Origin of the sequence: Micromonospora sp. DT31, assembly GCF_049841795.1 — a bacterium.
Lineage (GTDB): Bacteria > Actinomycetota > Actinomycetes > Mycobacteriales > Micromonosporaceae > Micromonospora.
This window is the reverse complement of the sequence record NZ_JBNCKZ010000012.1, coordinates 85041-141280: the sequence shown is the minus strand read 5'-3', so window position 1 is coordinate 141280 and position 56240 is coordinate 85041. Positions and strand designations below refer to the sequence as shown.

Here is a 56240-nt window from a genome sequence, read left to right as displayed (position 1 = left end):
ATCATATCGAGGTTTCCTTCGCGGCCTTGTGCCCGTCGACGGCCTGCGCGGTACGCCGGAAGGCCGCGTGGGCGCGGTCGTGGGTGCGTTGCGCCACCGCGATGTAGAGCAGGTCGAGCACCACGAGCTGGGGGTGTCGGGCGGAGAGCGCGTCGGGGCGGAAGGTGGTCGCCTGACTGGCGGTGACCAGCACGATGTCGGCCAGTTCGGCCAGCGGTGAGCGGGGGAAGCCGGTCAGCGCGACGGTGGTGGCTCCGCGGCTGCCGGCCTCGGCGAGCAGCTCGATCGTCTCGCGGGTCTGCCCGGTGTGCGAGATGCCGAGCGCGACGTCGCCGGCCCCGAGCAGCGCGGCGCTGGCCAGCCCTTCGTGCACGTCGCTCCAGGACCAGGCCGCCACGCCGATGCGGTGGAGGCTGAACTGCATCTCCTCGCCAACAAGCGCGCTGCCGCTGGCGCCGAAGATGTTCACCCGGCCGGCCCCGGCGATGGCCACCGCCGCCCGCTCCACCTCGTTCAGGTCGAGCAGCGCGGCGGTGTCGTGCATGGCTCGGGTGTCGGCGGCCATGATCTGGTCGAGCACCCGGGACAGCGGGTCACCGGGTTGGATCTCCCGTCCGATGTCGACGGTCCAGCCCGCGGAGCGGGCCCGACCGGTCTCCGCGGCGATGCCGAGCCGCAGGTCCGCGTAGCCCTCGAAGCCCATCGCCCGGCAGAAGCGGGTGATGGTCGCCGGTGAGGTGCCGCTGCGCTCGGCCAGTTCCACGATGGTGGCGCGGGCGGCGGCCTCCGGGTCGCTGAGCACGTGCTCGGCGACCCGTTGCAGCGCACCGGTGAGCTCCCCCGCGCCGATGCGGACCCGGGCCAGGACCCCGTCGACGCGCCGGTCGGCCGGAGTCGCATCGACCACCGCGGTTGCCGCGGGTGTGTCGATCTCGTGCTCGGCCATCGGCAAACACCTTTCGGAAAAGAGTGTTAACTGTTAGTGGTAAAAGTTCTTACTGAACCCCCCTCCGTGTCAAGGGCATGGGTGAAGTTTTCAAACCGTTACCTGACATCGGGCCGGGATCTTGCGCCCCGACCACGCGGCGGACGAGCATGAAAGCCATGTCGGACACCGTCGTGGTTGGCCTCGATGTCGGAGGTACGTCCACTCGCGCCGCGGCGGTCGACCTCGACGGCGTACGCCTGGGCACCGGCCACGCCGGCGGCGGCAACCCGACCAGCCACGGCGCGGAACGGGCCGCCGGCGAGCTGCTCACCGCCCTGCGCGCCGCGCTCGCCGAGGTGGACCCGACCCGGGTACGCGCGGGCGTCATCGGCCTCGCCGGGGCCGGACGCCTCCTGGCCGACCCTCGGGGCCGGGACGCGTTCGACCAGGCGTGGACCGCGGCGGGGCTACGGTGTCCGTACACCGTGCACGGCGACGCCCTGGTCGCCTACGCCTCCGGCACCGCCGCCCCGGACGGCACCGTGCTCATCGCCGGCACCGGCGCGATCGCCGCCCAGGTGCGCGACCTGCGCCTGGACCGCACCGCCGACGGACACGGCTGGCTGCTCGGCGACGCCGGCTCGGGATTCTGGCTCGGCCGCGAGGCGGTCCGCAGCCTGCTGACCGACCTGGACCGGGCGGTCGCGCCCGGTGCGCTGGCCCGGCAGGTGCTCGCCGAGCTGACCGGCTCGACCGAGGTGGCCGCCCGACCCCGGGCCACCGCCGCGGCCGTGGTGCAGGCGGTGACCCGCCGCCCGCCGGTGGACCTGGCCCGGCTCGCACCGCTCGTGGTCACGGCGGCCCGGCAGGGCGAGCCCGCCGCCGTCGCGCTCGTCACCGAAGCCGCCGCGCTGCTGGCGGAAAGCATCTGGAGGATCCGGCCGCCCGACGCGACCGACCCGGTGGTGCTCGGTGGTGGCCTGCTCACCGGCGACACCCCGCTGGCCGGCGCGGTACGCGCGGAACTGGCGGCCCGCTGGCCCGACGCCCCGCTGGCCGGGGCCGGGGACGGGGCCGCCGCGGCGGCCTGGCTCGCCGCCCGCGACCTGCCCGAGGTGATCGACCCGGCGGCGCTGCACGCCCGCCTGGTCCCGCCACCCACCTGACCCGGTCCGGCCGCCGTCGCACCGAGACCCGCCCGCGAGCCGCCTGCGGGACGCCCGCCCGCCGGGTGGAACGCCACGGGTCTCCTGACCCCGCTCTTGACACCCATGGCATTCCATCCACTGCCCGACTCCGGCGTGCGGGCCGGCGTTCAGGCCGATCAGTATCGGTCTTGTTGCCCCTGCTGAGTCGGGTGCCAGCCTTGCGGGGCCGGCTGGCCCTGCGGCGCGGCACCGTAGGGTGCGGCCTGGCCGGGGGCGGGCGGGAACGCGGGACCAGCCTGGCCGTGCCCCGCCGCCGGGTACGTGCCCGGCTGCTGCGGCCCGCCCGGGTGCTGCTGGCCGCCCGGGTGCTGCTGGCCAACCGGGTACTGCTGGCCAACCGGGTACTGCTGGCCACCGGGGAACTGCTGGCCACCGGGGAACGCGGGCCCGCCCGGGTGCTGCTGCGCACCCGGGAACGACGGCGCACCCGCGAACTGCTGCGCGCCGGCCTGCTCGCGTGCCCCCTTGCGCGCCTTCACCGCACGCACGATCAGCAGGATCGGCAGGATGAAGGCGTAGAAGAAGATCCGGTAGCTGTCGCCGTCGAAGAGGAACAGCAGGTAGAAGCCGTATCCGAAGAAGGCCACACCGGCGATGACGTTGAGGATCCGCGCGCCGGTCCCCTGCTCCTTGACGGCCACGCCGACCGCGATCATTGCGATGCCGCCGAGCAGCAGCAACAGCGTGTAGATGAGAAAGAACATGGCATTCCTGTCGATAGATGAGCGTGCCGGCCCACCCTAGAGCGATCCGGCCGTCCACACTGTCCCGTTGCCTGTGGCAACCGCCTCACTTGAGCTGCCCGGCGGTCAGGCCGGACTGGACCTGCCGCTGGAACGCCACGTACGCCACGAGCACCGGCAGCACTGCGATGGTCAGGCCGGCGAAGAGCTGGGCATAGTCGCCGGCGTAGCCCTGGCTCACCGTGAGCGAACTCAGCCCCTGAGCGAGCATCCGGTCCTGGCCGTCATCGGGGAGGAGGACCTGGGGCAGCAGGAACTGGTTCCAGTGGGTGAGGAAGTTGAAGATGGCGACGCTGATCAGTCCCGGACGGGCCATCGGCAGCATGACCCGGAAGAAGAGCCGGAAGTGCCCACACCCGTCGATCATCGCGGCCTCCGCCACCGAGGTCGGCAGCGTCCGGAAGAACGCGGTCAGGAAGAACACCGTGAACGGCAGCGAGTAGGCCGTGTAGACCAGGATCAACCCGGGCCAGGTGCCCAGCAGGCCGACGCTGCGCACCACGAAGAACAACGGCACCAGGGCCAGGAACACCGGGAACATCATGCCGCCGACGAACAGGTAGTAGACGACCTGCCGGCCGCGGAACTCGTAGCGCGCGAAGACGTACGCGGCGGTGGCGCCGAGGGCCATGGTCAGGCTCAGCGAGCCGGCCACCACCACGAGGCTGTTGGCGAAGAACCGACCGATGTGCGCGGTGGTCCAGGCGCGAGCCCAGTTGTCGAACCGCAGCGCTTCGGGCAGCCCCCACGGGTCGGCGATGATCTCGCCGCTGCTCTTCAGCGAACTGAGCACCATCCAGGCCAACGGCAGCACGGTCATCGCCGCCCAGAGCAGCAGGAAGCCGTGCGAGAAGACGTTCGCCACACCCAGTTCCCGGCGCGGTGGCCGGTCGGCCGGGCGGGTGGTGCGGGGCGGGTCGGCGGTCTCGGCGCCGGCGTCCACGGTGGTCACGAGTACTCGATCCGATCACGCCGGGCGGTGCGCAGCGCGAGCACCGCCACCGAGAGGGTCAGGAAGAACATCGCCACGCCGATCGCCGAGGCGTACCCGAACTTGTTCTCCGTGCCGAAGGAGGTGTCGTACATCCGCAGGCCGATCACGTCGGAGGAGGAGTTCGGTCCGCCGTTCGTCATGAGCTGCACCAGGATGAAGCCGTCCAGCGCCGCGATGGCCAGGTAGATCCAGGCCACCTGGATGGTGTCCCAGAGCAACGGGATGGTGATCTTCCAGAGCATCACGGCGCGGGACGCCCCGTCGAGCAGCACCGCCTCGTAGATGTCACGCGGGATGGCCTGCATGGCCGCGCCGAAGAGCACCACGTAGAAGCCGACGTTGCTCCACACCATCACGGCCAGCACGCACCAGAACGCGAACCGCGGGTCGCCGAGCCAGGCCGGGGTGGCCAGCCCGAAAGTGCGCAGCGCTCCGTTGAGCAGGCCGCTTGTCGGGCTGAACACCTGCTTCCACAGCAACGCGATGATCACCACGGAGAGCACCTGCGGGAAGAAGTAGACGAGCCGGTAGACCGAGGTGCCCCGCACCCCGGTCACCCCGGCTCGTCCCTTGCGGCCCCCCATGGCGAGCATGCTGGCGAAGAACAGGCCCAGCGTGATGGTCACCACCGGCACCACGACGAGCAGGATCGCATTGTTCTTCAGCGCGTTCCAGACGTACCCGTCGTCGAGAAGCGCGCGGAAGTTCGCCAGGCCGACCGGGTCGGCCTGCGCGGAGTAGCCCAGCCAGTCGGTGGTGGAGATCTGAAACGCCTGGAGGTACGGCGAGATGACGAAGATGCCGTACAACGCCAGTGGAGGCAGCAGGAACGTCAGGATCAGGGGGTAGCGACCCTGTCGCATCAGGCGGACCGCTTGTATTTCTTGACGGAGCTGTCCGCCGCGATCGAGTCGGCGCCCTTCTGGCACTGGGCGAGGAACTCGGCCGGCCCGATCCGGCCGCTGAAGAACTCGCCGCAGGCCGCGTCGACGAGGTTGCGCTCCAGCTTGCGGTAGTAGCTGTTGTAGACCCAGTTGAAGCCGTTGGAGCCGGACGCGTCCAGCGCCTTCGCCACCGTGGCGAGCCCGAACGGCAGGTCGATGCCCTCGGTGGCACCGGCGACGACGGGCAGGCTGGCGACCTTCTTGGTGAAGTCCTGGGCGCCCTTGCGGGAGAGCATGGTGCGGAAGTACTCCAACCCGCCGGCGACGTTCTTCGCCTTCGCCGGGACCATGAACGGCTCGCCCGCGGTGCCCCGGATCGCCTCGTACGGCAGCTTGTCGCCGCTGCCCAGGCTCGGCGTCGGCACGACGGTCATGTTGAACCCGGCCGGCGTGACGTCCTTCTGCTCGTTCTCCAGCCAGGAGCCGCAGGAGATGAACGCGGCCTTGCCCTGGCACCAGGCGGTCTGCGCCTGCTTGTGGTCCAGGCCCGGTGAGCCGGCGAGGATGAGCTTGTCCTTGACGATCTGGTGCCAGGCGTCGGCGGCGGTCTTCATGGCCTCGGAGGTCCAGGCGTTGGGCTCCAGGTTGTCGATGGCCAGCGCGACGGACGGCCCGCCCAGCTTGATCGCGGTGGAGATCACCGGCCAGCTCATGTAGCGCGGGTGCGCGCCCGGGTAGACCCAGGGGGCGATGCCGGCGGCCTTGATCCGGCGACAGAGCGCGATGTGCGCGTCCCAGGTCTTCGCGTTCTCCCAGCCACGGTCGGCGAAGAGCTTGGTGGAGTGCCAGATGCCGTACGCCGTGTAGGTGTAGTTGAGCACCAGGAACCGGCCGTCGTAGGAGCCGACCTCGACGGTGCCGGGCAGCAGTGTGTCCTTGACCGTCTTGCCGGGCGTGTCGAGGCTGGGCGCGGCGAGCAGCTCGCCGAGGTCGGCCAGCGCGTTCTGCGAGACCAGGCCGTTGAAGTCGATCTGGCCGGCGCCGGAGTTGTTGACCACGTCCGGCGGGGTGCCGTCGACGAAGCGGGGCTGGAGCGTCTTGCTGATCTCCGCGGTGGCCGAGTGCTTGATCGTTGCCTTCGGGTACTTCTCCTTGTACATGGCCTCGTGGGCCTTGGCGTAGTCCTCGCCGAAGCCGCCGTTGAAGATCACCACCTCCAGCGGTGCGTCCTCGGCGACCCCGAGCGGGTTCTGCTCGCTCTTGGTGCCCTTGTACGTCTCGGCGTCGCCCTTGTCGTCACCCCCGGAGGTGGCACAGCCGGCCAGCAGGCCGGCGGCGGGGGTGGCCAGCAGGCCGGCGGCGGCGCTGCGCTGGAGGATCTCACGCCTGTTCATCGCATCTCCTGGGTTCGGGTACGCACAGTGAGAATCTGTCGTTTGTCTTCACGGAAGGTATTACTGCTGAAGAATTTCTACGACAGTGCGACCCGGACCACAAGAGTTGATGGCCGATCCGTTACCCACGCCGCCCCAGGTCCGGCCGGAAGGCCCGGTGCGACCCGCCGTTGGGCGGGCCGCACCGGCTCCCTAGAGGGACGACCGGATCGCCTCGACCAGGATCGCCAGGCCCTCGCGGGCCTCGTCCTCGGTGAGCGTCAGCGGGGGGCCCATCCGGATCACGTTGCCGTACAGGCCGCCCTTGCCGACCAGCAGGCCACCGTCCCGGCACGCCTCGAAGACCCGCGCGGTCAGCGCCGGGTCCGGCTCGACGGTGCCGGGGTGGACGAACTCGACCGCGAGCATCAGGCCCTTGCCGCGCACCTCGGCGACCCGGTCCAGGCCGGCGGTGGCCGCGCGCAGGCCGTCGGCGAGGATCGCGCCGACCCGGGCCGCGTTGGCCTGCAGGTCGTGGTCGAGCAGGTAGTCGAGCACCGCGTTGCCGGCGGCGGTGGAGACCGGGTTGCCGCCGAACGTGGAGAAGCTGATCGCCGGCACCGACTCCAGCACCTCGGCCCGGCCGACCACGCCGGCCAGCGCGAAGCCGTTGCCGATGCCCTTGGCGAAGGTCAGCAGGTCCGGCGTCACGCCGTGTGCCTGGTAGCCCCAGAAGTGCTCGCCGGTGCGCCCCCACCCGGTCTGCACCTCGTCGCTGACCAGCAGGATGCCGTGCTCGTCGAGGACCTTCTTCCAGGCGGCGAAGAGCCCGTCCGGGCCGTGCACGAAGCCGCCGACACCCTGGACCGGCTCGGCGATCAGGCAGGCCACGTCGCCGGCGGTCTGGGTGGCGAGCACCTCGCGCAGGTCCTCCGCGGCCGCCTCGACCCGGTCGTCGGCGTCGAGGCGGGCCAGCAGGCCGCGCAGCCGCTCACCGGAGTGCAGCCAGGCCACCTGCAACGGGTTGAGCGCGCTGGCCGACCAGCCACGGTTGCCGGTGGCGCCCATCGTCGCGTACGACCGGCCGTGGTAGCTGTTGCGCACCGCGAGGATCTGGTGCGAGCGCCGGTGGTTCGTGGCGACCAGCAGCGCGGCCTCGTTCGCCTCGGTGCCGGAGTTGGTGAAGAAGACCCGGGCGTCCGGGATGCCGGAGAGCCGGGCCACCTTCTCGGCCAGTTCGACCTGCTGGCGGATCAGGTAGAGCGTGGACGTGTGCACGATGCCGGTGCGCAGTTGCCGCTCGACCGCCTCGCGGATCTCCGGGATGTCGTAGCCGACCATGGTGGTCAGCACACCGCCGAAGAAGTCCAGATAGGTGCGTCCGGCGGCGTCGGTCACCCGGCGGCCGGCGCCGGCGACCAGTTCCAGCGGTTCGGCGTAGTACAGCGGCATCCAGGACGGAAGCACGGCACGGTGCCGGGCCAGCAGGTCGTCGGAGGTCATCGGCGCACCCTTTCGCGGCGGTTCGGTCCCCGCACGCTCCCATCCCGACCGGGTAGGGACAACTGCCACTGTGTCGCGCGCGGAGGGCGACGGCCTGACACCACGTCAGGCGGGTACCGCCACGCCGGTGGGCCGGCGACGCATTGCACGCCGGTGGGCCGGCGCGCGGCGTGCGCCGCGAGCCGGCCGGTGCGCCGGGTGGTCAGGAGGCGTTGACGTAGACGGCCGGGCTGCCGGTCTTGCTGGTGTCCCGGATCGGCGAGTACGTGGCGGTGAAGTAGGCGGTGCCGAAGCACAGCGACGGGCCGGAGAACTTGGTCAGCGGCTGGTTGGTGAAGGTGATCGAGTTGGTGGCGTTGGACGCGGTGCCGACGAGCTTGTTCGTGCTGGTCCGGTAGACGCAGGTGATCGTGCCGAGCAGGGAGCTGAGCACGACGGTGCTCTGGATCGGCGCGGTCGCGGTGCCGGAGATGGTGACCACGCCGGCGCTGGTGACCGAGGTGGCGTAGGGCAGGTTGTTGACGGCCACGCTCTGCACGCCGGTGGTGCCGAAGATGTTCGTCGTGCAGCTGGTGAACGACTGCGCGGTGAGGCTCTCGGTGGCGGTGCCGGGGGCCGTGGGGTTGGTCAGCACCTTGGCGCTGAACGTGGACGCGGCGCACCTGACGCCGGTGCTGCCGCTCGTCGAGTTGTAGAACGTGGCGTTGGTGCCGGTCTTGAGGCTGGCCTGGATGACGTCGTTGACCGAGACGGCGGTGCCGCCCGCGGTCGGGTAGGTCAGCACGGCGCTGGCCAGGGACGTGGTGGGGGCGGCGGAGGCGGGGGTGGCGCCGACCAGACCGGTCAGCAGCGTCAGGGCGGCGAGGGCCGCGCCGAGGCGTCCGTACCTGGGCATGGTTCTTCCTTCCGGTGGTGGAGCGGGAACGTGCGGCGGCGTCCGGACGGACGGGGCCGGTGGGCGGCCGAGGTCGGGCCGCCGTCGGTGGTGCGTCGGCGGGCCTCAGCGGGCCCGGCGGCGTGGTGCGGTGCGGCGGTGCCGCGTCACCTGGCTCTTCCCGGCCTTGGGCGGACGGGTGCGGGCGCCGATAATGGCTGACATCCGATCCTCCTTCGACGCGTGACCGGAGATCACCAACGGTGACGAGACACGAACTGAGCGTGTCGAAAGTTATAAACCCCGGAGGGTCGCAAAGTCAACGCATCCAGAAAGGTCGATGAGTGACGCTGCCGCCCCCACCACCGACCACCGCCACCCTGCCGGGCGCCCGGCACGGTCGTGACCCGGACCGCGCCATCAAGCGCGGCCCGCGCCGCGTGCCGGCCGAGGAGGTCGCCGCCACGCAGCGCGACCGCCTCTTCGACGGGCTGGTCCGCGAGGTCGCGAGCCGGGGGTACGACAGCGCCCGGGTCACCGACATCTGCCACGCCGCCGGGGTCACCCGGCCGGCCTTCTACGCCCTGTTCAGCGGCAAGCAGGACGCGTTCCTGGCGGCGTACCGGCACGGGGTCGCGGTGGTGTCACAGCTGATGGAGGACGCCTACCGGCAGGCCGGTCCGACGTGGCCGGACGCCGCCCGGGCAGCCCTGCGCATGCTGCTCGACGTGCTGGCCAGCGTGCCGGCGTTCGCCCGGATGGCGCTCGTGGAGGTGGACGCGGCCGGGCCGGACGCCTGGCGGGAACGGGACGCGCTGCTGCACAGCTTCCGCCGGTTCTTCGCCGACGCGGGCCCGGCCCCCACGGGAGTGGACCGGGCGGCACTGGTGTCCACAGTGGTCGGTGGTATCCACGCCACCGTCCGGGAACGGGTGGCGCAGGGTCGGGCCGAGGAGTTGCCGCTGCTGCTGCCCGCGCTCACCTATGCGGCGACCGCGCCCTTCCTCGGCCGGGACCAGGCACGGCGGGCCGCGCGTGCGCAGGGCCCCGAGGACGGGCCGGCGGCGACCGCGCCGTGCGCACCCGGCGGCCAACCCTGACCGATGACAAACCGCTGCGGTTTTTCACTTTGGCTACATTTCGCACATGACGCCGATCTATTAGCTACATATTGTTGACCGCCCCTTTACTCGGCGGTAACTTCGGCCTGCGCCCTCCGGCGTGACACCCCGCGCGAGAACCAGCTCACACCGTCGCGGGAATTGATCTCGAGAGGAGTCGGAATGGCGGATCAAATCGAACACGACGACGCGAACCAAGCAGGTGGCGGCGTGCGCTGGCGCCGATTCGCCGTCACGCTCGGCACCGTGGTGGCCGGCGCCGCCGGCATGGTGGTGCTTACCGCCCAGGGTGTGCTCGGCGCGCAATTTGCCATCTCGGGAATGCCGTTCACCGTCACCGCCGACAGGCTGGAGGGCACCGGCTTCGAGCAGTTCGCCACGCTCGACCAGATGATCCCGGACAGCCCCAACCAGGGCGACACCGGCGGCCAGGTGCTCGTCATCGTGTCGGCGATCGACAAGGCCGAGCTGACCAACCTCTGCCAGAGCATCAACCTCGGCGGCACCAACCTGCGGATCACCGCCGGCAACGCCGGCAAGCCGGTCAGCGCCCGCACCCTCGTGGTCGACGGCGACGAAGTCGCCGGCAACGCCTCGTTCAAGAACATCAACGTCGGGCAGGACGCCAGCACCGTCGACCAGGTGCCCGGGGTCAAGGGCAACCCGGGCGTCTTCGCCCAGCAGGCCGACACGGTGACCATCACCAAGCTGCGGCAGAACAACTACGCCACCACGGCCGCGGTCTTCACCCTGCCCAACCTGCGCATGGGCTTCAGCTCCGACGGGTGCTGAGGTGACCGCCGGACAGCACACCGCGCCGGCCGCCGGTGTCCGCGTACGTTGGCGGCATTGGCGGCGGGCCCGGCCGTTCACCGCCGGGCTGCTCATCGCGCTCGGCGGCGCGGAGATGCTGGTGACGCTGCGCGCGCCGCTCGGGGTGCTGCTGCACATCGGCCCGCAGGGGCTGGCCGCGTACCTCGTGCCGGCCGTCCTGGTGATCTGCGGGGTCCTGCTGATCACCACCCCGCAGCAGCGGGTCTTCTACGCGCTGCTGTCCCTGCTGCTCGGGCTGGTCTCCTGGCTCACCTCCAACCTGGGCGGCTTCCTGATCGGCATGCTGCTGGCGCTCGTCGGCGGGGCGCTGGCGTTCGCCTGGACCCCGACCGGGCGGCGCGTCGCTCCGGCGACGGTTCCCGGGCCCCGGGAACCGGCCGACGACACCCGGCCCACGCCGGAGTCGGGGGACGACACCCGGCCGGCGCACGACAACCCGCTCGTGGACGACATCATGCCGGCGCACGACGACCGGCCGGCGCACGACATCATGCCGGCGCACGAGGACGGGCCGGCGCACGACGACCGGCCGACGGAGCGGATCGACCGGATCGCGCCGACCGAACCGGGATGGTCCCGGGGCGCCCCGGCCGACCGGACCTGAACTCAGCGGGCCGTGTCGGCGACCGCCTGCGCGAACACCTCCGAGCGGTGCTCGAAGTTGCGGAACCGGCCGTAGCTCGGCGCGGCCGGCGACAGCAGCACCACCCCACCGGCCGGGGTGAGCTTGCGGGACAGCCCGACGGCCGCGACCAGGTCGTCGGCCAGTTCGGTACGGACCGTCGGCAGCCCGGACAGCGCCTCGACGATCCGAGGGCCGCTGTCCGGGATGCCGATCACGGTGATCTCCCGCTCGGCGAGGTGCTCCCGCAGCGGGCGGTAGTCCAACCCCCGGTCGGTGCCGCCGACGATCACGGTCAGCGGCCGTCCCTCGTACGCGTCGATCGCGTGCATGGCCGCGTACGGGCTGGTGGCCAGCGTGTCGTCGACGAACGTGAGCCCGGACGGGTCGGGAATCTCGGTGAGCCGGTGAGCCAACCCCTGGAACTCGGCCACCGCCACGGCGAGGCTGTCCCGCCGGGCCACCACGTCCACGCCGAGCGCGTCGAGCACGGCCAGCGCGACACACAGGTTGCCCTCGTTGTGCCGCCCGACCAGCGGCAGCACCCCGCGCGCGAACAGCGGCGTGCCGCGCAGGTGGAACCAGGGCGTCCCGTCCGGACCGGACGTCACGTGGGTGGTGTCCGGCAGGCCGGCCCGCACCACCGGGCGGTCACCCAGCTCCGCCGCCAGCCGCGGGTCGGTGCCGTTGACCACCACGGTCTGCGGACCGTGGGCGAGCAGGTTCAGCTTGTCCCGGTAGTACTCCCGTTCCCCGCCGTGCGCGTCCAGGTGCTCGGGGAACAACGCGGTCACCACCGCCACCCGGGGTGAGTCGGTCAGGTCGGCGCACTGGTAGCTGGACAGCTCCAGCACGTAGCGCTCCGCCTCCGGCAGGTCCAGCAGCGGCACGCCGATGTTGCCGCCGAACACGTTCGGCCGGTCCATCGCGGTGAGCAGGTGACTGATCAGGCTGGAGGTGGTGCTCTTGCCCTTGCTGCCGGTCACCCCGACGGTCCGGTCGGCGTGGTCGGCCATCCACAACGCGCTGCCCTGGGTCACCGGCACGCCGCGACCACGCAGCTCGACCATCCACGGATGGGTGCTCGGGACCCCCGGCGACCGGACCACCACGTCGGCGGCGGCCAGCCGCGCGAAGCACTCCCCGCCGGTGGCCAGCGGCGCGGCTGCGGCGAGCGGCCCCTCCCAGGTCAGCGTGCCGGCGTTCGCACTGTCGTCGACGACCACCAGACCGGCCGGGCCGTGCGCGGCGATCGCCGTCACCGCGGCCCGGCCCTCGCGGCCGGCGCCCCAGACGGCGACGTGCCGGCCGCGCAGATCAGACAGGCGCACGGGCTCTCCTCGGACTCGGTGGCTGCTCGGACGGGGTCGGCCCAGCCGGACACGGGTGGGCGAACCAGGGCCTAGTATGGCGTGTGCCCAACGAGCAGCTGCGGCGGATGGACGCCTTCACCTTCCCGTCCTACTCGATCGACTTCGCCACCGGTGAGGTCCTGTTCGACTACGCCCTCACCGGTCCCGACGGCGAGCGGCGATTCACCGAGGTGCTCACGCTTCCGGTGCCCGCCGAACCGGTCGACGACGCCACCGCGGCCACCCTGGCCCGGGTCCTGGAACTGCTGCACGTGGTGGCCGGGGTCAGCTACTACAAGGCCGCCGCGCCGCCCCGGCTGCTGCTGCCCGCGCCCCTGGGCGCCGCCGCGGTCGAGCTGGTCACCGCCGTCTACACCAAGGGCCTCGCCGAGTACGCGTACCGCAACGAGCTGCCGCACGTGCTCAAGCTGCGCCCCGAGGTGCCGTCCGGGACCGTGGAGCCGGCGACGCCACTGGACAACTCCGACCGACGTCCGCTGTCGGCGGTGGGCGGCGGCAAGGACTCCATCGTGTCGCTGGAGGCGCTGCGGCGCGCCGGCCTCGACCCGGTGCCGTTCTCGGTCAACCCGAACCACGTGATCGTGGCCGTCAACGAGGCGTCCGACCTGGTGCCGCTGGCCGCCCGGCGGCGGCTGGACCCGGTGCTGTTCGACCTGAACGCGGCCGGCGCGCGCAACGGCCACATCCCGGTCACCGCGATCAACTCGCTGATCGCGGTCGCCACCGCCGTGCTGCACGGCCTCGGGCCGGTGGTGATGTCCAACGAGCGGTCCGCGTCCGACCCGAACCTCACCTGGCAGGGCCACGAGATCAACCACCAGTGGTCCAAGGGCGTCGAGGCCGAAGGGCTGCTGCGGGCCGCGCTGGCCGAGCACGCCGGGCTCACCGAGCCGTACTTCTCGCTGCTGCGCTCGCTGTCCGAGCTGCACATCGCCCGCCTGTTCGCCGGGATCGACCGCTACGACGCGGTGGTGACCAGCTGCAACGCCGCGTTCAAGCTGCGCGACGCGAGCGAACGCTGGTGCCGCGACTGCCCGAAGTGCCGCTTCGTGTTCCTGGCCATGGCCCCGTTCATGCCCCGGGAGCGGCTCACCGGCATCTTCGGCGGCGACCTGCTCGCCGACGCCTCCCAGGTCCCCGGCTATCGGGAACTGCTCGGCGTCGACGGGCACAAGCCGTTCGAGTGCGTCGGCGAGGTGGCGGAGTCGGTGGTGGCGTTGAGCCTGCTCGCCCAGCAGGACCAGTGGCGGGACGCACCCGTGGTCCGCGCCCTGGTGGCGGCGCTGCCGGACACCGCCTGGTCGGCGGCGGCCACCGCCGACGTGTTCACCCCCGGCGGCCCGAACTTCGTCCCCGCCCCGTACGCCAAGGCCCTGCAGAACCTGACCTGAGTCTCCGGCGGCGGCGGTCACGGGCTGCGGACGGCGTCCAGGGCCAGCAGGGCCACGTGCAGGGACAGGCACCGGTCCACCGAATCGAGATCGGCGTTGAGGATGCGGCCGATCCGGGCCAGCCGTTCGTAGAAGGCCGGCCGGGACAGGTGGGCCGCGGCCGCCGCGGCCGACTTGTTCCGCCCCTGCTCCAGGTACGCCCGCAGGGTGCCGAGCAACTGCTCCCGGGGGTGCTGCGCGTCGTAGGCCAACAGGGGGCCGAGTTCCCGCTCGACGAACGTCTGCAGCCGGGGTTCGTCCCGCAGCAGGTGCAGCAGGCCGGCCAGGCCGATGTGCGGCAGCCGGTAGCAGGGCAGGTCACGTGGGTCCCGGCGGGCCGCCTCGGCGATCTGCCGCGCCTCGACCAGGGAGCGGCGCGCCTCCCGCAGGCTGCCCACCCCGGAGCCCGCGGCCACCACGAACGGCGGGCGCGCCGGCACGTCGAGCGGCCGCGCCGCGGCAGTCGCCTCCGCCGGGCGGCCGGCACGCGGCGCCGCACGGGAGGCGACCTCCACCGCCTCCGCCGGACGCCCGGGACGGGGGGCGGGCGCCGGTCGGGCCGGGGCGGCGTCGAGGCGTACCCGGCGTAGCGCGGCGGCGAACGCGGCGAGCGCCTTCTCCTCGCCGGCCGGGTCGGGCAGGGCGAGCAACGCGCCCACGGCCTGGTCGTCGACGGGACTGGTCAGCGCCGTCAGGTGGGCCTCGCGGACGGCCTGGCCGACCGCCTCGGCGAGGTCGCGCAGCCGCGCCGGACCGGCCTCCGGGCCGGCGGCGTCGGCGCCGCGCCGCCCGCCCCGTCGCGCGTGACCCGCCTCGTCGTCGGCGGCGTCGCCGGCCGACTCGTCGCCACGGTGCCGGACCACCACGCCGACCAGGTGACGACTGTCCAGGACGACGCCGAGCGCCTTGGCGCGCAGCGCCACCTCGTCGACCGGGCGGGAGTGGTCGATCAGCGCGGTGAGCAGCGTGCGGTGGATCTGCCGTTCCAGGCCCTCGGCGTCGCGCCGGATCAGCCGGCCCAGCGCCAGGGTGGAGGCGGCCCGCTCGATCAGGATGGTCAGCCGGGTCGGCGGGGCCGCCTCGGTCGCCGGCCAGCGCAGCAGCAACCGTCCCCAGTCCTGCCCGCGCGCGCCGACGGTGGTGACCAGCCAGCCGCTGTCCGGGTCGTACGCGGTGCGCCCGTCCGGGCGGATCCGCCGGGAGTGCTGCTCCCAGCCGTCCAGCAGCAGCTCCGCGCTCTCCCCCGCCGGGTCGTACGCGAGGACCTGCCGGGACAGGTTCTCCAGCACCACCGGGCAGCCGGCAAGTTCGGCGGCCTGCCGCAGCACCTCGGCCGGTTCGGCGCCCTCCACGGACAGCTCGGTGAACCGCTGGTGGATCTCCTCGGTGGCGCGCAGCTCGGCGAGCTGGGCGTCCACGACCAGCCCGTGCACCGCCTCGGTGATCCGGACGAACGGGGTGGCCCGGCGCAGTTCCACGAGCGGCAGGCCGCGCCGTTCGGCGGCGGCGACCATCACCCGGGGCACCGCGCTGACGTACCGGCGGCCCAGCTCGACGACCAGCCCGGAGGCGCCGACGTCGGCCAGCCCGCCGATGAACGCGCGCAGCCCGGCGTCGTCGGCGGGCAGCCCGATGCCGGTGGTCAGCACGAGTTCCCCGCCGCCGAGCAGGGTGGGGATGTCGGGCACCTCGGCGATGTGCACCCAGCGCACCCGGCGGTCCAGCCCGGCCTCCCCGGCGACCAGGCGTGGCATGCCATGGCGCACGGGCACCAGGGCCAGCACCTCACGCACGGTAGGGAACACGGGCGACACGCTATCCTGCGCCGCCCATGTCACCGACACACCCGCCCGGCGCGGGGACGCGCTCAGTCGACGCCGAGTTCCATGGCGGCGCGGTCGAGCGCCTCGTCCTCGGCGGAGGCGACGCCCCGGGAGGCGATGGCCTCGGCGCCGCCCTGCGGCATCGCGCCGATCAGCCCGGTCGAGGCGGCCTGCGCGGCGCCGACCATCCGCTGCGGGTTCCCGCCGCCGACCATGCCGACGGAGGCGTACTGCTCCAGCTTCGCCCGGGAGTCGGCGATGTCCAGGTTGCGCATGGTGAGCTGGCCGATCCGGTCGGACGGGCCGAACGCGGAGTCCGTCGTGCGCTCCATCGACAGCTTGTCCGGGTGGTAGCTGAACGCCGGACCGGTGGTGTCCAGGATCGAGTAGTCCTCGCCGCGGCGCAGCCGCAGCGTCACCTCACCGGTGACCGCGGTGCCGACCCAGCGTTGCAGCGACTCGCGCAGCATCAGCGCCTGCGGGTCGAGCCAGCGGCCCTCGTACATCAGCCGGCCGAGACGGCGGCCCTCGTTGTGGTAGTTGGCGAGCGTGTCCTCGTTGTGGATGGCGTTGACCAGCCGCTCGTACGCGGCGTGCAGCAGGGCCATGCCGGGGGCCTCGTAGATGCCCCGGCTCTTGGCCTCGATGATCCGGTTCTCGATCTGGTCGGACATGCCCAGGCCGTGCCGGCCGCCGATGGCGTTGGCCTCCAGGACCAGGTCCACGGCGCTGCCGAACTCCTTGCCGTTGATGGTCACCGGACGGCCCTGGTCGAAGCCGACGGTGACGTCCTCGGTGGGGATCTCCACCGCCGGGTCCCAGAACCGCACGCCCATGATCGGGGTGACCGTCTCGATGCCGGTGTCCAGGTGTTCCAGGGTCTTCGCCTCGTGCGTGGCGCCCCAGATGTTGGCGTCGGTGGAGTATGCCTTCTCGGTGCTGTCCCGGTAGGGCAGGCCGCGTTCGAGCAGCCATTCGGACATCTCCTTGCGTCCGCCCAGTTCGGTGACGAAGTCGGTGTCCAGCCACGGCTTGTAGATGCGCAGTTGCGGGTTGGCCAGCAGGCCGTAGCGGTAGAACCGCTCGATGTCGTTGCCCTTGAACGTCGAGCCGTCGCCCCAGATCTGCACGTCGTCGGCGACCATGGCCCGCACCAGCAGCGTGCCGGTGACGGCCCGGCCCAGCGGGGTGGTGTTGAAGTAGGCCCGCCCGCCGGAGCGGATGTGGAACGCCCCGCAGGTCAGGGCCGCCAGGCCCTCCTCGACCAGGGCGGCGCGGCAGTCGACCAGGCGGGCCACCTCGGCGCCGTAGCTCAGGGCACGGCCGGGCACCGAGGCGATGTCGGGCTCGTCGTACTGGCCGATGTCGGCGGTGTAGGCGCAGGGGACGGCGCCCTTGTCGCGCATCCACGCGACCGCGACCGAGGTGTCGAGGCCGCCGGAGAAGGCGATGCCGACACGTTCGCCGATGGGCAGGGAGGTGAGAACCTTGGACACAAGGAAGATTATGCATCAGCTCGCATGGTCATGCAAGCCGGTCGTCAGTCCGGGATCGGATCGTCCCGACCCAGCTCCCAGAACGCCACTGCCGCCGCGGCAGCCACGTTCAACGAGTCCACCCCACGCCGCATCGGCAGCACCACCCGCACGTCACTGGCCGCCTGGGCGGCCGCGGTCAGGCCCGGCCCCTCGGCCCCGAGCAGCAACGCCGCCCGCGCCCGCTGCGCCGCGCTCAGCCGCTGCACCGGTACGGCATCCGGCGCCGGCGTCATGGCGAGCACCGTGAAACCCGCGGCGCGCACCTGGTCCAGCCCGTCGGGCCAACGGTCGAGCCTGGCGTACGGCACCGCGAACACCTCACCCATGCTCACCCGCACGCTGCGCCGGTAGAGCGGATCGGCACAGGTCGGCGACAGCAGCACCGCGTCGACGCCGAGCGCCGCCGCGCCCCGGTAGATCGCTCCCAGGTTGGTGTGGTTGTTCACGTCCTCCAGGATCACCACCCGCCGGGCGGCGGCCAGCACCTCGGCGGTCGACGGCAGCGGTGTGCGGTGGAACGAGGCCAGCACACCCCGGTGCACGTGGAAACCGGTGACCCGCTGGAGCACCTGCGGCACGGCCGCGTACACCGGCGCGTCGCCGGTGTCCAGGTCGGCGAGCTGGTCCACCCGCTTCGCGTCGACCAGGAACGACCGGGGCGGATAGCCGGCCCGCAACGCCCGCCGCAGCACCAGCTCCCCCTCGGCGATGAACAACCCGTGCGGCGGCTCCCAGCGGGTCCGCAGCTCCACGTCGGTCAACGCGCGGTAGTCGGCGAGTCGGTCGTCGTCGGGGTCGGTGATCTCGTGGACGGGCACCCGACGATTCTCCCCGGTCCGCCGGGACGCCCCACCCCGGGCCGGGTTTCCGCGGTACGAGGTGGGGAACCGGGGCGGAAGGCGGACGGCGACGAAGGGACACCGCAATGGGCGCGGACCGAACCGACGACGGCACACTCCCCCACGACGCCACCGTCGCCGACCACCTGGTGGCCCGGCTCGCGCAGTGGGGCGTGCACCGCTACTACGGCTACCCCGGCGACGGCATCAACGGCATGACCTCGGCGCTGCAACGCGCCGCCGGCCGGGCCCGCTTCATCCAGGTCCGGCACGAGGAGACCGCCGGATTCGCCGCCGGCGCGCACGTCAAGTACGGCGGCGGGCCGCTCGGCTGCGTGCTGGTGACCAGCGGCCCGGGTGCGATCCACGCGCTCAACGGCCTCTACGACGCCAAGCTCGACCACCAGCCGGTGGTGGCCCTGCTCGGGCACACCGCGCTGCCCGCCGAGGGCGGCGGCTACTACCAGGAGGTGGACCTGCTCGCGCTCTACAAGGACGTGGCGTCGGCCTTCCTGGCCCAGCTCGACGACCCGTCCCAGGCCCGGCACCTGGTGGACCGGGCCTGCCGCACCGCGCTGGCCCGGCGCACCGTGACCGCCCTGATCCTTCCCGCCGACGTGCAGGACGAGCCGGCGGTGCCGCAGCCGCCGCACGCGCACGGCTACTACCGCACCAGCGCGGCGCCCAGCAGCCCGCCGACCGTGCCGCCGCCGGCCGACGTGCGCCACGCCGCCGATGTGCTGCGCGGCGGCGAGCGGGTGGCGATGCTGGTCGGGCAGGGCGCGCTCGGCGCCGAGGAGGACGTCCGCCGGATCGCCGACCGGCTCGGCGCCGGGGTCGCCACCGCGCTGCTCGGCTTCACCGCAGTCGACCACCGGCAGCCCTGGGTGACCGGCGCGATCGGCCTGCTCGGCAGCCGCCCGAGCTGGCAGCTCATGCGCGAGTGCGACAGACTGCTGATCGTCGGCAGCCAGATGCCCTACTCGGAGTTCTACCCGCCGGAGGGGCAGGCCCGGGCGGTGCAGATCGACATCGACGGCACCCGGATGGGACTGCGCTACCCGACCGAGGTGAACCTGACCGGCGACGCCGGACCGACCCTGCGCGCCCTGCTCGACGAGCTGGGCCCCGGCCCGGCGCCGACCGCCTGGCGGGCCACCGTCGCCGACGCCACCGGCAAGTGGCGGGCCGCCCAACGGGAACTGGCCGCGCAGCCGGCCGACCCGGTCAACCCGCAGTCCCTGTTCGCCGCCCTCGACGACGTGCTGCCCGACGACGCGATGCTCGCCGTGGACTGCGGCACCGCCACCGCCTGGTACGCCCGCCACCTGCGGGTCCGCCCGGGCATGCTGGCCAGCCTCTCCGGCACGTTGCTGTCCATGGGCGGCGGCCTGCCGTACGCGCTGGCGGCGAAGTTCGCCCACCCGGACCGGCCGGTGATCGCGTTGCTCGGCGACGGCGCGATGCAGATGAACGGCGTCAACGAGCTGATCACGGTGGCGAAGTACTGGCGGGAGTGGGCCGACCCCCGGTTCGTCGTGCTGGTGCTCAACAACCGGGACCTCGCGTTCGTCAGTTGGGAGCAGCGCTCCGGCGAGGGCACGCCGAGGTTCCCGGACAGCCAGGACCTGCCGGACGTGGCGTACCACAGGTGGGCGGAGGTGCTCGGGCTCGGCGGCGAGCTTGTCGACTCCCCCGAGCAGGTGCCCGGCCTGTGGCAGCGGGCGCTCGACGCCGACCGACCGGTGGTGGTCAACGCGGTGGTGGACCCGGCCGAGCTGATGCTGCCCCCGCACTTCACCGCCGAGCAGGCCCGCAAGACGGCCGCCGCGGTGCTGCGCGGAGACAGCGACCGGGCCGGCATCCTGCGCCGTGGGGTGCCCGCCGCGATCGCCACGTACCGGCCCCGCCGCGGGGGTCGCTGATCCTCAGGGCCACCGCTCGGCCAGGCGCTGCCCGACGTCGCGCGCCGTGGCGGTGGCGCCGATCCGGACGGCCACCGCGTGGGCCCGCCCCCAGGCGTTCCGGGCGGCGTCGGCGTCGGCCAGCCGCTCGGCGGCCCGGGCCAGGTCCATCAGCGCCTCCAACTGGAACAGCGGGCTGGCTGTCAGGTCCTCGACGGCCCGTTCCAGCCGCACCCTGGCCTGCGCCGGTTCACCGGACATCAGGCTGAGCCGGCCCCGGGCGTACCTCGCGTACGCCAGGTACGCCGCGACGTTCGTCTCCCGCGCCCGCTCCAGCGCGGCGTCGGCGTACCCGGCCGCCTCGGTGAGGCACCCGTGCCCGGCCAGCATCGCGGTGACCTCGCTGAGCAGCGCCGCCTCACCCAACCGGTCACCGTGCCGCCGGACCAGCTCCAACGCCTCCAGGTAGGCTGACCGGGCCTCGTCCACCGCGCCCTGGTGCTCGTGCCAGCGGCCCAACGCGCGCAGGCTCAACGCGAGCGGCCGGGTCGTGCCGGCGGCCCGCAGCAGCGCCACGGCCCGGGCCAGGGTCTCCCCCGCCGCCGGGTCGCCGTCCTGCATCTGGAGCACACCGAGGCGGGCCAGTTTCGGTGCGCCGGCGACCGGGTCGCCGGCCTCCTGGTACAGCCCGATGGAACGCACCAGGCTGGCACGGGCCGCCACCCGGTCCCCCAGCGCCTCGTACACCTGATGCTCGACCCCGGCGATGTCGGCCCGCAGCCAGGGCTGCCCCAACGTCTCGGCGATCTCGTGGGCCCCCCGCACGTGCCCGAGCGCGGACTCCAGGTCGCCGCCGATCAGGGCGGCGAACGCGACGCAGACCCGCATCCGGGCGATCCCCTCCGGATGTCGCCGCCGTTCGGCGACCGCCAGCCCGGTCCGGGTGATCCGGACCAACTCGTCCAGGCGGGCGTCGACGACCAGGTGGTAGTCCCAGTTCCAGGCCACCGCCCAGGCGTAGTCCTCGTGGCCGGGGCTCGCGGCGGCCTGCTCGACGGTGGCGAGCAGGGCGGCCCGCTCGGCGCCGAACCAGCGTCCCGGATCGCTCAGGTGCGCGTCGGTGGCCGCCGGTGACCTCGGCAGATCCGCCGCGAGGCCGGGGTTGCTCTCCTCGCTGAGCGCCAACCGGGCCTGCTCGGTGAGGGTGAGCCAGGTCCCGAAGACCCGCTCCAGCAGCCCGGCCCGCTCCTGCGGTGTCTCCTCGCGCGCGGCGCGTTCCCGGGCGAACGCCCGCACCAGGCTGTGCAGGTGGTAGCGGGGTTGGCCCAGTTCGTCCGGCCCGGTCACGGTGACCAGGTTGGCCTCCACCAGGGCGGTGACCGCGGACGCGCCGTCGCCGTCGCCGTCGCCGTCGAGCAGCACGGCGGGCAGCCACGGCGGGGCGTCGTCGAGGTCCAGCACCGCCAACCGGCGCAGCATCCGGCGGGCCGGCACGTCCAGGGCGACGTACGCCGAGTGGAACGCGGCCCGGACGCTGCGGTCCGCACGGGTGAGATGGTCGAGCCGGTGCGACAGCCCGGCGAGCTGGGCCGCCGCCTGACGCAGCGACAGCAGGTCGGGAATCGCCAGCCGGGCCCCCACGATGCGCACGGCCAGCGGCAGCAGACCGCAGTGCCGCACGATCGTCGACGCCGCGTCGGATTCGGCGGCGACCCGGTCCGCGCCCACGATGCCGGCGAGCAGCCGCAGCGCGTCGGCCTCGGGCAGCGGTTCCAGCCGCACCTGGCCGGCGCCGTCGAGGTCGACGAGCGCACCGCGGCTGGTGACCAGCACGACCGCGTCGGTGCCGGGCAGCAGGGGGCGGACCTGCGCGGCGCGCGCCGCGTTGTCCAACAGCAGCAGCCCGGGCCGGTCGGCCATCGTCGCCCGGAACAGCGCCGCGCGTTCCTCCAGGTCCGCCGGTATCCGCGCGCCGGGTACGCCGAGCGCCCGCAGGAACCGGCCGAGCACCTCGACCGGGGACAGTGGCTGGTCGTGCCCGGACAGGTCGGCGTAGAGGTGCGGTCCGGGGTACGCCGGGCCGAGCCGGTGGGCGATCCGCACCGCCAGCGCGGTCTTGCCGACGCCGGGCAGGCCGCTGATCACCGACACGCCGACCTTCGGCCGCCGGGGCAGCCCGTCGAGGACCGCCACCACCTCCTGCCGGCGGCCCACGAAGTCGACGAGTTCGGCCGGCAGCATCCGGGGCGGTGGTCTGCCGTCCCGCTCCGGCGCGGCGGCCGGCAGCGCATCCGGCGCAGCGTCCGGGGCGGCCGGCGCCGCACGGTCCTCCTGCCGGGCTCCCGGCGAGCCGGTGGGGTGACGTGCTGCCGGCGCGGTCGGCGCGGGTGGCCCGGCCCCGGGCGCGGCCGGCCCGTCCCCCGTGTCCGTCGGCGCCGGCGCGGCGAACGGCCCGCTGCCCGGTGCCGCCCGAAGACCCGGGTCGTTGCGCAGGATCAGGTCCCGCAGCCGGATCAGCTGCGCCGTCGGATCGACGCCGAGTTCGTCGGCCAGGCGGCGGCGAAGCTGGTCGAACCGGTCCAACGCCTCGCCCTGCCGGTCCGCCAGGTAGAGGGCACGCATGAACTGGCCGACAAGCGACTCGCGCCACGGGTACGCCTCGACCAGCTCGGTGAGCCGACCGATCACCTCCTCGTGCCGGCCGAGGCCCATCTCCAGGTCGAGGCACCGCTGCACCACCGCCATCCGGCGTTCGTCGAGACGCTGCGCCGCGGCCGCCAGCACGGGGGTACGCAGGCCGTCGAGCGCCTGCCCCCGCCACACCGCCAGCGCCTCCCGCAGGCCCGCCACCGCCGCCTCCGGCCGCCCTTCACCGACGCGCCGCTCGGCCCGGTCGACAAGATCCTCGAAGACGTCCAGGTCGAGCGGACCGTCGACGGCGCTCAACAGGTATCCGGAGCCGTGGGTGCCGATGACCTCATCGGACAGACCGGCCGCCCGCATCGCCCGGCGCAACGCGGCCACCCGGTTGCGGACCTGCACGTCCGCGCTCGCCGGCGGATGGTCACCCCACGCGGCGTCGACCAGCCGGGACAACGGGACGACGCGGTCGGCCTCCAGAAGCAGGGCCGCCAACAGTGCCTGACTACGCGGACCACCAACATGCACCGCCCGGTCGTCGACGCACAGCTCGACCGGGCCGAGCAGTCGAAAAAGGACTGCCGGCACCTATCGCTCCCCCCGAAGCGCGCGGACCCGGGCGACCACGATCATGAATCGTGCTCACCCTTGGCCCTCCACCCTAGACGAGCAGGGCGATGTCAGGGGGTGACGGCGTTCAGCCGGCGGGTGCCGGTTGAGTGCGCGACCCTCGGCCGGAGGGGGCCCGCCGGCGTCGCCGGGAGTGCCGTCGGTAGAACGTGACCAGGAAGATCACTTGCGGGGTCCCCTCGACGAGGATGACGACCGCCCCGTCCACCGCGGCCAGGAGGCTGCCACCGGTCATCCCGGCCAGCACGGCCGAGCCGGCCCGGATCGCGCCGTGCACCACGATCGGGATCCCGAACGCCACGAAGCTGGACAGCGCCACCGTGCTGCCGGCCACGACCGTCACCGCGTAGATGCGTACCGCCCGGCGTTCGTGCGGCGGCAGGTCGGCGGTGGGGTCACCGGCCGACGCCGCCACCCGGTCGGGCAACACCGTGTGGAGCACGCGACGCGCCAGGTGCCGGGCATAGGCGAACCCGTCCTGGAACAGGTTGCGGCACCGCAGCAGGTCGAGCAGGACGAAGTAGCAGTCGGTGCGCATGTAGACGTGCAGTTGCAGAGCCATCGACATGACGACCACCAGGACCACGACGGACAGCAGCCCTTCGACAAGCGGGTGCGGCCGGACGTAACCGATCACCAGCAGTTCGGGCCGGCGTACCACGGTGGCCAGCGTGACCGCGACCAGCGCGACGTAGGCCACCTTCGCGGCCGGGCCGAAGAGCCAACTCACGTGCACCGCCCGCAGGCGGGGCAGGTGCGGCCGGTCCGACCGGTGCGGATCGTCCACCCGCCGGCCGTCGATCTCGGCGGCCAGACCCGCCTCGCCCAGCGCCGACACCAGGTCCACGAGGTCGAGTTCGACGTCGTACTCGGTGGCGATCCGTTCCTCGGCCACGCCGACCGGCGTCCCGGCGTCCAGCAGCCCGACGGCCCGGACGCCGATCGCCGGCAGTTCCACGAACTCGCCGACCTCCGGCCGGTCCACCACCACGGTGTCCGGTCGTCGTCGGACGGCCGGACCTGGCGCGGATGGAACCGGACCAGGCTGCCGGTCGTCGCCGTCGACGCGGCCGCGTTGTCCGTCATGGTGGTCATCCGGCCGCCCTTGCGGGCTTCCGGCTACCCTCTAGAGGCATGAGCCGTCCCGTGATGATCGCGCTGGTCGGCGTCGACGGCTCCGGCAAGACGACCCAGGCGAAGGCGCTCGCGCGACGCCTGAACCGGCAGGGTGTCCGGGCCCGGTACTTCGAGAACGCCGGCGGGCGGCCACTGTGGAACCGGCTGGCGCGGGCCCTCGGCCGGGCGGACGGGGTGGCGCTGTTCGGGCGTACCGGCTATCCGGTCCTGGAGGCGGCGGTGCGGGCGCTGGCCATGGCCCGCACCGTGGCGGTGGCCCGGCTGCGCGGCGACGTGGCGGTGCTGGACCGGTGGACGTGGTGCCAGGACGTGGTCCTGACGGCCCGGGGTGACCGGGGGCGGCGGACGGTCCGAGCCGCGTACGCGGTCTTCCCGCGCCCGACCGTGGTGTGCTTCCTCGCCACCTCACCCGAGGAGGCGCAGCGCCGGGTGGCCGCCCGCGGCATCGACACCGAGGAGCTGGCGCACCTGCGCGCGCTCGACGCCGCCTACCGGTCGCTGCCGGAGTTCCCGTCCTTCGTGGTCATCGACGGCGACGCCGGCCCGGACGAGGTGGCCGCCGCGCTGGACGCGGCCGTGCGGTGTCAGGTGTTGGACGCGGCGAGCGGGGAGGACCGCGCTGCCGGTTAGCTGGCGGCGACGGCGTCCCGTGATTCAGCGCGCGCGGCGGTAGTGCACGGCCACCGCGCCGTTGCGCAGCGGCTTCGCCGAGAGCAGCTCCAGCTCGCGCGTGCCGGCCAGCCCGCCCTGGTATAGCGTCGGACCGTGGCCGGCGATCCTGGGATGGACGAGCAGCTCGTACTCGTCGATCAGGTCCAGCCGGTCGAGCGCGGTCGCGAGCTTGCCGCTTCCGAGGAGGACCCCGGCCGGGGTCGCGTCCTTGAGCTTCTGCACGCCCTCGCGCAGCTCACCGGCGACGTGGTGGCTGTTGGCCCACGGAAAGTCCGTGCGCGTCGACGACACCACGTACTTGGGTTTGGCCTCCAGCTTGACCGCCCACTCGCGTATGGCCGGCGGCGCCTCCACGTCACCGCGGGCGACGGCCGGCCAGTAGCCCTCCATCATCTCGTAGGTGACGCGACCCCACAGCATCGCCCCGCCGCCGTCCATGAGACGGGTGAAGTAGGCGTGCGTCTCGTCGTCGGCGATCCCCTCCTGGTGGTCGACACAACCGTCCAGGGTGACGTTGATGCTGAAGGTGAGCAGTCCCATGACCGGCCAGCCTAACGCCACTTCCAGGCCGGTAGGGCCTAGCCGCACCCATCGCCGGGAGTCGTTGCCTACCCGCGGTCGCGCAGCCAGCGTGGCGGGTCGGTGCGCTGCTCGGTGCGCTCGGGGGTCGGCTGCGGGCGCGGCCGCGGGCGCTGCGGCTCACCGGCCAACTCGCGGCTGGGGGCGGCGAAGTCCCGCACCGGCTGGCCGGCCACGGCGGTCCTGATGGTCCGGGCCACCGCCTCGATCACCTTCGCCTGCACGGCGGCGCCGACCACGTCGGTGACGTCGTCCGGGTTGGCGGCGATGCCGGCGACCGCGACCTGCGGGGTGAATCCGACGAACGTCTCCGTGGCGTTCCGCTCCGAGCTGCCGGTCTTGCCGGCCACCGGACGGTCGACGATCCGGTTGACGGCGGTGGCGGTGCCGCCGTTGCACTGCGCGTACGCCGACTGCTGACCCACCGGGCAGCGGGCCGCGTCGGTGGCCGCCCGGGCCACGTCGGCGTCGAGCACCCGCCGGCACTCGGGCTGCCCCACGTCTACCGTCGTGCCGTCGGGTGCGGTCACCGAGACCACCGGCAGCGGCGCGCAGTAGGTGCCCTCGGCCGCCACCGTGGCGTACGCGTTGGCCAGGTCCAGCGGGGTGGTGGCGGCCACGCCGAGGGTGAACGCGCCCCAGTTGGCGGCGTCGTCGCGGGCGAACGTGGCGTCGGACTCGGCCCGGAAGGTGATGCCGAGGCGCTGCGCCATCTCCACCACCTTGTCCTGGCCGACCTGCTCGGCGAGCCAGACGAAGTACGTGTTGACGGAGCGGCCGAACCCGTCCCACATCATCCGGTAGCCGTCCATCCACTGCGGGTTGGCGTTCGACGGGCACCAGGTGCCGGCGCAGTTGCCCTCGTCGTCGGAGGCGTACCGGGTGGGCAGCCGGCCCGGCGCGTCGAAGCCCGTGGCCAGCGGCTTGCCCGCCTCCAGCGCGGCCAGCATGGTGAACAGCTTGAACGTCGAGCCGGCCTGGTAGCCGTCCACGCTGGCCCCACCGGAGATCAGCGGGTTGACCGTGTTCGGGTGGTTTGCCTGCCCGCCCGGGTTGTCGTCCAGGCTGTAGTGCCGGTTCACGGCCATGGCGAGCACCCGGCCGGTGCCCGGCTCGACGGCCGCGATCGGCAGGGCACGCTTGTTGCCGTACCCGTAGACCTTGGTGGCCTGCTGCTGCGCGGTCTGCTGGATCTTCGGGTCGAGCGTGGTCACGACCCGGTAGCCGCCGCGGCGCAGCGCCTGCTCCCGCTCCTGCGGGCTGTCGCCGAAGGCCGGCTGGTCGAGCCACCACCGGCGCAGGTAGTCGCAGAAGAAGCCCCAGTCGTCGCGTCCCTGGGCGGTGGCCGTGCAGCCGTTGGGCTGGGCGGTCGGGCGCAGCGTGAGCGGTTCGGCCTTCGCCGTCGCGGCCTGCGCCGCGGTGATCGCCCCGGTCTCGGCCATCGCGTCGAGCACGTACGCCCGCCTGGTGAGCGCCTCGCCCTTGTCGCCGTCGATCGGGCTGTACGCGTCGGGCGACTGGACCAGGCCGGCGAGCAGCGCCGCCTCGCCGAGGGTCAGCTCCGCCGGCGCCTTGCCGAAGTAGCGCTGGCCGGCGGCGGCGACGCCGTACGCGCCGGAGCCGAAGTAGGCGATGTTGAGGTAGCGGTTGAGGATCTCGTCCTTGGACAGCGACTGTTCCAGCGCGTGGGCGTACCGGATCTCCTGCAGCTTGCGTCCGACGGTCTGCTCGGTGGCGGCCTGTCGCTGCTCGACGGTGCGGCTCGGGTCGGTCTTGAGCACGTTGCGGACGTACTGCATGGTCAGCGTGGAGCCGCCCTGGGTGCCGCCGCCGGAGACGTTCGCCACCAGCGCGCGGGCGATGGCGCGCAGGTCCGCGCCGCCGTGCGAGTAGAACCGCCGGTCCTCGGCCGCGACGATCGCCTGACGCATCACCGGGGCGATCTCGGCCAGCGGCACGTCGGTGCGGTTCACGTCGTAGAACGTGGTGATCAGCGTGGTGCCGTCGTTGGCGTAGAGGTAGGAGCGCTGCGGCTGCGCGGGGGTGCGCAGCGCGTCGGGCAGATCCCCGTACGCGGCGAGCGCGGCCCGGGCGCCGAACGCGCCGAGCAGGCCGCCGGGAAGCGCGGCGAGCGCGAGGACCAGCCCGGCCAGCAGGCCGGCCAGCAGCACGGTGAACAGGCGCGCCAGCGGCGACCGGTAAGACGGCATGGGTTCCAGGATTACCGCGAATGCCGCCTATCGGCCACTGCGCCAGGCAACTGTCAGTCACCTCACGGCAACCACCCAGCCACCAGCGGCCGGAGAACCGGTCATCCGGTGCCGAGCGGGCCGCTCGGGGACGACGGTGGCGCGGGCGCGACCGCGACGCTTGCCGCCGCCGCGTCCCGGGCGATGGTCTCGGGCACCAGACGACCGCTGCGGTAGCCGATGCCGATGCCGGCGACCAGCACGAAGATCGCCCCGAACGTCTGCAACGAGCCGATCAGCGCCCCGCCCAGACCGAGCAGTGGGGCGGCGATCATCAGCAGCACCCCGTCGCCGTAGGAGAACATCCCGGAGCGGGCGACCGACCAGCCGGTCAGGAACCAGCCGGCGCTGTAACAGGTGGCGCCGGCCAGCACGAGGCCGCGCGCGGTGAGGCCGAACACCGGCGTCTGCTCGGCCAGCCCGGCGAACGCGAGCATCAGCACCGTCCCGCCGATGCTGGCGAGCAGCCCGGCCAGCGCGACCCGGCGGCACCGGGTGGCCACGAGCAGGCCGGTGAGCGCCAGCAGGGCCAGCAGCCCCAGCCAGACCGACCCGACCCAGCCGATCAGGTAGAGCGGCCGACCGTCGGCCGGGTAGGGGTCGTTGCCCACACCGCCGTCGCTGGCCATCGCCACCAGGCCGTAGAGCACCGCGTACGCGGGCAGCAGCCAGACCGCCGCGCGGGCGAACCGGCGGATCGACCAGGCCCAACTCGCGTCGGTGGCGGGCGCTCCCGGCCCGGGTTCGGAGAGAAAGGGCAGGACCCCGAAACCCCCGCCGGCACGCCGGGACCCGATCGGGCCGGCGGGGTCGTGCGCGCCGGGTTTCGGGGCCCGGGTGAAGAGCCGGTCCGCCGGATCCTTCATGCGTCACCTCGCTCGCGCCGCGGGCGGCCCGGCACGCGCGACGGCGCCCCGGCCCTGTCACCAACCGTTCTCGTCACCGATGGTGGCAGGCGCCGGGGCGCCGCATGAAGGAATCTCGGATTTGCCGGTCAGCCCCGCTGACGCTCGTCCGTCGGGTCGTTGACCAGGCTCGCCGGGTTCACCGGCTCCGGGGCCGGCAGCCCCTGCGGCTTGTTGCCACCGGTGGCCTGCGCCTCGGCGACGCGTACCTCGTCGTGGATCTGCTGGGCGGCGTCTGCCGCGGCCTGCGCCGCCTCCGCGGCCTCCCGCTCCACCTGACTCGCGTGTTCGGCCGCCTCCGGTGCGGGCAGGTCCCCCACCATCTGGCTCAGCCCACCGAGCGCGCCGCCCATGCCCTCCAGGGCCTTGGTCAGCTCTGCCGGCACGATCCAGACCTTGTTGGCGCTGCCCTGGGCGATCTGCGGGAGTGCCTGCAGGTACTGGTAGGCGAGCACCTTCTGGCTCGGGTTCGCCTGGTGGATGGCGTCGAAGACGGTACGGATCGCCTTCGCCTGACCCTCGGCCTGCAGGATCCGGGCCTGCCGGTCACCGTCGGCGCGCAGCACCGCCGACTGCTTGTCACCCTCGGCAGTGAGGATCACCGACTGCTTGTGACCCTCGGCGGTGAGGATCGCCGCCCGGCGGTCACGCTCGGCGCGCATCTGCTTCTCCATCGAGTCGCGGATGCTTGCCGGCGGCTCGATCGCCTTGATCTCGACGCGGGTCACCTTGATGCCCCAGCGGCCGGTGGTCTCATCCAGCACCCCGGAGAGGTGCCTGTTGATCTCGTCGCGGCTGGTCAGCGCCCGCTCCAGGTCCAGCGAGCCGATGACGTTACGCAACGTGGTGACGGTCAGCTGCTCGATGGCCTGGAGGAAGCTGGAGATCTCGTAGGTCGCCCGGACCGAGTCGACCACCTTGAAGTAGAGAACCGTGTCGATCGAAACCACGAGGTTGTCCGAGGTGATCACCGGCTGCGGCGGGAAGCTGACCACCTGCTCCCGCATGTCGACCTTGGTGCGAACCGCGTCGACGAACGGCACCAGCAGGTTCAGACCCGGGTTCAGGGTCCGCTTGTACCGGCCGAGCCGCTCCACCACGTCCTGACGCTGCTGCGGCACGATCCGTACCGCCTTGAGCAACGTCACCACGCCGATCAACGCCACCGCGATCATCAGGATCGCCAGAAACTCCATACCGTTCACCTTTTCCCTTCGGGCAGCTCACCCGGGGTGGAAATATCGTCCTGCCAGACCAGGGCGGTCGCGCCCCGGACCTTGATCACCTGCACGTGCTCGCCCGCCTCGTAGCTGCGCGTCGCGTCGTACGAGCGGGCCGTCCACAGCTCACCATCGATTTTGATCATCCCCCGATCGGCGTCGACCGGCTCCAGGACCACCGCGGTGGACCCTTCGATCGCCTCGACCCCGAACGGCTTCTCCCCGGTCTCCAGCGCCGACCGGGCGTGCCGCCGGACCACCGGACGTGCCACCGCCACCGTCAGCGCCGACACCACCGCGAAGACCACCGCCTGGAGCGCCACCGGCGCACCGAGCGCGGCGGCGCCGGCCGTGACGAACGCGGCGACGCCGAACATGATCAGGAAAAGGGTCGTCGTGAAGATCTCGGCGACCGCCAGCACTACACCCAGCACGATCCAAAACACGGCGTCCACAAGCACAATCCTGACACGTCATCGCACGTGTCATCGAACTGTCATGATCGCTTGGCTGGGCGCATCCCCCGCGCCCGACCGCGGAGGAGGACGAGAATGACCCTACTGCCCGAAACCGCCCGCCGGCTCGACCTGCTCGTCGCCCGGGCCCAGGCCGAGGGGCGGGCGCCGTCGCTCGCCCTCGGCGTGGTACGCGACGGCGCCGTGTCGCACCTGGTCCTCGCCGGCGAGCAGCCCCGCCCCGGTCGGGACCTCCAGTACCGGATCGGCTCGATCACCAAGACGATGACCGCGGTGCTGGTCATGCAGGAACGCGACGCCGGCCGGCTCGCCCTGGACGACCCCATCGGGGCCCACCTGCCCGGCACCCCGGTCGGCGCGCTTACCGTGCGCCAACTGCTCAGTCACGCCAGCGGGCTGCAACGCGAGCCGGACGGCGGATGGTGGGAGCGGGCCGGGGGCATGGACCTGGACACCCTGCTCGCCGGGCTCACACCGGACAAGATCGCCTACCCGCCGCACCGGGTCTACCACTACTCCAACCTGGCCTACGGACTGCTCGGCGCCGCGCTGGAGCGGATCACCGGCACGCCGTGGGCGGACCTGCTGACCGAGCGGCTGCTGGCGCCGCTGGGCATGCGCCGCACCACCCTCCTGCCCACCGAGCCGTACGCCCGGGGCTACGTGGTGCACCCCTGGCACGAGACGCTGCGGGAGGAACCGCTCACCGACAGCGGGGCGATGGCGGCGGCCGGGCAGCTCTGGTCGACGGTCGACGACCTGGGCCGCTGGGCGGCGTTCCTGGCCGCTCCCGACCCGGCGCTGCTTGCCCCGGAAACGCTCACCGAGATGTGCACGCCGATGATGATCAACGATCTGGACTCGTGGACCGGCGGCCACGGCCTCGGCGTGGAGCTCTACCGGGTCGGCGACCGGGTGTACGTGGGGCACGGCGGCTCGATGCCCGGGTACGTCGCCGCGTTGGCCGTGCACCGACCCACCGGGACCGCCGCGGTGACCTATGCCAACTCGTACGGCCTGCGCGGTGGCCACCACATCGGCGCGCTCGGCCGCGAGGCGCTCACCCTGGTGCTGGACGCCGAACCGGCCGCGCCCGCCCCGTGGCGCCCGGCCGCACCGCCCGCCGCCGACCTCGCCGCGCTGACCGGCCGCTGGTGGTGGATGGGCGGCGAGTTCGAGTTCCGCGTCGACGCGGACGGTGACCTGGTCGGTGGCCTGGTCGGCAAGCCGCTGCTTCGCTTCACCCCGGAGGGACCGGACCGGTGGCGGGGCCGTTCCGGCGCGCAGGACGGCGAGATCCTCACCGTCATCCGCGACGAGACCGGCACCCCGGTCGCCCTCGACATCGCCACCTTCGTCTTCACCCGGACCCCCGACCAGGAGCCCTGACCCGCCCTCCCGGCCCTCGCCCCGCCCCGCTGAGGGGTGGGGTGGGGGCCGGTCACCGGGGCTCGGTGACGAAGTCGATCAGGCGCTCCACGGCGTTGATGAGCGGGGTCTCCACGTCGGCGAAACTGTCCACCCGGGACAGGATGTGCCGCCACATGTCAGCCGGCTCGCCGACCCCGAGCGCCGCGCAGACACCCTCCTTCCAGGGCTGCCCCGGCGGCACCACCGGCCAGGCCGCGATGCCGAGCGCCGCCGGCCGCACCGCCTGCCACACATCCACGTAGGGGTGCCCGGTGACCAGCACGTGCGGTGAGGTCACCCGGGCCACGATCCGGCTCTCCTTGGAGCCGGGCACGAGGTGGTCGACAAGCACACCGAGCCGCCGGCCCGGGCCGGGGTCGAACTCGCGTACCTGCTCGCCGAGCGCGTCGATGCCGTCCAACGGCTCCACCACCACGCCCTCGACCCGCAGGTCGTCGCCCCAGATCCGCTCGACGAGCGCGGCGTCGTGCACGCCCTCCACCCAGATCCGGCTGGCCTTGGCGACCTGCGCCCGCACCCCGTCCACCGCGATCGAGCCGGACGCGGTGCGCCGCCGGGCGGCGGGCACCGGGGTGCGCGCCGGGCGGCGCAGGGTGACCGGCCGACCGTCGAGCAGGAACGCGGCGGGCAGCAGCGGGAAGTTGCGCCGCCGCCCACGCCTGTCCTCCAGCACCACCGCACCGGAGTCGAAGCCGACCACCGCGCCGCAGAATCCGGAGTCGGCGTCCTCGACCACCATGTCGTGCTCCGCGTCGATCTCCGGGATCACCTTCCGTCGCCGCCAGTCACCGGCCAGCACGTCACCGTCGTATCGCCCTGCCATGCCGAAAACGCTAACCACCGAACCCCGCGTGTCGCTTGCCGACGCGCCGACCGGGTCGTCATCCCTCGGCACGAAACGGTGCGAAGGGGTTAGTTGGGGGCAGGTCACGCCGGCGGTGCGGCAGTCGAGACAGCAACGGCGCGGAGCACGTACCCTTTCGGCATGTCCTCCCCCGCAACGGGCGCGGCCACACTGGCCCCGCGCCGGTCGAGCCGGTTCGTGGCCTGGGTGCGCGCCTGGCGCGCCGGCCTCGTGCCGTTCGACGAGGTCGCCGACGCCGTCGCCGGCGACGAGGAGCACCTCGTCGCCGACGCCCCCGGCACCTGGACCGACGTGTCCCTGCGGGAGGCGCTGCCCAGCCTGGCCAAGCACTCCCCGGACGACATCCGCCTGGTCCTGCCCGCCCCGGGCGACCCGCGTGGACTGCCCGGCCCCGGCGCGTTCGCCGGGGCGGCGCTCGTGGCCGGCGAGGCGGTGGTGGCCAGTGGGCTGGGGCTGGTGCCCGAGGTCCGCACGCACACCTCCGGCTCGGGAATGACCTGGGAGACGGTGCTGTGGCGGGTCCATCCGCTGCCGACGGACGCGCCACGGGCGTCGCTCGTCGTTCCCGGCGCGGCCGAGGCCGAGGCGGAACTGGCCGCGGTGCTGGCCGAGACCACCGCGACGCTCACCCGGCTGGACGTCGCCCAGTGGCGGCCGGAACTGGCCGGGGCGCTCGCCGCGCTGCGCCGTCCGGACGGCGCCACCGACCTGCCGCCCGGGTTCGACCCGCGGGCCCGACGCCTGTTCGCCCGCGCGGCCGTGCTGGACCGGGTGCTCGCCCTGGCCGGGGAGAGCGCGCCGGGCGGTGCGGTGAACACCCACGAGGCGCAGCAGCGCGACGCGGCGCTGCGGCCGCTGACCACCGCCTGCCGGCAGGCCCTGGTGGCCGCCTGCAACGCCCCGCTGCGGCTGTAGCGCTGCGGCTCAGATCTCGTCGATCAGGTCCGCCACCGAGTCGACGATGCGCGACGGCCGGTACGGGTACCGTTCGGCCTCGGTGCGGCTGCTGATCCCGGTGAGCACCAGGATCGTCTCCAACCCCGCCTCCAACCCGCACAGGATGTCGGTGTCCATCCGGTCGCCGATCATCGCGGTGGACTCGGAGTGCGCGTCGATGGTGTTCAGCGCCGACCGCATCATCATCGGGTTCGGCTTGCCGACGAAGTACGGGTCGACACCGGTCGCCTTGGAGATCATCGCCGCCACCGAGCCGGCCGCCGGCAGCGCGCCCTCCACCGACGGGCCGGTGACGTCCGGGTTGGTGCAGATGAACCGCGCCCCGTCGTTGATCAGCCGGATCGCCTTGGTTATCGCCTCGAAGCTGTAGGTGCGGGTCTCCCCCAGCACCACGTAGTCCGGCGCGAAGTCGCTCAACACGTACCCCACCGCGTGCAGCGCCGTGGTCAGGCCGGCCTCACCGATCACGTACGCGGTCCCGCCCGGTCGCTGGTCGCCCAGGAACTGGGCGGTGGCCAGCGCCGACGACCAGATCGCCTCCTCCGGCACGTCCAGGCCCATCCGGGCCAGCCGGGCGCGCAGGTCGCGCGGGGTGTAGATGGAGTTGTTCGTCAGCACCAGGAACGGCTTGCCGGAGGCGCGCAGCTTCTTGACGAACTCCGGGGCGCCGGGCACCGGCTGTCCCTCGTGCACCAGCACACCGTCCATATCGGTGAGCCAGCTCTGCACCGGCCTGCGGTCAAGCATCGTGTCGTCCCAATGTCGGTGGTGGTCGGGCTCAGGGGCGGCGGGCCGGAGGTACGCAGCACAGCGCCGGGCAGGTGTCCCAGGCGGGCAGCTCGCCCAGGCGTAGCCGTTGCGCGTCCGGGGCGGTGCGTTCCCGCACCAGCTCCCGCACCATCGCCACGAACCGCGCGTCGGTGCCCGGCGTGCCGGCGCGCACGAAGTCCAGGCCGAGCTGCTTGGCCGTCTCCAGCGCCTCGGTGTCCAGGTCCCACACCACCTCCAGGTGGTCGGAGACGAAACCGATCGGGCTGACCACCACCCCCGTCACACCCTGCTCGGCCAGGGCGGCCAGGTGGTCGTTGATGTCCGGCTCCAGCCACGGCACCTGCGGCGGGCCGGACCGGCTCTGCCAGACCAGGTCGTACGGCAGGTCGGGGGCGGCCGCGGCGTGCACCAGCCGGGCCACCTCCGCCAGCTGGGCGGTGTACCGGCCGCCGTGCGGGCCGGCGCTGACCGCCGCCGAGATCGGCACCGAGTGCGCGGTGAAGACGAGTCGGGTGCTGTCCCGGCGGGCCGGGTCGAGCTGGGCCAGCGCGGCGCGCACCGCGTCGGCGTGCGGCTCGACGAAGCCGGGATGGTCCCAGAACTGGCGCAGCTTCTCGATCATCGGGGCGTCCGGCCCGACCGCCGCGCGGGCGGCGGCGATGTCCTCCTGGTACTGGCGGCAGGAGGAGTAGCCGCCGTACGCGCTGGTGACGAACGCCAGCGCCCGGGTGATCCCGTCGTCGCGCATCCGGGCCACCGTGTCGGCGAGCATCGGGTCCCAGTTGCGGTTGCCCCAGTAGACCGGCAGGTCGATGCCGTTGGCGGCGAAGTCCGCCCGGATCGCCGCGAGCAGGTCACGGCACTGCTGGTTGATCGGGGACACCCCGCCGAAGTGCTGGTAGTGCTCGACGACCTCGGCCAGCCGCTCCGGCGGCACCCCCCGCCCCCGGGTCACGTTCTGCAGGAACGGGAGAACGTCCTCGGGCCGTTCCGGGCCACCGAAGGAGACCAGCACCAACGCGTCGTACGCCATGGCCCCATTGTTCCTCGCCGGCCGGCACGCCATCCGGTCGGGGCGGTGACCGCCGGGTCGCGCCGCGTCAAGAAGGGCCCCTTCCTATGCCTGAGACGTTAAGAAGGGGCCCCTCCTTACACCTCAGGCGCCGATGGCGTGGTAGCCGCCGTCGACGTGGACGATCTCGCCGGTGGTGGCCGGGAACCAGTCGGACAGCAGCGCCAGGCAGGCCCGGGCGGCCGGCTCCTGGTCGGTGAGGCTCCAGCCCAGCGGCGCCCGCTCGGTCCAGGCGTCCTCGAACTGATCGAAACCGGGGATGGACTTGGCGGCGATGGTCCGCAGCGGGCCGGCGGCCACCAGGTTGCTGCGGATGCCCTGCTTGCCCAGGTGCAGGGCCAGATAGCGGGAGGTGGACTCCAGGCCGGCCTTGGCCACGCCCATCCAGTCGTAGACCGGCCACGCCTTCGTCGCGTCGAACGTGAGGCCCACCACGGCGCCGCCCGCGGACATCAGCGGCAGCGCGGCCATCGCCAGGGACTTGTACGAGTAGGTGGAGACCTGCAGGGCGGTGGCGACGTCCGCCCACGGCGCGTCGAGGAAACCGCCGCCGAGGCAGCTCTGCGGGGCGAACCCGATCGAGTGCACCACCCCGTCGAGCCCGTCGACGTGCTCGCGTACCTTGTCGGCCAGACCGGCCAGGTGCTCGTCGTTGCTGACGTCCAGCTCGATCACCGGGGCCGGTTCGGGCAGGCGCCTGGCGATCCGTTCCACCAGGGAGAGCCGACCGAAGCCGGTGAGGACGACCTGGGCGCCGTTCTCCTGGGCGAGCTTCGCCACCGAGAACGCGATCGAGGCGTCGGTGATGACGCCGGTGACCAGCAGCCGCTTACCAGCGAGAAGTCCGGACATTACGTGTCTCCTCCGTGCTCTGCTCAGTGACCCATGCCGAGGCCGCCGTCGACCGGGATGACGGCGCCCGTGACGTATCCGGCGGCGTCGGAGGCGAGCCAGGTGACCACGCCGGCCACCTCGTCCGGGCTGGCCATCCGGCCGGCCGGGATGGACTTGTGGATCTCGGCCTTGCGCGCCTCGGGCAGTCCGGCGGTCATGTCGGTGTCGATGAAGCCGGGCGCCACCACGTTCGCGGTGATGTTGCGGCTGCCCAACTCCCGGGTGATCGATCGGGCCACCCCGACCAGACCGGCCTTGCTGGCCGCGTAGTTGACCTGCCCCGCGCCGCCGGAGAGGCCGATCACCGAGGAGATGAAGATCATCCGCCCCCACCTGGCGCGCAGCATCTTCATCGAGGCCCGCTTGGCGACCCGGAACGAGCCGGTCAGGTTGGTGTCGAGCACCCGGGTGAACTGGTCCTCGGACATCCGCATGAGCAGGGTGTCGTCGGTGGTGCCGGCGTTGGCGACGAGCACCTCGACCGGTCCCAGCTCGGCCTCGATCGTGGTGAACGCGGCGTCGACCGACTCGGCGTCGGTCACGTCGCACCGCACCCCGAACAGCCCTTCGGGGGCCTCGCCGCTGCGGTGCGTCACCGCCACCCGGTCGCCCTGCTTGGCGAAGGCACGCGCGATGGCCAGGCCGATACCCCGGTTCCCGCCGGTCACCAGCACGGTACGGGCCACGGATCCCCCTCTGCTCCTGATCTCTCGGACGGTCGGAGCCTAGGGGTTACCGACAGGTAAGCGCTAACCCGAGCAGGCCACTTCCCGGTATGGCGAGGCCTGTGGTGCTGGCGGTGGCGTCCGGGCCGCGGCCCGGCCCGGACGCGCCCGAGCGCGCGGCACGCCCGGCCCCGGTGTACGATGATCGCGTCTGCGGGCCGGTCTGCGCCCGCACTCCGGGCCCCGCCGACCGCAGGAGGTGATCGCTGTGCGAGATGGCGATCCTCCCAGTCGTGGCCGGGCCCACCGTCAGCCCCGCTGAGCCACGGCTCGGTCGACGCGGCTGACCCGCTTCCCGCCCACCGCACCGCACCACCCCCGGCGACCACCTTCGCCGGTGGCGCTGCCGCGCGGCGGAGCACCCGGTCACGACTTCGTGCGCGTACACCCCTGCCCCTTCACGGCCCACCGGGCCGACCGTCGCCGCGGAGCGCAACCATGAGCCGTTACGTCGCCCCCCTGGGCTTCACCCTCGCCGCCGTCTGGGTGGCGGTCCTGTTCGTCCTGGCCAGCGGCGGTCACTGAACCGCCGCCGGCCTGGACCGACGGGCCGGGCCGGTCGCCTCTCAGACCAGCCGGGACGTCCACAGCAGACTCAGCCCGCCGGCGCACAGCGCCAGGAGCAACGCGATGCCCGCGTACCACTGGGTGATCTCGCGCGGCTCGGTCCGATAACCGATCGAGCTGCCCATGTCCTGGTAGACCTGCTTCAGCTCGGTGGCCGACGCGGCCTCGTAGAAGAAGCCCTGCGTGGTCTCGGCGAGCTGGGACAGTGCCGAACGGTCCACCGGCACCCGCTGGAGTTGGCCGCCGATGTCGACCTGCCCGGAGTCGGTGCCGAACGCGATCGTGGACACCGGCACGTTCGCCGCCTGCGCCGCCGCGGCCGCCTCCTCCACCGACCGGCCCGAGGTGCGGTAGCCGTCGGAGAGCAACACGATCCGGGCCGGCGGGATGCCGGCGGCGCCGTCGGCCGGGACCGTCCGGATCGCTTCCAGACAGGTGAAGACCGCCTCGCCGGTGGCGGTCGCCTCGGCCAGCACCAGCCCGCCGATGGCGGTGGTCACCGCGGACCGGTCCTTGGTCGGTGGCACCAGCACGTTCGCCGACTTGGCGAACGACACCAACCCCACGTTGTAACTCTCCGGCAGCTCGCTGACGAACTGCTTGGCGGCGTCCTGCGCCGCCTCCAGCCGGTTCGGGGCGACGTCGTCGGCCTGCATGGACAGCGACACGTCGATGGCGAGCATCACGGTCGCCCGCTCCAGCGGCTCCCGGGTGTCGATCGCCGGCCGGGCCAGGCCGGTGGCCAGCACCAACAGGCAGAGCAGGAACGCGGTGGCCGCCACGTGCCGCCGCCACCCCAGCCCCTTGGGCGCGACGGTGCGCAGCAGGTCGACGTTGGTGAAGCGCAGCGCGTACTGCCGGCGGTGCAGCTGCCGCCAGACGTACGCGCCGGCCAGGGCGAGCACCGGCAGCACGGCCAGCAGCCACCACGGTTGCATGAAACGGATCATCGGGTCGTCCCTCGGGTACGGGCGTGCCGCTGCGCGGCCACGAAACGCACCATGTCCAGCAGCCAGTCTCGGTCGGTGTGCAGGCGCAGGTGGGCCGCGCCGGCGGTGCGCAGCTCGGCGGCGATCGCCGCGCGCTGGGCGGCCGCCGCCTCGGCGTACCGGCGGCGCAGCCCCGGGTCGGCGGTCTGCACCTCGTGCAGCTCCCCGGTCTCCGGGTCCACCACCGGCAGCACCCCCACGTCGGGCAGTTCCAGTTCCCGCGGATCGACCACCTCGACGGCCAACACGTCGTGGCGGACCCGCAGCTTACGCAGTGGCCGGCCCCACTGCGACGGTGGCGACAGGAAATCGGAGATCACCACCGCCACACCGCGCCGCCGGGGCGGCCGGTTGAGCATGTCGACAAGCGCGCCGAGGTCGCTGCGACCCGGCCGGATCTCGGTGCCGGCCACCGCCCGCAGCAGCGCCTGCGCCTCCTTGCGGCCGGACCGGGCGGGCAGCCGGTGCACCGCGCCCGGCGCGCCCGCGGACGCGCCGGTGCCGACCACCGCGCCGATCCGGTTGCCGCCCCGCACGGTCAGGTGGGCCAGCGCGGCGACGGCGGCGACCGCGACGTCCCGCTTGAGCCACCGCCCGGTGCCGAAGTCGAGGCTGGCCGACATGTCGACGGCCAACCACGTCTCCAGTTCCCGGTCGGCCACCGTACGCCGCACGTGCGGCGTGGTGGTGCGGGCGGTCACCGGCCAGTCCATCCGGCGTACGTCGTCGCCGGGCCGGTACTCGCGGGACTCGCCCGCCTCGCTGCCCGGGCCGGGCAGCAGCCCGGCGTAGTCGCCCTGGAGCAGCCCGTCCAGTTTGCGGGTGACCATGAGCTGGAGCCGGGCCAGGACCGCACCGGAACGCTCACCGGTGGCCGGCAGCCGGCCGGGCGGGCTCACGGGCGCTGCCCGGGCCACCCGTGGTGCGGCACGGCCGGCGGTGGCGGGGTGGCCTGCTGGCGGGGCGCGACCGCGGGCAGCGGAATTGTCGACATCACCCGGTGCACGATGTGGTCGGCCGGGACGTCGTCGGCGAGCGCGTCGTAGCTGAGCACCAGACGGTGCCGCAGGATGTCCGGCGCGATGTCCTGCACGTCCTGCGGCAGGGCGTAGTCCCGGCCCCGCAGCAGCGCCAGCGCGCGGGTGGCCCGGACCAGGCCGAGCGAGGCGCGCGGGCTGGCGCCGTACTGGATGAGCTGGGCCACGTCGGGCATGCCGTGCTCGGCCGGGGCGCGGGTGGCCAGCACCAGCCGGACCGCGTAGTCGACGAGCGCGTTGTGCACGAAGACCTGGTCGGCCTTGCGTTGCAGGGCGATCAGCTCGGGGGTGTCGAACACCCGGGCCGGCTCGGGCGCGGCCACGCCCATCCGGTAGACGATCTCCCGCTCCTCGGCGTCGGTCGGGTAGCCCACCACGATCTTCATCAGGAACCGGTCCCGCTGCGCCTCGGGCAGGGGGTAGACGCCCTCCTGCTCGATCGGGTTCTGGGTGGCCATCACCAGGAACGGGTCGGGCACCCGGTGGCTCTCCCCACCGATGGAGACCTGCCGCTCGCTCATCACCTCCAGCAACGCCGACTGCACCTTGGCCGGCGCCCGGTTGATCTCGTCGGCGAGCAGGAAGTTGACGAAGACCGGGCCCAGCTCGACGTCGAACTTCTCGCTGGACTGCCGGTAGATCCGGGTGCCCATGATGTCCGCGGGCACCAGGTCCGGGGTGAACTGGACCCGGGCGAACGAGCCGCCGACGACCCGGGCGAGGGTCTCCACGGCAAGCGTCTTCGCCACGCCGGGCACGCCTTCCAGCAGGCAGTGCCCCCGCGCCAGGAGCGCGACGAACATCCGCTCGACCATCCGGTCCTGGCCGACGATCACCCGTTTGATCTCGAACAGTGCCCGCTCCACAAGCGTGGCGTCCTGCGCCGGGGTGGTCGCCCCCGGGGGTGGCGCGTCCGGCGTCCCCTCGCTCGGGTTCGGCACGTCGGGTGTGGTCGGCTGGGCCACCGGTCCTCCACAGCTGGGTCGTCGTCGGCGTGGTGCGGTATCAAGACTGTCATGCCTTGCTGAGAGGCGAGGGTGGGAGAGGCACGATTTTCGCCGCGCCGTCCGGCGCCGCGGAAAACGCTGGACACGGGTGGACAACAAGGGGTCCGGCGTGTGTACGATTCATCCCGTCGCCGGGCGGCTCCCCCCGTGGCCGCCCGGCGCTAAAGCTCCCGGCGTGCGATGCCTAGACTCGCCCCGATGACCAGTCCCACCGAACCCGACGACGCGCTGATCTGCTCAGCGCGTGGGTGTCGCGCGCCCGCGGTGTACCAACTCCGCTGGCACAACCCCCGACTGCACGCGCCCGACCGGCGCAAGATCTGGCTGGCCTGTCCCGAGCACCGCGGGACCCTCGGCGACTTCCTCGACGCACGCGGCTTCCTGCGTGAGGTGGTGCCGCTGCCCGGATCGCCTACGCTCGGACCGTGAGCGCGCAGACGAACCGAGCACGCACCGTCGGTGAACACGGCGGGTCCCCCCGGTGACCGGTGACAGGCTCGCGGGCCCCCCGCCGGACCCGCTGCGCCCCTGGCCGGACACCGTGCGCTGGCAGCCGATCTCCCGTGACCTGATCTGGGTCGAGCTGATCCGGCTCGGCATCACGGTGGCGGTGACCGTGGCGGTGCTCGGTGTGGCCTGGGCGCTGATCGGGCACTGGCTGCTCGGCGCCGCGGTCGGCGCGACGCTGCTGCTGGCCACCTTCCGGTCGGTCACCATCGTGCGCGCGGTCCGCGCCTGGGGGTACGCCGAACGCGACGACGACCTGCTCGTCCGGCACGGGTTGCTGGTGCGGCGGTTGTCCATCGTGCCGTACTCCCGGATGCAGTTCGTCGACGTGAGCGCCGGCCCGCTGGAGCGCGCCTTCGACCTGGCCACCGTGCAGTTGCACACCGCGGCGGCGGCCAGCGACGCCCGGGTGCCCGGCCTGCGACCGGCCGAGGCGTCCCGGTTGCGCGACCGGCTCACCACCCTGGGCGAGGACCGGGCGGAGGGCCTGTGAACGCGCGGAGCGAGCCGGACCCCGGCGCTCCACCGCCGGGGCCCCCGCCGCCGTACCCGGGAATGTGGGGCCCGGTCACCGGCCCGCCCGGTGGCGAGGAGCCGCGGCAGCGGCTGCATCCGCTGAGTCCGGCGCTGCACGGGGCGAAGTCGCTTGTCGTGGTGATCGCCGGGCTGTCCTGGTCGACGCTGTCCCGGGTCGGGTTCGGCTGGTTCGCCGCGCTGGTCACGGTCTTCGTCCTCGCCGCCACCGTGCTGTCGGTGGTGAGCTGGTGGAACACCGGCTACCACGTGGTGGGGCGGGAACTGCGCGTGTACGAGGGCCTGCTGTGGCGGCGTACCCGTGCCATCCCCCTGGAACGGTTGCAGGCGGTGGAGGTGGTCCGTCCGCTGCTGGCCCAGCTCACCGGCCTGGCCGAGCTGCGGTTGGAGGTGGTCGGCGGGGGCAAGACCGAGGCGCCGCTGGCCTACCTGAGCGTGGCCGAGGCCACCGCGCTGCGGCAGCGCCTGCTCGCCGTGGCCGGTCGCGCCCCGACGCCCCCGACGGCCGGGGCCGACGACACCGCGGTCGCGCCCACGCCCACCGGGCGTCTGCTGCACGCGGTACGCAACCAGGATCTCCTGGTCAGCCAGCTGCTCACCCCACAGGCTTTCCTGCTGCCGGTGGGTCTGGCGTTCGTGGTGGCGCAGTTCCTCTCCGCGGGCTCGTGGTCGTTCATCGCCGTGGCGAGCACGTTGACCGCGATGGCCGGGGTGCTGCTGCAACCGGTCCGCCGGGTGCTCGACGACTGGAGCTTCCGGCTCGACCGGGACGACGACACGCTGCGGGTGCGAAACGGCCTGCTGGAGACGCGCGTGCAGACCGTGCCGCTGCACCGGGTGCAGACGGTACAGGCGACGTGGCCGCTGCTCTGGCGGATGAAGGGTTGGCTGCGGCTGCGGCTGGAGGTGGCCGGCTACTCGGCCGGCGAGCCGGACGACCGCAACCGCCCGGACCGGCTGCTGCCGGTCGGTGACGCGGACACCGGCCACCTGGTCGTGGCCGAGGTGCTGCCCGGCGTGCGGCTGGACGCGCTGCCCGGCACGCCACCGCCGTCCCGGGCCCGTTGGCTGCGCCCGCTGAGCCGGGCGGTGGTCGGCGCGGGCCTCGACGAACGGGTCTTCGTGGCCCGTTCCGGGCTGCTGACCCGTCGGGTGACGCTGGTGCCGTACGCCCGCATCCAGAGCGTGCGGGTGGTCCAGGGGCCGGCGCAGCGGCTGCTGCGGCTGGCCACCGTGCACACGGACACCGCCGGTGGGTCCGGGGCGGTGGCGGTGGACCGGGACCTGGCCGACGCCTGGGAACTGGCCGCGGAGCTGACCGCGCGGGCGCAGGCGGCACGGCAGACGGACGGCCGCTGAGCGGTCCCGGTCAGCGGCGGTCCGCCGGTACGACGTCCCGATCCCCCGCGTCCCGATCGCCCACAGCCGGGCCACCCGCGTCACCGACGGGGTCGCCGGTGGCGGGGTCGGTGGCCGCCGCGACGGCCGGCTCCTGCGCGCGCTGCGCCCGCCGGGCCGCCCACCAGCGCTCCAGCAGGCCGACGACCAGGAACGTCACGCCCACGTAAGCCCAGCCGACAAGCACATCGATCAGGTAGTGCTCGCCGCTGTACATCAGCGTGAACGTCATGGCCAGCGGGTAGGCCAACATCAGCGGCCACCAGCGCCTGCGCACCGAGCGCAGGAAGAACAGCACCACGAACAGCGCGAACGCGGTGTGCAGCGACGGCATCGCGGCCACCGGGTTGGAGGCGATCTGCCCGGCGTTGAGCAGGTTGCCCGCGCCGTGCATGCCGACCTCCTTCCACCCCCGGGTGGAGATCCGCGCCACCTCGGTGAGCAGCCCGTTCTGTGCCGCCCACCACGGCGGCGCCGCCGGGTAGAGGAAGTAGGTGACCAGCCCGGCCGCGCACAGGAAACCCCACCGGGCCATGTACGAGATCCAGCGTCGCCGGTTGCGCATCCACAGCACCGCGGCGGCGGCGAACGTCGCCACGAAGTGGGAGAAGTAGATCCAGCTCACCAGCACGTCCCACCAACGCACCTGGGCCGGGTCGTAGAGGCGCTCCTGGAGCCAGATCGTGGGCACCTCGCCGCCGGTGAGCCACCCGGTCAGGAACCGGTCGGCGACGATCAACTCCGTGGCGTGCGGGGTGGCGCCGTTGTCGGCGAACCCGCGCGACAGGTTGTACGCGGCGAGCAGCAGCACCACCGGGATCCAGTCCCGGGCGAAGAGCAGGTGGCTGCGCCACGGGCGGGCCGAGTTCCAGGCGACGGTGCCCGCCCAGATCCACAGGAACGCGTACGCCGGGTCGGTCGGCAGCCCGATGAGAAGCCAGGCGGCCACGAAGGCGACACCCCAGATCGTCATCGCGATCACACGACGTCGCCCGCCGTCGGGCGACGCGGGTGGCTGCGCGGCAGGGGCGGGGGGCGGGGAATGTGTCAGCTCGGCCATCGCGGACAAGGTTAACGGCGGCCGACGAACGCGCCGACCCCGACCGTCGGGCCGGTGCGGGCAACGCGGACGCCGGACGGTCCGACGCCTGCTGCACTAGGCTCGGCCGCATGCAGGAGCAGCCGGACCGGCCCGTCACGCCGGGCCTGACCGCCCGGGTCGAACTGACCGTGACCGACGCGGACACCGCCCGGGCGATGGGCTCCGGGGACGTGCCGGTGCTCGGCACCCCCCGGGTGCTGGCGCTGGTCGAGGCGGCCACGGTGGCCGCCACCGCGACCCGGCTGCCGCCCGGGTCCACGACCGTCGGGGTCCGCGTCGAGCTGGAACACCGGGCGGCCACCCCGGTGGGCCGCACCGTGGCCGCCCACGCCGAGCTGGTCAAGGTCGACGGCCGGCGACTGGTCTTCGAGGTGACGGTCACCGACGGGCCCACGGTGGCCGCGCAGGGGCGTGTCGAGCGGGCACTGGTGGACCGGCAGCGTTTCGTCGAGCGGGCCGTCGGCCCGTCATGACCGCCGGGTTCACCGAGGTCGCCGCCGGGGTGCACGTGCTGCGCGAGCCGCTGCTGGCGGTGAACGTCGTGCTGGTGGTCGGCGACGGCGCGGCGCTGCTGGTCGACACGCTCTCCACCGCCGGGCAGGCGGCTGGGCTGGCCGCCGCCGCGCGGGCGGTGACGCCGCACCCGTGGACGATCGTCAACACCCACCACCACTTCGACCACTGCTTCGGCAACGCCACGCTGGCCGGCCCGGACACCGCCGTCTACGCGCACGTGCGGGCCGTGGTGGCGTTGCGGGACCGGCCGGACGCGGTACGCCGGGCCGCGTACGAGGAGATGCGCACCGGACAGCCGGCGCTCGCCGAGGAGTTGGCGCGTACCGAGGTGCGGGCGCCCACGCACGGGGTGGTCGAGGAGACGGTGCTGGACGTGGGCGGGCGGCGGGTGCTGCTGCGCCATCCCGGGCCCGGGCACACCGACGCCGACCTGGTGGTGCACGTGCCGGACGCGGACGTGCTGGTCGCCGGTGACCTGGTGGAGCAGAGCGGGCCGCCGGCGTTCGAGGACTCGTACCCGCTGCGGTGGCCGGACGCGCTGGCCGACCTGCTGCGACTGACCACGCCGGGCAGCGTGGTGGTGCCCGGTCACGGCGACCCGGTCGACGCGGACTTCGTCCGGGAGCAGCACGGGCAGCTGGCCCGGCAGGCGTGGCAGATCCGGGCCGGCCACACCGGCGGCGCACCGGCGGAGCGGGTGGCCGCCGAGTCGCCGTTCGGCGCCCGGCCAGGTCTGGTCGCGGCCCGCCGTGGCTACGCCGAACTCGACGGCACGGCCTGAGCCGACCGCCTGGGCCGAACTCGACGGCACGGCCCGAGCCGACCGCCCGAACGCGGCGGCACCGACGGCTCAGCCGGCCTGGGTGTCCGCCAGGATCGCCCGGAGGCGGTGGCGGCACTCCGCGACGAACGCCGGGAAGGTGTCCCAGTAGTAGGAGACGCCGCTGGCCGCCACGCCGAGCGCCCAGGCGCGGGCCCGCGCCCAGGTCACGTCGTCCAGGCCGAGTGCCTCGCGGTAGGCGTGCCGGGCCGGGGGCGGAAGGTCCCAGATCGGGGCGTGTTCGGCGTCCGGGGATCCGACGGCGAGGCCGCCGAAGTCGATGACCGCGTGCAGCCGACCGTCGCGCGCCAGCAGGTTGGTGGGCTTGAGATCGCCGTGCAGCCAGACGTGCGGCCCGGCGGGTTCGGGCAGGGTCAGGGCGGCTCGCCACAGCCGCTGAAGGGTGTCGACGTCGATCTCGTCACCGATCCTGCTCCGGCAGTCGTCGAGCGCCGGGGCGATCCAACTGTCGCAGGGGTGCAGGCTGCCACCGCGGTATCCGCTCAGGGTGCCCGTCCGGGTCGCGCCGAGCAGGTCTGTGGCATGCAGCCGCCGTACGAACGTCGCCAGGTCGGTGCCGAGGGTGGCCCAGTCCTGGACGGTGTCCGGCCGGACCTCGTCGCCGTGGATCCACCGCAGCACCGACCACGGCAGCGGGAAGGCGGCGGCCGGCGTGCCGGCGTGGAGCGGTTCCGGCACCGCGTAGGGCAGCAGCGGCGCGAGCCGGGGCAGCCACTGCTGTTCCTTGCGCAGTGAGCCGGCCTTGTCCGCGGTCCGGGGCACCCGGACGAGCAGGTCGGAGCCGAGGCGGTACATCGTGTTGTCGGTCCCGGCGCCGGCCGGTGTCAACGGCAGCGCCGCCCACTCGGGGCACTGGTCGACCAGCAGCGCCCGGACGACACCCTCGTCCACCGGGATCTCGTCCTCGTGCAGGGTCATCCGGTGATCATCGGGTCGGGGCCGGCTCGACGCCATCGAGTTTCCGCCCGTCCCGCCCGTCGCGGTCGGGCGGGACGGGCGGGTCGGGTCGGGCGCATTCGCGCAGCGCGTCACGCAGCGCGTCGAAGTGCCCGGCGGCGGCCAGGATCGCGGTCCGAGCCGTCGGGGTCAGCTCGGCCAGGGCCTCGGCGAGCAGCGCGGCGCGATGGGCCTCGTAGTCGGCCATCCGGGTCCGGGCGGCCTCGGTGACGTGCAGCCGGACCACCCGGCGGTCGGCCGGGTCGCGCTCGCGGGCCAGCAGCCCGGCGTCGGTGAGGTCGCGGACCAGTGTGCTCACCGTGTTGGGCGCGGCGTCGAGCCGCCGCGCCACCTCCTTGCCGCTGATGCCGGGCGCGGCCCGCACGAGCAGGAGCAGTTCCGCCTGTGCCTCGGGCAGCGGGTCCCGCTGCACGCGCGCGCCGGTGCGGCGGCGCAGGAGGCGGTGCACCTGCCCCAGGGCCGCCCCGAACCGCGCGACCTGCTCGTCCGTCGCCACGATGCCCGCCCTCACCTCTCAATAGTTCTGGGTACAGAGGTAAGGTACCGGAACGTACCAAGATCAGGGGGTCCCTTCCCGTGAGCAGAGCCGTGCCGGCGGCCGTCCGCCCGACAGCCGTCCACTCCCCCGCCCCCACCGGGGGCATCACCCTGCTGTTGCTCCTGGGCACGCTCACCGCGGTCGGCCCGCTGTCGCTGGACATGTACCTGCCGGCGTTCCCCGCCATGACCCGCGACCTCGGCGCCGATCAGGCCGGCATCCAACTGTCGCTGACCACCTGCCTGATCGGCCTGGCGCTGGGTCAACTGGTCACCGGCCCGCTCAGCGACCGCTGGGGGCGCCGCCGGCCGGCGCTGATCGGCGTCATCGCGTACACCGTGCTGGCGCTGGCGTGCGCGGCGGCGCCGAACGCCCCGCTGCTTGCCGCCCTGCGGTTGCTGCAGGGCATGGCCGGCGGCATGGGCGTGGTGGTCGCCCGCGCCGTGGTCCGCGACCTCTATGCCGGCCGGGACGCCGCGAAGTACTTCTCCCGGCTCATCCTGGTCTTCGGCATCGCGCCGGTGGCCGCGCCCGGCGTCGGCAGCCTGGTGCTGCGCTTCGGCTCCTGGCGGACCATCTTCCTCACCCTGGCCGTCATCGGGGCGCTGCTCGCCGTCGCGGTCGCGTGGCGCCTGCCGGAGACGCTGCCGGTCGAGCGCCGCAGCACCGCCGGCCTGGCGGGCACCGTCCGCACCATGCGCTCGCTGATCGCCGACCGGGCCTACCTCGGGTACGCGTTGACCCAGGGCTTCGCCTTCGCCGGGCTGTTCGCCTACATCTCCGGTTCGTCGTTCGTGTTCCAGGACGTCTTCGGCGTCACCGCGACCGTGTTCAGCGTCATCTTCGGCGTCAACGCGCTCGCCCTGGTCACGGTCGGACAACTGAACGCCCGGCTGCTCGACCGGTTCCACCCCCGCCGGCTGCTGGTCATCGCTCTCGCGGTCGGCCTGGTCACCGCGGCCGGTGTGCTGACCGGCGCGCTCGCCGGCAGCCTCGCCCTGACCGCGGTGGCGCTGTTCGCCTTCGTCGGCGCGCTGGGCATGGTGACGCCGAACAGCACCGCGCTGGCGCTGGACGCGCACGCCCGCCACGCCGGCACCGCCGCCGCGCTCATGGGTGGCATCCAGTCGGTCATCGGCGCGCTCGCCGCACCGCTGGTCGGGCTGGGTGGCGAGGGCAGCGCCGCGCCGATGGCCATCGTGCTCGCCGCCTCCGCGCTCCTGTCCGTCACCGCCGTGCTGACCCTGACCCGCCGCCCCTGAGCTCCGCCGCCCCGCGCGGCTGCCCCGGTGTTAAAAGGGGGCCTTCCACTACCGGACGCGTCAACAGTGGCCTTCCTTCACCTGAAGCGGGTGGTGACGGCGGCGCGGGTGGGCATGGCGGTGGCGCCGCCCGGGGACTCGCAGACCACGGCGGCCACCCGCAGCGCGAACGCCACCCGGTCCCGCCAGCCGGAGGGGTCGGTCGGTTCGCCGTCGGTTAGCAGGTCAGCCACCAGCGCGCCCATCACCGAGTCACCCGCGCCGGTGGCGTCCACCGCGTCCACCGTCGGCGCCGGCACGTGTGCCACCTCGTGGGCGGCGGCGACCAGGGCGCCGTCCGCGCCGAGCGTGACCACGACCGTGGCCGCGCCCAACTCCCGCAGGTACGCGGCGACGCCCTCGACCGGCTCGTCCGGGTAGAGCACCCGGGCGTCCGCGCCGCTGAGCTTGACCAGGTGCGCCCCGGCGGCGAACTCGGCAACCACGGTCCGCAGCCGGTCCAGCGCGCCGGGCGCGGTGAGCAGGCGGGGGCGCACGTTCGGGTCGAACACCCGCAGCCCGCCGGCGACCGACCAGGCGCGCCGGGCGGCGGCAAGCGTCGGCGGGTCGAGCAGCACGATCGAGCCGCAGTAGAGCACGTCCGCGCCCTCGACCAGCGGCACGTCCAGGTCGTCCGGGCCGAGCAGGGCGTACGAGCGGGGTTCGCCGTAGAAGCGGAAGTCCGGTTCCGGGCCGGCGAAGGTGGCCACCGCCAGCGCGGTCGGCGCCGACGCGGTGACCGCCCCGGTCAGGCCCACTCCGGCGTCGGCGAGGAAGGCGCGGATGCGCCCGGCCAGCGCGTCGTCGCCGAGCGATCCGACGAACTGCACGTCGCCGCCGAGCCGGGCGACGGCCACCGCCACGTTGAGCGGTCCGCCGCCGACCGCCTGCCGATAGACAGGTTCCCCGTCCTGTTCGGCGTCGAGCAGGTCGATGAGCGCCTCGCCGAGCACCACCGCGTACCCCATCGGGCTCCCCTCGTCGTCCTCCCCGATCCTGGCCCATGCCGGCGGCGCGGCGCGCGGCGACCCGGACATCGAGCGAGACCTATTGCGGGGTGGAGCCGTACGTGGTGGGATGGCGATGCCGGGCAACGGTGCGGGGGCTGCCGCGCCGCCGGTCGCCGGGTCGAGCCGACGCGAGGGCACCGACGGTCCGTGGCACGGACCGTGAGTGGTGCACGCCCATCGACGGCACCGGCCGCACGCCGGCCGCCGGGCGCGGGCACCGCGATCGTCGCATCCGCTCGTCGCAGCGGGGCGGGCCGCACCCTGGTCACGCTCCCGCCAGTCAGGAGATCCCGTGCACCGATCCCGTATGGCCGCGTTGCTCACCGCGGCCGCCACCCTGGCCATGGGCGCGTTCGCCCTGGCCACCAGCTCCGACCCGGCGGCTGCGCACGGCGCGGCCATGACGCCGGGCGCCCGCACCTACCTGTGTTGGAAGGACGGCCTCACCGGCACCGGTGAGATCCGGCCGAACAACCCCGCGTGCTCCTCGGCGGTCGCCGAGAACGGCGCGAACTCGCTCTACAACTGGTTCAGCGTGCTGCGCTCCGACGCCGGTGGACGCACCGTCGGGTTCATCCCGGACGGCAAGCTGTGCAGCGGTGGCAACCCGAACTTCAGCGGTTACGACGCGGCGCGCACCGACTGGCCGGTCACCCACCTGACGGCCGGCCGGTCCATCGAGTACCGCTACAGCAACTGGGCGCACCACCCGGGCACGTTCTACTTCTATGTCACCAAGGACAGTTGGAGCCCGAACCGGCCGCTGGCCTGGAGCGACCTGGAGGAGCAGCCGTTCCTGCAGGTGACCAACCCGCCGCAGCGCGGCGCGGTGGGCACCAACGACGGGCACTACTACTTCAGCGGCAACCTGCCGACGAACAAGAGCGGCCGGCACATCATCTACTCGCGTTGGGTCCGCTCGGACAGCCAGGAGAACTTCTTCGGCTGCTCGGACGTGACGTTCGACGGCGGCAACGGCGAGGTCACCGGGATCGGTTCGGGCGGCAGCCCGGCGCCGACGACTCCGGCGCCGACCACGCCCGCGCCGACGACTCCCCCGCCGACCACTCCCCCGCCGACGTCCCCGTCGCCGACGACGAGCCCGAGCATGCCGTCCGGCACGTGCATGGCGGTGTACAAGGTGGTCAGTGCCTGGAGCGGCGGCTTCCAGGGTGAAGTGATGATCATGAATCACAGCACCCGGACGTACAGCGGCTGGACCGCGAACTGGACCTGGCCCAGCGGCCAGACCATCAACCAGGTGTGGAACGGCACGTTGAGCGGCAGCGGGTCGTCGGTGAGCGTCTCCAACGCCGCCTACAACGGCAGCGTCCCACCGGAGGGCACCACCACGTTCGGCTTCACCGCGAACTACTCCGGCACCAACACCCTGCCCACGGTCACCTGCTCCGGCCGGTGACGACGAACTGAACCGCGAAGGGCCCCCGGATGTTTCCCGGGGGCCCTTCGCCATGCTCGGGTCAGCGGACCATGCTGCCGACCACCGGCTTGGTGAGCAGCGCGGACTGGTTGCGCTGGATGCCCGGGTCGAGCGTCTTCGCCACGAAGATCGCGTGCCAGATGCAGAAGATCAGCACGGTCCACACCTTGCGGGAGTGGTCGGCCTCCTCCCGCTTGTGCTCGTCGAGCAGGCGCATCGCGTACGACAGGTCGATCAGGTCGCCCGCGCCGGAGGTGGCCAGCACGTGCCGCGCCCACTCGTACATCTCACCGCGCAGCCAGACCCGGGTGGGCGTCGGGAAGCCCAGCTTCTTGCGGTTGACGATGGCCGGCGGCACCACGCCCTGCAGGGCCTGGCGCATGGCGTACTTGGTGGCCTCGGAGCGCGGCGGCAGCTTCAGGTCGACCGGGATGCCGGCGGCGACCTCGAACACCTCCCGGTCCAGGAACGGCACCCGCACCTCCAGCGAGTGCGCCATCGAGATCCGGTCGGCCTTGACCAGGATGTCGCCGCGCAGCCAGGTGTAGAGGTCGACGTACTGCATCTTGGTGACGTCGTCCAGCTCGGTGCACTCGGCGTAGATCGGCGCGGTGACGTCGGTGTAGCGCACCGAGGGGTCGTAGCGACGCAGCAGGTGTTGCTTCTCCTCCTCGGTGAACATCCGGGCGTTGCCGTAGTAGCGCTCCTCGATCGGGGTGGTGCCGCGTTCCAGGAAGCTCTTGCCCTTGACCCCCTGCGGGATGGCCTTGGACACCGCCCGCAGACCCTTCTGCACACCGTCCGGCAGGCCGTTGACGGTGCTCAACGACAGCGGCTCCCGGTAGATGGTGTAGCCGCCGAAGAACTCGTCCGCCCCCTCGCCGGACAGCACCACGGTGACGTGCTCGGCGGCCTTCTTCGCCACGAAGTACAGCGGCACCAGGGCGGGGTCGGCGACCGGGTCGTCCAGGTGCCAGACGATCTTCGGCAGCGCGTCGATCATGTCCTGCGGCCCGATCTTGGTCGGGATGGTGGTCACGTCGAGGTGGCGGGCCGACTCCTGGGCCACGTCGATCTCGGAGTAGCCGGGCACGTCGTAGCCGACCGTGAAGGTCAGGATGTTCGGGTTGAACTCCCGGGCCAGCGCCACCACGGCGGTGGAGTCGATGCCGCTGGACAGGAACGAGCCGACCGGCACGTCCGAGCGCATGTGCATCCGGACGCTCTCCCGCAGCGTCTCCCGGATGTCGTGGTAGAGCCGTTGCTCGTCGGGGACCGGGGCCGGGCGGAACACCGGCCGGTACCAGCGGCGGACCTCGATGCGGCCACCCGGGGTCCAGGTCAGGTACTCGCCGGAGCCGATCCGGCTGATCCCCTTGTGCAGGGTGCCGGGCTCCGGGACGTACTGCAACGTCAGGTAGTGGCTCAGGTTGGCCGTGTCGATGCCCGCGTCGCCCTGGTACGCCGAGTGCGCGAACGGCAGCAGCGCCTTCTTCTCCGAGGCCAGGTAGAGCCCGTCCTGCGTCTGGAGGTAGTGCAGGGGCTTGATGCCGAAGTAGTCCCGGGCGCCGAAGGCCCGCCGCTCCTGCCGGTCCCAGATGACGAACGCGAACATGCCGCGCAGCTTGGTGAGCACCCGCTCACCCCAGTAGTGGTAGCCGGCGACGATCACCTCGCCGTCACCGTTCGTGCTGAACTGGGCGCCGTAGTCCCGGACCAGCTCGTCCCGCAGCTCGATGTAGTTGTAGATCTCACCGTTGAAGGTGAGCAGGTAACGGCCGCCCGCGTAGGGAAGCGGCTCGTGGCTGAGCGCCACGTCGATGATCGCCAGGCGCTTGTGGCCGAACACGCCGTCCGCGTACCGGCCGGAGGCGTCGCCGACCACCTCGACCCCGGTCTCGTCCGGGCCACGGTGGTGCAGGCACTCCAGTGCGCCGGCAATGTGGTCGCGGTGGGCGGCGGCGTCGCCGCGCGCGCTGAAGAAGGCCAGGAGTCCGCACATGGCCGCCATCTTTCCACGCGCCGGAAGCCACCGTCGCGGCACCGCAGGCACCTCCCGCTCCCGTGCGCGCGGTACCGTCGGAACAGCGACGAGGCTCAGGAAGGGCGGATCAATGGCCGAGGAGCGGACGCGGCAGGGCAAGCCGGCGGATGGCACCGAGTCACACGACCCGGACTTCCCGGAGGCGTTCCTGGCGTTCATGCGGCAGGGCTGGTGTGACACCGAGCTGCCGGTCAGCCCACGCCCGGAGGCGCCCGACCACGCCAAGCGGCGGGCCGCGCTGGCCGAGGCATTCCCGGGCGAGACGCTCGTCATTCCCACCGGCAACGAGAAGGTACGCGCCAACGACACCGAGCACCGGTTCCGGCCGGGCAGCGACTTCGCGTACCTGACCGGCGACATGGAGCCGGACAGCGTCCTCGTGCTGCGGCCGGGCGGCGACGCCACCCTGTTCATGCGGCCCCGCTCGTCCCGGGTGACCGACGAGTTCTTCCGCAGCCGCCACGGCGAGCTGTGGGTGGGCCGTCGGCCGACGCTGCGGGAGAAGTCGACCGAGCTGGGTCTGCCCACCGCCGACCTGAGCGAGCTGGACGGTGCGCTGGCCGAGTTGGCGCCGGCACGCACCCGGGTGCTGCGCGGGTTCGACGCGCGGGTGGACGCCGCGGTGCGTCCGTACGGCGGCGGGCGGGCCGAGGGCCGGCCCGGGCGCGACCGGGAACTGGCGGTCGCGATCTCCGAGCTGAAGCTGGTCAAGGACGAGTGGGAGATCGCCCAGCTACAGGAGGCGTGCGACGCGACCGTACGCGGCTTCGAGGACGTGGCCCGGGCGCTGCCCCGCGACCGCGGGGTCTCCGAGCGGCTGTTGGAGGGCGTCTTCGCCCTGCGTGCCCGGCACGAGGGCAACGACGTCGGTTACGCCTCGATCGTGGGGGCCGGCGAACACGCCACGATCCTGCACTGGGTGCACAACCACGGCGCCACGCGCCCCGGTGACCTGCTGCTGATGGACATGGGTGTGGAGAACCGCAACCTCTACACCGCCGACGTGACCCGGGTGCTGCCGGTCGACGGCCGGTTCAACCCGTTGCAGCGCCAGGTCTACGACGCCGTCCACGCCGCCCAGCAGGCCGGCATCGAGATGTGCCGGCCGGGCGTGGCGTTCCGGGACGTGCACCTGGCGTCGATGCGGGTGCTGGCCGAGGCGTTGCGGGATCTCGGCCTGCTGCCGGTGAGCGTGGACGAGGCGATGGATCCGGCCTCGACGGTCTACCGCCGCTGGACGCTGCACGGCACCAGCCACATGCTCGGCATCGACGTGCACGACTGCGCGAACGCGCGCAAGGAGAACTACCGGGAGGGGCCGCTGGGCGAGGGCTACGTGCTCACCGTCGAGCCGGGTCTCTACTTCCAGCCGGAGGACGAGTTGGTCCCGGAGGAGCTGCGCGGCGTCGGCGTACGCATCGAGGACGACATCCTGGTCACCGCCGACGGCCCGGTCAACCTCTCGGCCGGTCTACCGCGTGCCGCGGACGAGGTGGAGACTTGGCTGGCCGAGCAGCGCGAGGCGGGGCCGCGCCTGCCCGGCTGATCCCGAGCCGCCCGGTGTCCGACGGGCCCCGGTGCCGACCCTCGCCACGGGTCGGCGCCGGGGCCCGTCGCCGTCGTCCCCGGTCCGCACCGTTGACCCTCCGTCGGAGATATGCGGGTTTTGTTCGGTTACGACCTTCTCGTGGGGATCGTTCCCATACGCTGCCGATCAGGGGTTACCACCGGTTTGCGGTTGGTCACCCGGCCCGGCGACGCGGTCGCGGGTGGGGACCGAGAGGGCGGAGTGCGTATGCCGAACGACCCGACGACATTTCACGGCGGGGCGCCGGTGGCGCCGCCGAGCAGGCGGCGGGCGCTGCGGGTGGCGACCGGAGTGGCCGGGCTGACAGGCATCGTCGGACTGGCGGCGCTCGGCGGCCTGGCCGCCCGGGACGACGCACCCGGCGGCGCCGAGCAGGTGGCGGACAGCCGCGGCGTCGCGCCGCGCACCGACGACGGCACCCGCGCCGGCGGTGAGGAACAGGGGCCGGCAGGAGGCGACCAGGTGATTCCCGACCCGGGCACGGCCGGCCCGGGGGCGAGGGAGGACGGGGGCCGCCTCTTCGTCGTGCCCTGCGACGACGACGCGCTGATCGATGCCCTGACCCTGGCCAACCGCAACCACGGCGGCACCCTGAGGCTTGCGGACAACTGCACCTACGAACTGCGCGCCCAGGACCCCACCGCCGGCGTCGCTCTGCCCGTGATCAGGCAGGACGTCACCGTCGAGGGCAGCGGCTCCACCATCACCCGCGACGCCGAGGACGCCTTCCGCCTCTTCCGGGTCACCGCCGGCGGCGACCTCACCCTCCGGAACCTCACCGTCTCCGGTGGCCACGCGGGCGGGTTCCCCCACCCCGGCCCGGCCGGCCCGAACTCCGGTCCGAACGCCGGACGGGGCGCGGGCGAGGGCGGCGCGCTCCTGGTCGAACGCGGCGGCACCGCCCGCCTGGCCGGCGTCACCCTGGCCGGCAACAACGCCGAGCACCACGGCGGCGCCCTGGCCAACTACGGTCGCACCTGGCTGCGGGACAGCTGGGTCGTCGACAACCACACCCGGGGTGACGGCGCTGGCGTGGTCAACCAGGGCCTGCTCACCGTCCGTCGGACCCGGATCGACCACAACAGCGCCGGCGCCGACGGCGGTGGCATCGCCAACCGCCGCGGCGGCGTGGTGGAGATCATCGGCGACTACCGGGGCAGGGGCGTCTCACCGAGCACGCTGAGCGACAACCGGGCGGGCGGCAACGGCGGCGGACTGTCCAGCGGCGGCGGCTTCGTGACGGTCTCCTTCACCGCGATCACCGGCAACACCGCCGGCGGCAACGGCGGCGGACTGTACGCCGTGGCCACCGACCTGGACGCCGACGAGGCGTACGTCGCGGGGAACCACGCGGACGGCGACGGCGGCGGGGTGCTGACCAGCGGCGGAACGACGGCGCGGATCGTCGACGGCGTCATCGTCGGCAACACCGCCGACGGCTCCGGCGGCGGCGTGCACCACGGCGAGTGGCTGGTCAGGATCGAGGGCGGTCCCACCCCTCGCGGCGGTCCGGAGCGCGGCGACGCCACCCTGACCGTGCGCGACACCGACATCCTGGCCAACACCGCGCGCGACGGGGGCGGCGTCGTCGACTGCGCCGCCACCGTCGAGGGCTGTTCCCGCTGAGCGCCGGGCGACCGGCAGCCCTC

At 73.1% G+C, this 56240-nt stretch carries 50 protein-coding genes (1 of these 50 only partly in view); 18 read left to right on the top strand and 32 right to left on the bottom strand.

Annotated features, from left to right (window positions below; genetic code table 11):
- Both ACLQ2X_RS20420 and ACLQ2X_RS20415 read right to left on the bottom strand, forming a co-directional pair.
- On the bottom strand, positions 1-5 hold the start of the coding sequence (locus tag ACLQ2X_RS20420; RefSeq protein ID WP_425682653.1) for a sugar isomerase domain-containing protein. Its footprint begins 745 nt before the window's first position; 5 of the gene's 750 nt are visible here — the first part of the coding sequence; it begins with the start codon at positions 3-5; the stop codon falls past the left edge of the window.
- Entirely contained in the window at positions 2-946 is a 945-nt protein-coding gene (locus ACLQ2X_RS20415; RefSeq protein ID WP_425682652.1) for a MurR/RpiR family transcriptional regulator, read from the bottom strand. Before ACLQ2X_RS20415 ends, ACLQ2X_RS20420 begins: the two co-directional genes overlap by 4 nt.
- A 158-nt stretch (positions 947-1104) precedes the next feature.
- Between ACLQ2X_RS20415 and ACLQ2X_RS20410 the strand changes: the two genes are divergently transcribed.
- Positions 1105-2094 carry an N-acetylglucosamine kinase gene (locus ACLQ2X_RS20410; protein WP_425682651.1) on the top strand — a complete coding sequence of 330 codons (990 nt, stop codon included), beginning with the start codon at positions 1105-1107 and terminating at the stop codon, positions 2092-2094.
- 158 nt (positions 2095-2252) lie between these two features.
- Here ACLQ2X_RS20410 and ACLQ2X_RS20405 read toward each other — a convergent pair whose 3' ends face one another.
- The 6 genes from ACLQ2X_RS20405 to ACLQ2X_RS20380 all read right to left on the bottom strand — a co-directional run bounded on the left by ACLQ2X_RS20405 (position 2253) and on the right by ACLQ2X_RS20380 (position 8528).
- Positions 2253-2840 carry a hypothetical protein gene (locus ACLQ2X_RS20405; protein WP_425682650.1) on the bottom strand — a complete coding sequence of 196 codons (588 nt, stop codon included), beginning with the start codon at positions 2838-2840 and terminating at the stop codon, positions 2253-2255.
- 85 nt (positions 2841-2925) lie between these two features.
- Positions 2926-3831, bottom strand: a complete 906-nt coding sequence (locus tag ACLQ2X_RS20400; RefSeq protein WP_425682649.1) for a carbohydrate ABC transporter permease — start codon at positions 3829-3831, stop codon at positions 2926-2928.
- Complete coding sequence (locus ACLQ2X_RS20395) at positions 3828-4736, bottom strand: carbohydrate ABC transporter permease (RefSeq protein WP_425682648.1); 909 nt, start codon at positions 4734-4736, stop codon at positions 3828-3830. The genes ACLQ2X_RS20400 and ACLQ2X_RS20395 overlap by 4 nt, the downstream gene beginning before the upstream one ends.
- Entirely contained in the window at positions 4736-6151 is a 1416-nt protein-coding gene (gene ngcE / locus ACLQ2X_RS20390) for an N-acetylglucosamine/diacetylchitobiose ABC transporter substrate-binding protein (RefSeq protein ID WP_425682647.1), read from the bottom strand. Before ngcE ends, ACLQ2X_RS20395 begins: the two co-directional genes overlap by 1 nt.
- A 192-nt stretch (positions 6152-6343) precedes the next feature.
- Positions 6344-7633: an aspartate aminotransferase family protein gene (locus tag ACLQ2X_RS20385; RefSeq protein ID WP_425682646.1), complete on the bottom strand. Its 1290-nt coding sequence runs from the start codon at positions 7631-7633 to the stop codon at positions 6344-6346.
- A 202-nt stretch (positions 7634-7835) separates the two neighbouring features.
- Positions 7836-8528: a Tat pathway signal sequence domain protein gene (locus ACLQ2X_RS20380; RefSeq protein WP_425682645.1), complete on the bottom strand. Its 693-nt coding sequence runs from the start codon at positions 8526-8528 to the stop codon at positions 7836-7838.
- Between the two features lie 323 nt (positions 8529-8851).
- On the opposite strand from ACLQ2X_RS20380, the gene ACLQ2X_RS20375 reads away from it, so the two are divergent.
- From ACLQ2X_RS20375 to ACLQ2X_RS20365, 3 genes are all read left to right on the top strand, one after another.
- The gene (locus ACLQ2X_RS20375) at positions 8852-9607 is read left to right on the top strand and encodes a TetR/AcrR family transcriptional regulator (RefSeq protein ID WP_425682644.1); all 756 of its coding nucleotides are present in this window, start codon (positions 8852-8854) and stop codon (positions 9605-9607) included.
- Between the two features lie 183 nt (positions 9608-9790).
- Positions 9791-10420, top strand: coding sequence for a DUF6230 family protein (locus ACLQ2X_RS20370; RefSeq protein ID WP_425682643.1), 630 nt, complete (start codon positions 9791-9793; stop codon positions 10418-10420).
- A 1-nt stretch (position 10421) separates the two neighbouring features.
- Entirely contained in the window at positions 10422-11066 is a 645-nt protein-coding gene (locus ACLQ2X_RS20365; protein WP_425682642.1) for a DUF6114 domain-containing protein, read from the top strand.
- Between the two features lie 2 nt (positions 11067-11068).
- Here the strand turns inward: ACLQ2X_RS20365 and murD are convergent, their stop codons facing one another.
- Entirely contained in the window at positions 11069-12415 is a 1347-nt protein-coding gene (gene murD, locus ACLQ2X_RS20360) for a UDP-N-acetylmuramoyl-L-alanine--D-glutamate ligase (RefSeq protein WP_425682641.1), read from the bottom strand.
- 83 nt (positions 12416-12498) lie between these two features.
- Here murD and ACLQ2X_RS20355 point away from each other — a divergent pair, with 83 nt between their 5' ends.
- Positions 12499-13848, top strand: a complete 1350-nt coding sequence (locus ACLQ2X_RS20355) for a hypothetical protein (protein ID WP_425682640.1) — start codon at positions 12499-12501, stop codon at positions 13846-13848.
- Positions 13849-13865: 17 nt separating this feature from the next.
- Here ACLQ2X_RS20355 and ACLQ2X_RS20350 read toward each other — a convergent pair whose 3' ends face one another.
- Genes ACLQ2X_RS20350 through ACLQ2X_RS20340 form a run of 3 tightly spaced genes read right to left on the bottom strand, consistent with a single transcriptional unit; the run spans position 13866 to position 18066 of the window.
- Positions 13866-15701 (bottom strand): PucR family transcriptional regulator, encoded by a 1836-nt coding sequence (locus tag ACLQ2X_RS20350; RefSeq protein ID WP_425682639.1) that lies wholly within the window; start codon positions 15699-15701, stop codon positions 13866-13868.
- A 53-nt stretch (positions 15702-15754) separates the two neighbouring features.
- Entirely contained in the window at positions 15755-17206 is a 1452-nt protein-coding gene (gene argG / locus ACLQ2X_RS20345; RefSeq protein ID WP_425682638.1) for an argininosuccinate synthase, read from the bottom strand.
- 44 nt (positions 17207-17250) lie between these two features.
- Complete coding sequence (locus ACLQ2X_RS20340) at positions 17251-18066, bottom strand: TrmH family RNA methyltransferase (protein ID WP_425682637.1); 816 nt, start codon at positions 18064-18066, stop codon at positions 17251-17253.
- Between the two features lie 107 nt (positions 18067-18173).
- Between ACLQ2X_RS20340 and ACLQ2X_RS20335 the strand changes: the two genes are divergently transcribed.
- Positions 18174-20012, top strand: coding sequence for a thiamine pyrophosphate-requiring protein (locus ACLQ2X_RS20335; RefSeq protein ID WP_425682636.1), 1839 nt, complete (start codon positions 18174-18176; stop codon positions 20010-20012).
- A gap of 3 nt (positions 20013-20015) precedes the next feature.
- Here ACLQ2X_RS20335 and ACLQ2X_RS20330 read toward each other — a convergent pair whose 3' ends face one another.
- Both ACLQ2X_RS20330 and ACLQ2X_RS20325 read right to left on the bottom strand, forming a co-directional pair.
- Entirely contained in the window at positions 20016-23219 is a 3204-nt protein-coding gene (locus tag ACLQ2X_RS20330; RefSeq protein WP_425682635.1) for an AfsR/SARP family transcriptional regulator, read from the bottom strand.
- Between the two features lie 109 nt (positions 23220-23328).
- Positions 23329-24246 (bottom strand): hypothetical protein, encoded by a 918-nt coding sequence (locus ACLQ2X_RS20325; protein WP_425682634.1) that lies wholly within the window; start codon positions 24244-24246, stop codon positions 23329-23331.
- A 149-nt stretch (positions 24247-24395) separates the two neighbouring features.
- On the opposite strand from ACLQ2X_RS20325, the gene ACLQ2X_RS20320 reads away from it, so the two are divergent.
- A complete protein-coding gene (locus ACLQ2X_RS20320; protein WP_425682633.1) occupies positions 24396-25028 on the top strand; it encodes a dTMP kinase in 633 nt (210 codons plus the stop codon).
- Positions 25029-25052: 24 nt separating this feature from the next.
- Here ACLQ2X_RS20320 and ACLQ2X_RS20315 read toward each other — a convergent pair whose 3' ends face one another.
- The 5 genes from ACLQ2X_RS20315 to ACLQ2X_RS20295 form a co-directional block, all read right to left on the bottom strand.
- Positions 25053-25610: a dihydrofolate reductase family protein gene (locus ACLQ2X_RS20315; protein WP_425682632.1), complete on the bottom strand. Its 558-nt coding sequence runs from the start codon at positions 25608-25610 to the stop codon at positions 25053-25055.
- A 68-nt stretch (positions 25611-25678) separates the two neighbouring features.
- Entirely contained in the window at positions 25679-27859 is a 2181-nt protein-coding gene (locus ACLQ2X_RS20310; RefSeq protein ID WP_425682631.1) for a transglycosylase domain-containing protein, read from the bottom strand.
- Positions 27860-27960: 101 nt separating this feature from the next.
- Positions 27961-28764 carry a hypothetical protein gene (locus ACLQ2X_RS20305; protein WP_425682630.1) on the bottom strand — a complete coding sequence of 268 codons (804 nt, stop codon included), beginning with the start codon at positions 28762-28764 and terminating at the stop codon, positions 27961-27963.
- Positions 28765-28892: 128 nt separating this feature from the next.
- The gene (locus ACLQ2X_RS20300; RefSeq protein ID WP_425682629.1) at positions 28893-29999 is read right to left on the bottom strand and encodes an SPFH domain-containing protein; all 1107 of its coding nucleotides are present in this window, start codon (positions 29997-29999) and stop codon (positions 28893-28895) included.
- 5 nt (positions 30000-30004) lie between these two features.
- Positions 30005-30478: an NfeD family protein gene (locus ACLQ2X_RS20295; protein WP_425682628.1), complete on the bottom strand. Its 474-nt coding sequence runs from the start codon at positions 30476-30478 to the stop codon at positions 30005-30007.
- 96 nt (positions 30479-30574) lie between these two features.
- On the opposite strand from ACLQ2X_RS20295, the gene ACLQ2X_RS20290 reads away from it, so the two are divergent.
- Positions 30575-31888, top strand: coding sequence for a serine hydrolase domain-containing protein (locus tag ACLQ2X_RS20290; RefSeq protein ID WP_425682627.1), 1314 nt, complete (start codon positions 30575-30577; stop codon positions 31886-31888).
- A 52-nt stretch (positions 31889-31940) separates the two neighbouring features.
- On the opposite strand, the gene ACLQ2X_RS20285 is transcribed toward ACLQ2X_RS20290, so the two are convergent.
- Positions 31941-32753 (bottom strand): DUF3097 domain-containing protein, encoded by an 813-nt coding sequence (locus tag ACLQ2X_RS20285; RefSeq protein ID WP_425682626.1) that lies wholly within the window; start codon positions 32751-32753, stop codon positions 31941-31943.
- A gap of 162 nt (positions 32754-32915) precedes the next feature.
- On the opposite strand from ACLQ2X_RS20285, the gene ACLQ2X_RS20280 reads away from it, so the two are divergent.
- Positions 32916-33710: a hypothetical protein gene (locus ACLQ2X_RS20280; protein WP_425682625.1), complete on the top strand. Its 795-nt coding sequence runs from the start codon at positions 32916-32918 to the stop codon at positions 33708-33710.
- A gap of 9 nt (positions 33711-33719) precedes the next feature.
- Here the strand turns inward: ACLQ2X_RS20280 and ACLQ2X_RS20275 are convergent, their stop codons facing one another.
- The 7 genes from ACLQ2X_RS20275 to ACLQ2X_RS20245 form a co-directional block, all read right to left on the bottom strand.
- A complete protein-coding gene (locus tag ACLQ2X_RS20275) occupies positions 33720-34499 on the bottom strand; it encodes an HAD-IIA family hydrolase (RefSeq protein WP_425682624.1) in 780 nt (259 codons plus the stop codon).
- Between the two features lie 31 nt (positions 34500-34530).
- The gene (locus ACLQ2X_RS20270) at positions 34531-35556 is read right to left on the bottom strand and encodes a ferrochelatase (RefSeq protein ID WP_425682623.1); all 1026 of its coding nucleotides are present in this window, start codon (positions 35554-35556) and stop codon (positions 34531-34533) included.
- 123 nt (positions 35557-35679) lie between these two features.
- Positions 35680-36447, bottom strand: coding sequence for an enoyl-ACP reductase FabI (gene fabI, locus ACLQ2X_RS20265; RefSeq protein ID WP_425682622.1), 768 nt, complete (start codon positions 36445-36447; stop codon positions 35680-35682).
- A 23-nt stretch (positions 36448-36470) separates the two neighbouring features.
- On the bottom strand, positions 36471-37175 hold the full coding sequence (gene fabG / locus ACLQ2X_RS20260) for a 3-oxoacyl-ACP reductase FabG (protein ID WP_425682621.1): 705 nt from the start codon (positions 37173-37175) through the stop codon (positions 36471-36473).
- 605 nt (positions 37176-37780) lie between these two features.
- Positions 37781-38731 (bottom strand): VWA domain-containing protein, encoded by a 951-nt coding sequence (locus tag ACLQ2X_RS20255; protein ID WP_425682620.1) that lies wholly within the window; start codon positions 38729-38731, stop codon positions 37781-37783.
- A complete protein-coding gene (locus ACLQ2X_RS20250) occupies positions 38728-39687 on the bottom strand; it encodes a DUF58 domain-containing protein (RefSeq protein WP_425682619.1) in 960 nt (319 codons plus the stop codon). The genes ACLQ2X_RS20255 and ACLQ2X_RS20250 overlap by 4 nt, the downstream gene beginning before the upstream one ends.
- The gene (locus ACLQ2X_RS20245; RefSeq protein ID WP_425682618.1) at positions 39666-40772 is read right to left on the bottom strand and encodes an AAA family ATPase; all 1107 of its coding nucleotides are present in this window, start codon (positions 40770-40772) and stop codon (positions 39666-39668) included. The genes ACLQ2X_RS20250 and ACLQ2X_RS20245 overlap by 22 nt, the downstream gene beginning before the upstream one ends.
- 240 nt (positions 40773-41012) lie before the next feature.
- Between ACLQ2X_RS20245 and ACLQ2X_RS20240 the strand changes: the two genes are divergently transcribed.
- From ACLQ2X_RS20240 to ACLQ2X_RS20230, 3 genes are all read left to right on the top strand, one after another.
- Entirely contained in the window at positions 41013-41243 is a 231-nt protein-coding gene (locus ACLQ2X_RS20240) for a hypothetical protein (protein ID WP_425682617.1), read from the top strand.
- A 52-nt stretch (positions 41244-41295) separates the two neighbouring features.
- Positions 41296-41814: a PH domain-containing protein gene (locus tag ACLQ2X_RS20235; protein WP_425682616.1), complete on the top strand. Its 519-nt coding sequence runs from the start codon at positions 41296-41298 to the stop codon at positions 41812-41814.
- A 62-nt stretch (positions 41815-41876) separates the two neighbouring features.
- Entirely contained in the window at positions 41877-43214 is a 1338-nt protein-coding gene (locus tag ACLQ2X_RS20230) for a PH domain-containing protein (RefSeq protein ID WP_425682685.1), read from the top strand.
- Between the two features lie 10 nt (positions 43215-43224).
- On the opposite strand, the gene ACLQ2X_RS20225 is transcribed toward ACLQ2X_RS20230, so the two are convergent.
- A complete protein-coding gene (locus tag ACLQ2X_RS20225) occupies positions 43225-44313 on the bottom strand; it encodes a phosphatase PAP2 family protein (protein ID WP_425682615.1) in 1089 nt (362 codons plus the stop codon).
- A gap of 110 nt (positions 44314-44423) precedes the next feature.
- On the opposite strand from ACLQ2X_RS20225, the gene ACLQ2X_RS20220 reads away from it, so the two are divergent.
- Together ACLQ2X_RS20220 and ACLQ2X_RS20215 are read left to right on the top strand one after the other, a co-directional pair.
- Positions 44424-44828 carry a thioesterase family protein gene (locus tag ACLQ2X_RS20220; RefSeq protein ID WP_425682614.1) on the top strand — a complete coding sequence of 135 codons (405 nt, stop codon included), beginning with the start codon at positions 44424-44426 and terminating at the stop codon, positions 44826-44828.
- Entirely contained in the window at positions 44825-45652 is an 828-nt protein-coding gene (locus tag ACLQ2X_RS20215; protein WP_425682613.1) for an MBL fold metallo-hydrolase, read from the top strand. Before ACLQ2X_RS20220 ends, ACLQ2X_RS20215 begins: the two co-directional genes overlap by 4 nt.
- Before the next feature lie 69 nt (positions 45653-45721).
- Here ACLQ2X_RS20215 and ACLQ2X_RS20210 read toward each other — a convergent pair whose 3' ends face one another.
- Positions 45722-46630 carry an aminoglycoside phosphotransferase family protein gene (locus tag ACLQ2X_RS20210; RefSeq protein WP_425682612.1) on the bottom strand — a complete coding sequence of 303 codons (909 nt, stop codon included), beginning with the start codon at positions 46628-46630 and terminating at the stop codon, positions 45722-45724.
- A 7-nt stretch (positions 46631-46637) separates the two neighbouring features.
- Positions 46638-47165 (bottom strand): MarR family winged helix-turn-helix transcriptional regulator, encoded by a 528-nt coding sequence (locus ACLQ2X_RS20205; RefSeq protein WP_425682684.1) that lies wholly within the window; start codon positions 47163-47165, stop codon positions 46638-46640.
- 80 nt (positions 47166-47245) lie between these two features.
- Here ACLQ2X_RS20205 and ACLQ2X_RS20200 point away from each other — a divergent pair, with 80 nt between their 5' ends.
- Positions 47246-48469, top strand: coding sequence for a multidrug effflux MFS transporter (locus ACLQ2X_RS20200; protein ID WP_425682611.1), 1224 nt, complete (start codon positions 47246-47248; stop codon positions 48467-48469).
- Between the two features lie 77 nt (positions 48470-48546).
- On the opposite strand, the gene ACLQ2X_RS20195 is transcribed toward ACLQ2X_RS20200, so the two are convergent.
- Entirely contained in the window at positions 48547-49476 is a 930-nt protein-coding gene (locus ACLQ2X_RS20195; RefSeq protein ID WP_425682683.1) for a carbohydrate kinase family protein, read from the bottom strand.
- Between the two features lie 349 nt (positions 49477-49825).
- Here ACLQ2X_RS20195 and ACLQ2X_RS20190 point away from each other — a divergent pair, with 349 nt between their 5' ends.
- A complete protein-coding gene (locus ACLQ2X_RS20190) occupies positions 49826-50938 on the top strand; it encodes a lytic polysaccharide monooxygenase auxiliary activity family 9 protein (protein ID WP_425682682.1) in 1113 nt (370 codons plus the stop codon).
- A gap of 61 nt (positions 50939-50999) precedes the next feature.
- On the opposite strand, the gene asnB is transcribed toward ACLQ2X_RS20190, so the two are convergent.
- Entirely contained in the window at positions 51000-52961 is a 1962-nt protein-coding gene (asnB, locus tag ACLQ2X_RS20185) for an asparagine synthase (glutamine-hydrolyzing) (protein WP_425682610.1), read from the bottom strand.
- Positions 52962-53073: 112 nt separating this feature from the next.
- On the opposite strand from asnB, the gene ACLQ2X_RS20180 reads away from it, so the two are divergent.
- Positions 53074-54549 carry an aminopeptidase P family protein gene (locus tag ACLQ2X_RS20180; protein ID WP_425682609.1) on the top strand — a complete coding sequence of 492 codons (1476 nt, stop codon included), beginning with the start codon at positions 53074-53076 and terminating at the stop codon, positions 54547-54549.
- Positions 54550-54798: 249 nt separating this feature from the next.
- Positions 54799-56217, top strand: a complete 1419-nt coding sequence (locus tag ACLQ2X_RS20175) for a hypothetical protein (protein WP_425682608.1) — start codon at positions 54799-54801, stop codon at positions 56215-56217.
- Positions 56218-56240: the final 23 nt, after the last annotated feature.

Excerpts from the sequence above, each read along its gene's own strand:
- ACLQ2X_RS20415 (WP_425682652.1), bottom strand. The coding sequence starts at position 946 with ATGGCCGAGCACGAGATCGACACACCCGCGGCAACCGCGGTGGTCGAT.
- ACLQ2X_RS20410 (WP_425682651.1), top strand. The coding sequence starts at position 1,105 with ATGTCGGACACCGTCGTGGTTGGCCTCGATGTCGGAGGTACGTCCACT.
- ACLQ2X_RS20405 (WP_425682650.1), bottom strand. The coding sequence starts at position 2,840 with ATGTTCTTTCTCATCTACACGCTGTTGCTGCTGCTCGGCGGCATCGCA.
- ACLQ2X_RS20395 (WP_425682648.1), bottom strand. The coding sequence starts at position 4,736 with ATGCGACAGGGTCGCTACCCCCTGATCCTGACGTTCCTGCTGCCTCCA.
- ngcE (WP_425682647.1), bottom strand. The coding sequence starts at position 6,151 with ATGAACAGGCGTGAGATCCTCCAGCGCAGCGCCGCCGCCGGCCTGCTG.
- ACLQ2X_RS20385 (WP_425682646.1), bottom strand. The coding sequence starts at position 7,633 with ATGACCTCCGACGACCTGCTGGCCCGGCACCGTGCCGTGCTTCCGTCC.
- ACLQ2X_RS20380 (WP_425682645.1), bottom strand. The coding sequence starts at position 8,528 with ATGCCCAGGTACGGACGCCTCGGCGCGGCCCTCGCCGCCCTGACGCTG.
- ACLQ2X_RS20370 (WP_425682643.1), top strand. The coding sequence starts at position 9,791 with ATGGCGGATCAAATCGAACACGACGACGCGAACCAAGCAGGTGGCGGC.
- ACLQ2X_RS20335 (WP_425682636.1), top strand. The coding sequence starts at position 18,174 with ATGGGCGCGGACCGAACCGACGACGGCACACTCCCCCACGACGCCACC.
- ACLQ2X_RS20320 (WP_425682633.1), top strand. The coding sequence starts at position 24,396 with ATGAGCCGTCCCGTGATGATCGCGCTGGTCGGCGTCGACGGCTCCGGC.
- ACLQ2X_RS20315 (WP_425682632.1), bottom strand. The coding sequence starts at position 25,610 with ATGGGACTGCTCACCTTCAGCATCAACGTCACCCTGGACGGTTGTGTC.
- ACLQ2X_RS20310 (WP_425682631.1), bottom strand. The coding sequence starts at position 27,859 with ATGCCGTCTTACCGGTCGCCGCTGGCGCGCCTGTTCACCGTGCTGCTG.
- ACLQ2X_RS20305 (WP_425682630.1), bottom strand. The coding sequence starts at position 28,764 with ATGAAGGATCCGGCGGACCGGCTCTTCACCCGGGCCCCGAAACCCGGC.
- ACLQ2X_RS20300 (WP_425682629.1), bottom strand. The coding sequence starts at position 29,999 with ATGGAGTTTCTGGCGATCCTGATGATCGCGGTGGCGTTGATCGGCGTG.
- ACLQ2X_RS20290 (WP_425682627.1), top strand. The coding sequence starts at position 30,575 with ATGACCCTACTGCCCGAAACCGCCCGCCGGCTCGACCTGCTCGTCGCC.
- ACLQ2X_RS20285 (WP_425682626.1), bottom strand. The coding sequence starts at position 32,753 with ATGGCAGGGCGATACGACGGTGACGTGCTGGCCGGTGACTGGCGGCGA.
- ACLQ2X_RS20280 (WP_425682625.1), top strand. The coding sequence starts at position 32,916 with ATGTCCTCCCCCGCAACGGGCGCGGCCACACTGGCCCCGCGCCGGTCG.
- ACLQ2X_RS20275 (WP_425682624.1), bottom strand. The coding sequence starts at position 34,499 with ATGCTTGACCGCAGGCCGGTGCAGAGCTGGCTCACCGATATGGACGGT.
- ACLQ2X_RS20270 (WP_425682623.1), bottom strand. The coding sequence starts at position 35,556 with ATGGCGTACGACGCGTTGGTGCTGGTCTCCTTCGGTGGCCCGGAACGG.
- fabI (WP_425682622.1), bottom strand. The coding sequence starts at position 36,447 with ATGTCCGGACTTCTCGCTGGTAAGCGGCTGCTGGTCACCGGCGTCATC.
- ACLQ2X_RS20255 (WP_425682620.1), bottom strand. The coding sequence starts at position 38,731 with ATGATCCGTTTCATGCAACCGTGGTGGCTGCTGGCCGTGCTGCCGGTG.
- ACLQ2X_RS20240 (WP_425682617.1), top strand. The coding sequence starts at position 41,013 with ATGACCAGTCCCACCGAACCCGACGACGCGCTGATCTGCTCAGCGCGT.
- ACLQ2X_RS20230 (WP_425682685.1), top strand. The coding sequence starts at position 41,877 with ATGTGGGGCCCGGTCACCGGCCCGCCCGGTGGCGAGGAGCCGCGGCAG.
- ACLQ2X_RS20225 (WP_425682615.1), bottom strand. The coding sequence starts at position 44,313 with ATGGCCGAGCTGACACATTCCCCGCCCCCCGCCCCTGCCGCGCAGCCA.
- ACLQ2X_RS20220 (WP_425682614.1), top strand. The coding sequence starts at position 44,424 with ATGCAGGAGCAGCCGGACCGGCCCGTCACGCCGGGCCTGACCGCCCGG.
- ACLQ2X_RS20215 (WP_425682613.1), top strand. The coding sequence starts at position 44,825 with ATGACCGCCGGGTTCACCGAGGTCGCCGCCGGGGTGCACGTGCTGCGC.
- ACLQ2X_RS20210 (WP_425682612.1), bottom strand. The coding sequence starts at position 46,630 with ATGACCCTGCACGAGGACGAGATCCCGGTGGACGAGGGTGTCGTCCGG.
- ACLQ2X_RS20195 (WP_425682683.1), bottom strand. The coding sequence starts at position 49,476 with ATGGGGTACGCGGTGGTGCTCGGCGAGGCGCTCATCGACCTGCTCGAC.
- ACLQ2X_RS20190 (WP_425682682.1), top strand. The coding sequence starts at position 49,826 with ATGGCCGCGTTGCTCACCGCGGCCGCCACCCTGGCCATGGGCGCGTTC.
- asnB (WP_425682610.1), bottom strand. The coding sequence starts at position 52,961 with ATGTGCGGACTCCTGGCCTTCTTCAGCGCGCGCGGCGACGCCGCCGCC.
- ACLQ2X_RS20180 (WP_425682609.1), top strand. The coding sequence starts at position 53,074 with ATGGCCGAGGAGCGGACGCGGCAGGGCAAGCCGGCGGATGGCACCGAG.
- ACLQ2X_RS20175 (WP_425682608.1), top strand. The coding sequence starts at position 54,799 with ATGCCGAACGACCCGACGACATTTCACGGCGGGGCGCCGGTGGCGCCG.